This window comes from Streptomyces sp. NPDC104831 (assembly GCF_055583025.1).
In genome coordinates, this window is sequence record NZ_JBVJOT010000003.1 from 1 (window position 1) to 54,817 (window position 54,817).

Here is a 54,817-nt window from a genome sequence, read left to right on the forward strand (position 1 = left end):
TACGTCACGGCCTTCTTCGACCTGCACCTGAAGGACGTCGCCCAGCCGCTCCTCGACGGGCCGACCCCGCAGAACCCGGAGGTCGCCTTCCACCCATAGACAGCTGCCATCAGTCCCCGCCCGAACCGCCGGGCAGTCGACCGGCAGCCGCCTGGGATGGCGAAGACGCCTCGCAGGGCGAAGCGGCAGCAGAGGCGCCGCTCTCGCCCACAGATCATCGGGCACAAGATCAGCAGACACGGACAGGATTCCGCCGCCTCAACACCTCAACTGCCAAGCCTTCGAGTCGAACTCATTTTGAAACGGTCAGTGAGGGGGCTCCACAGGGACTTCCCAAGTGCATACCGCAGGAGGCCGGGGCGGCTGGCCCGGTACTGGCCGGGCCCGTGGTCCGGGTGGGCGCGCCGGGCGCTTGCCGGTGGTCGGTGCGTGGTCATCACGGTGGCTCCTTCGCTTCGGACCGCCCCAGGGGTGGGCGGTGCTCACGGGAGCAGCGTGCAGCCGGCCCCCTTGTCCGCGGTCTGACGGCGGCCGCCAGCGTTGTAAGGCGAAACGTGGTGGTGGTCGGGGCGGTAGCAGACCTGGACAAGGGGTCGTGGTCGGGTTCGTGGGCGGGCCGATCACCCAGGGCAAGGGGCCAGGTCTGACCCTTGCAGCCCCGATTCGTCCGGTCCGTGCGGGGAGGGAGAGTCGTCCCCCGGCGACCGGACTCTGTCAGGGCCGCAGTTCAGAGGAGGTCGCCGGTGCACCGTGGGGCGGGTCGCTTACGCGCTCGGTGGCGTCGTGCGCAAGCCTTCGAGGAGAGCGGCGAGGTAGCGGTGTGCGGTGTCGACCCGGTCGGCGGGGGCGCTGCCGTGGACGCTCACGGCGTGGGCGATGCCGCACATGAGCGGGACGAGATCGGCGGCGGTGAGGTCGGGGCGGACCACTCCGGCATCGCGGGCCCGGGCGAGGAGGGTGGCGCCGGCCGACGCGAGTGACTCCTTGAGTTCCGCGGTGCGCGGCAAGGCATGCGTGGCCGCGGCGGCGACGGGGGGCAGGGCGGCATCGGTGAGCTGCGCCTCGACGGTATGGAAGAGGAAGCCCGTCAGGCTGCGCCAGGGATCGGCATCGGTCAGCGCCTGCTGGCCGTGGGCGGCCAGGGCCTCCAGGCATGGGGCGGCGACGGTCTCCAGCAGTGCCTCGGGCGTGGCGAAGTGCCGGTAGACGGTGCCGACCCCCAGTCCTGCCCGACGTGCGACGTCGTTGAGCTGCAGTGGTGTGCCCTCGTCGACCAGGTCGCGGGCGACGGAGACGATCCGCTGCCAGTTGCGGGCCGCGTCCTTGCGTAGAGGCGTCGTCATGAGGCCATGTTAATCGGATGGTTCATCCGGATAGTTCCGCCGCCCGCCCGGTTCCCGCCGCGCCGCGCCGCGCCGCCCGTATGCCGCTTAAGCGGGGGCGAGCGGTGCGTGCCGTTCGCTGAGTCGGCGTACGGCCTCGGCGACGCGGGGGTCGGACGCAGCCCGGTGCGGGGCGACCGGGTGCCCCTGGGCGCCGATGACGATGCCGGTTCGGCCCCTCAGCGTTTCGTCGGTGGCGGCCATGATGGAGGACCTGGCTGCCGCAGACGCCGGACCCGAGGTCGAGCGTTCGAATATGCGGCGCACCAGGGGCCACAGCAGCCGCAGGGCTGGTGACACGATCTTCGGGTCGGCCATGGTGCCGTTGGTCATGCCGGTAGCGGCCCCTCCGGGATCGGCGGCGAAGACCGAGACACCCGTGCCGTCCAGCCGGCCCGCCAGGTCCAAGGTGTAGGCCAGGCTGGCGAGCTTGGCGCGACCGTACCAGTGGAAGCCGTAGTAGCCGCCCGGCGGCTCGACGGCGTCGAACACGCGCTTGGCCACGGCGACCGCGCCCGAGGTCACGTTCACGATCCGGCTCGGCGCACCGGCCGTCAGTGTGGGCAGCAGCAGTTCGGTCAGCAGGTAGGGCGAGAGGTGGTTGACGACGAACGACGCCTCGACGCCGCCGCGGGTCTGGCGCTCGGCGAACATCGCCCCGACGTTGTTGACCAGCACCGTCAGCGGCTCCCCCGAGGCGGCGTGGTCGGCCGCGATCCTACGGGCGAGCGCACGTACCTCGTCGAGCGAGGCAAGGTCCGCGGACAGGAAGCGGGCCGGGCGCACCGGCCCCGTCGCGTCGATCCGTTCGACGGCCTCGGCTCCCCGCTCGGCGTCACGCCCGACCACCGTGACCGCGAACCCGGCGGCGGCCACCCCCAGTGCCGTCTCCAGGCCGATGCCCCCTGTTCCGGCCGTGACCACTGCTGTCTTCTTCATGCGCTCCTCCACCCCGGACGGTAAATCGGATAAGTAATCCGCTTAGTTCCGGACGGTAGCACGCATACGGATGAACTATCCGGTTGAGGCCTCAGCGCAGCGGCGGTCCGCCCGCCGACAGGAGAGGGGCGGATGTCTGGGGAATCGCGTGACGTGCGCCCTGGGGAAACATGTGACCGTCGACACCGCGATCAGCGGGGCGGCCCGTACGCAAGGAGCCGCCATGCCCGAGAACACCATCACCACGCCACTCACCCCGATAGCCGGAGAACGTCGCCGACGCCTTCGCCTAGATCCGGGCGTCACAAGCCGGGAACATCGAGACCGCCTGCGCGGTCATCGACGGCATGGGCCCGGAGGCACTCCGGCCGCTCCAGGACGTCACCGCGCGCGTCGTCATCCAGATCACCGCCGTGGACGACCACGCCGGGGAGCCCTGCACACATTCCTTCCTGGCGGCGGCACTCGGACGCCTCCTGCTGGAGCTCCTCTGCGACGGCGAATGCCTGGCCGGTGCGCCGAGGATCACCCGGACCGTCATCCGCTTCACAGAGAACATCCTCACCGAGAAACACCGTGACCGTCGCCGACACCCTGCGCCAGCTGGAGGCCGCAGGGATGAAGCAGGCCTTGGAGGCGCACCCGACCACCGCGTAACTCCCCCGGCGTCGCCGCACCGCGCCGGGGCGCGCCGCGGCCGGGCGGGCTCCTCTACCGCACAACCCCTTGACCGCGACCTGATCGCCAGCCGAAGCGGCCGATGTCAACGGGAACCGTCGCGGTAGCAGATGGTGAGGCCGGGCCGCGCAGGACGTAGCAGAGGTGGCGGCGGGCTTCAGCGAGCAGGTGGTGGCTTCGAACGCGCCGCGCATCACGTACACCACGGCGGCGACATCGACGGCCGCCAAGGCGATGCCGACCACCGGCCGCACCCGCGCCCACACCGCTGCGGCCGCCGCCCGCGCCCGCTCGGCCAGCCGGTAGACCGTGCAAGCTCCGAACGCCCGGATCGACGAGGCGCACAGCGCCCACGCACCCGGCCGTCAGGCCGACCGCGGCCAAGCCCCACAGCGTCCCGCGGAGGAGCGGGGGTGTGGGGCGCTGCTGTAAAAGGCGTGGATACCCGTCAGTTGGGATGTGACGATCAGTTCCGCCACTTGATCCATATCCGCATCCCGGAGGCCCGTATGGACGTCACCTCGCTGCTGCCTTTGACCACGTCCCGGTTGTCGCTGCGTCTGTTCACTCCCGGCGACGCCGACGACCTCTACGCCTACCAGAGTCTGCCGAGCGTGGCGCGTTACTTGTACCGGCCGGCGCACACACGGGAGCGCAGTGAGCAGGTCGCGGCCGAGCGCGCGGCGCACTCGGTCTGGTGCGCCGACGGGGACAAACTGGCGCTTGCCGTGTGCCGACGCGATGAGCCCGGCCTCCTTGGCGAGGTGACGCTCACCCTGGCCGATGCCCGCGCCGCCCAAGCCGAGATCGGCTGGACTCTCGACCCACGTCACCAGGGGCACGGCTATGCGACGGAGGCGGCCAGGGAGCTGGCCCGGTTTGCCTTCGACAGGCTGGGCGTGCACCGGCTCTACGCACGGCTGGATGTGGAGAACGCCGGGTCCGTGCGGGTCTGTGAGCGCCTCGGGATGCGTCGGGAGGCGCACCTGGTCGAGAACGACCTCGACGGCGATCGCTGGGGCAGCGAGTACATCTACGCGGCGCTGGCCGCGGACATGAGCGGTCGAGCGGGCCGTTGAGCCCGACACCGCCTCCGAGGGCCGGTGGTCCCAGATGCCCTCGGCGTCCTCGTTGCTGTGCGCTTCCCCGCGGCAGGCAGTGATCAGGCCGGGCCGCGATGTCCCCCTCCGATCTCCGGTGGCGCGGTGAGGGGCCGGATCGCCGCCCCGTCGGCATTCCGCACGTGATCGGTGAAACGGGGAGGTGACAGCGTTCGCGGTGGGCCGGTTCATGGACCGCGGCCTGCTGGCCGGCCCGAGCTTGCCCCCTGGTGGAAGGCCGTGGCTTCCCGGACGACGCCCCGGATGAGCTCCGAAGTGAATTCGCCGGCTACGGCGGCCCCCGCGATGTGCACGGGACCACCTGGCTGACCTGGGCCGAGCTGGATGCCACGGACTGGCAGGCGACCAATGCCTCACACGGGAGCAGGCACGCGACGCCCTGCTCCAGCACGTCCCGGCCTGCGACCACTGCCGACCCGACACCGCCCTCGGCCTCCTCGAACAGGCGCGGTCACCCCGGCCGGCGGTGGCCGTACACGGGCAGGCGGCCCACTCGATGAGCGAACCGCCTGCTGAGAGTGCGAGGCCCAAGGGCCTGTCCATCCGGCTTTGTACTCAGTTGAAGCGCCAGTAGAAGTGGTGCTTGCCGCTCTGTCCCTTCCACTGGCTGACCTTGGCTCCGTTGGCCTGGCTGGCCCCGTCGACCTGCGGGTACTTGCCGGTCTTGGCGTTCCACAGGACGAAGTTCGTGCCGGGCACGTCGTGGACGCGCAGAGGGGCGAAGAGTTCCGCGATGTCGCCGACCTTGCAGGGCCACTGGATGATCTGCGTGCCGTTCTTGCTGCTGCCGCCCTTGACGGACAGGCACTTGCCGCTGCGCTCGTTGACCACGTAGTACAGCTTCAGACCGACGCGCGTCTCGGAATACCGCAGCATCCACTTCTGGTGCTTCTTGCCGTTGCACGTCCACTGCTGTGCCTGGACGCCGTTCTTGGTCGATCCTGCCGGTATCTCCAGGCACTTGCCGGAGTGGTAATTGACCATCGAGTCGTAGAACGGTGTCGCCTTGGCCGTCTGCGCGGACTGGGGCGCTGCCTGTGCGGTTGTGGCGCCGGTCACCGCCGCACCCACCGCGAGTGCGACGCCCGCGAGTGCCGCCGCCTTGGGCTTGGTGACGTGTCGGGCCGCTTTGAACCGGATCGCAGTCTTCATCTTTCCTCCGTGGTGTGTGTCGCGGGGAAAGGACGGGCGGCAGCCGAAAGTCTGTGACCGACGGCGTTGCCGCCACCCCCGTGTGTGCCTGTGGAACGTTACGGACGGCCCCCGGATCGGCGCGTCTCGCGCAGGGTTGAGTTTTTCGGGGCGGCCTCAACCGATGGGGTAACCCACTGGTTGACGTCCGAAGCGGGTTGCGATGCCGACCGTCTGCGTGCGGCCGCGCCGCGCGCCGGCCTGCAGCAACTTGACCGCCCGGCCCTCCATCGCGGCACGGTCCTCGGCCTGGCGTCGCCGGAGATCTTCACCTCGCGCTCGGTGAGCTCGGCGACGGCATCCGGCAGGTGGATCGAGGCCGAGCTGGTGGGTGATCCGGGCCATTCCTGCTGGTCTTCGCGCGCAGCATCCACCCCACCGAGTCCGGAGATCACCCGCCCTGTCCGGCCGTCGACGCGCTCGCCACGACGAAGCCACGGGGGCGTCGCGTCGGGCCGTGGGGCGAGCCTGCCCGTCCGGCGCGGGCGGGACCGCCCGTGCCACCCCGGGCGGACGAACCTCGCTGCGGCCGCCGGTGTCAGGCAGCGCCTTGCCCGCCCAGCCGAGCGCCGGCGTTCCGGCCGGGGCTGGAAGGAAGGGGGACGGGGCGGCCGGGGTCGGTACGGGGGCTCTTCATACGGGGGGCTTTGGCCCAGACGGCTGGCCGGTGACGCCGCCCTCGGGCAGCCGGGAAAGGCGGCGTCGACATGCCGACCACGGCCAGGCCCCAGCCCTTCCAGACGACGCCGGGTGGGACACCGGCCTCGTCGGGCAGCGCGCAGCGGCGTCCCCGCCGTGCGGTGGCAGCCGCCGACCATCACGCCACGGAAGAGATAGCGCCCACCGTTCCCCAGGCGAACCTCACCTTTGCTGATCACCGGGACATGGAACCTCGCCCTTATCCCGTGGAAAAGCGTGATCCGAGGTCCCTCCCGGCCGGCGGGAGGGTACACCTGAACGTGGCTCTGGCAAGATTTCCGTAATCGGAGATCATCTCGGTGGTTCCGCGGTCGACCGGTCCGCGGAGCGGGCAGTCTTTGAGCGTGCTCAGTTAAACTACCTCGTCTCTTACCGAACTTGGCGAGTGTGATCGTCTCGTCGGTCGACGATTCCGGACCTGCGGTGGTTGTCCGTGCGCGTACCCGGCCGCGTGTTCCCTCGGCTTGTACGGGTTGCGGGACGGCGAGCAGGTGGTGCCATAGCCGCTACGCGCTGGCCAGCAGCAACCGCGTGACCGGCTTCTACCCCGTCGGGCATCTCACGAGGCCCCAGGAGCCCATACGGCCTGACGGCCTGTACGGGGTGAGCAAGGCAGCATCGAGGCCCTCGGACAGCTCTACGCTGACAAGTTCGGCCTGTCCGTCATCTGCCTGCGCATCGGCAGCTTCGAGCCCGTCCCGACCGAGCCTCGGCATCTGGCGACGTGACTCAGCCCGCGCGACGCCGTCGGATACGTTCGGGCCACGCTGACCGCCCCGCCCTCCACCCGCTTCGCCACCGTGTACGCCGCCGTCTCGTCCAACACCCGCCGTTTCTGGGAAATCTCGGCTCCGGCGGCACTGGACTACACGCCCGTCGACAACGCCCAACCCGCCGCCGTCGACATTCCCGGAGCCGACCTCCCGGCGGATCCGGCAGCGCCTCAGGCCGGGCCCTTACGCCCTGCCCGGGTTCACCCTCCCGCACCTCCGGCCCTGACCACGCGGCCACCTGTGAGTGACACCCTCGAGGCGACCGGGCCAGCGTGGCCGATCGCTGTTCCGTTCCTGCCAGCGACGGGACACGGACCGCAGGCGCCCGCACCCCGATACGCCTTGTCGGCCCAGTGCTCAAGGACCGGCACATCAGCTTTCTGGGCCACTACCTGTTCAATATCAAGGCCGGCGGCCCCGAACAGGGGCTGCGCCCCCTGCGCGACCCCGAGGAGGACCGGGGAGAAGGGCGAGCGTCGTCGTTCAGCTGTCGCAGGCACAGCCCGAAGCCGCCGGGATGGCCTCGGTGCTCGACTCCTGGCCGGAGCAGCAGGCGTCTCCGCCGGCGATGGGGTTCTTGCCCAGCTGGTCGGCGTCGGCCTTGACGACGTAGACCTCCCACGGCTCCTTGCCGGGGCCGGTCACCCAGACCTTGTCCTGGAGGGCGTAGCAGCAGGAGGTGTCATTCTCCTCGAACGTGGCGAGCCCCGCCTCCTCGAGGCGGTCGGTGGCGGCGATGACCTCGTCGGTGGTCTCCACCTCGACGCCGAGGTGGTCCAGGCGGGTTTCCTGGCCCGGCTCGCCCTCGATGAGGACGAGCTTGAGCGGCGGGGTGGTGATCGCGAAGTTGGCGTAGCCGGGGCGGCGTTTGGTGGGTTCGACGCCGAAAAGCTTGGAGTAGAAGGTCACCGACGCTTCGAGGTCGGCAACGCTGAGCGCGAGCTGGGCACGGGACATGACCGTCTCCCCGTTCTGGTTACATTGACATCTGTCGATTCAAGATTGCGCATTGGATTGACAAGCGTCAACATAGAAGCATGTCGAAACACGAATGGGATGCGGTCGGGCAGGACGGCGTCGAGGACTGCTGCCCCGCTCTGCTGACCGCCCCGCTGGACGAGGGCCAGGCCGGGACGCTGGCGAAGGTGTTCAAGGCCCTGGGCGACCCGGTCCGGCTGAGGCTGCTGTCGATGATCGCCTCCCGTGCGGGCGGGGAGGTCTGCGTCTGCGACCTCACTCCTGCCTTCGACCTGTCCCAGCCGACGATCTCCCATCACCTCAAACTGCTGAAGCAGGCCGGGCTCATCGACTCCGAGCGGCGCGGGACGTGGGTGTACTACCGGCTGCTTCCGCAGATGACCGACCGTCTCGCGGCGATTCTCACCCGGCCCGCCGGACAGGTACCGGCCGAGACCGCGTCGGCGGCCGGGGCGGCGTCATGAGCGCGCAAGCCGCAGCCGAGGCGCCCGCAGGGCCGGTCGCCGGGAGGCTGTCGTTTCCGGACCGCTTCCTCGCCGTGTGGATTCTGATCGCGATGGCGGCCGGCCTCGGCCTGGGTCGCCTCGTGCCCGGCCTGGGAGACGTGCTCGCGAAGGTCACCGTCACCGGGGTCTCGCTGCCGATCGCGCTCGGCCTGCTCGTGATGATGTACCCGGTGCTCGCCAGGGTCCGCTACGACCGCCTCGGCACTGTCACCCGCGACCGGCGCCTGTTGATCCCGTCCTTGGGCCTGAACTGGGTCGTCGGCCCAGCCTTGATGTTCGCCCTGGCCTGGATCTTCCTGCCGGACCTGCCCGAGTACCGCACGGGCCTGATCATCGTCGGACTCGCCCGCTGCATCGCGATGGTCATCATCTGGAACGACCTCGCCTGCGGCGACCGCGAGGCCGCAGCCGTCCTCGTCGCCCTGAACTCCGTCTTCCAGGTGCTCGCGTTCAGCCTGCTGGGCTGGTTCTACCTCTCCGTGCTCCCCGGCTGGCTCGGCCTGGAGCAGACCGCGCTCGACGTGTCCGTCTGGGAGATCGCCCGCAGCGTGCTGATCTTCCTCGGCATCCCGCTGCTGACCGGGTTCCTCACCCGCCGCCTGGGCGAGAAGGCCAAGGGCCGTGCCTGGTACGAGACGAAGCTGATCCCCCGCATCGGGCCGTTCGCCCTGTACGGACTGCTGTTCACGATCGTGGTGCTGTTCGCCCTCCAGGGCGACGCCATCACCTCCCAGCCGCTCGACGTCGCCCGGATCGCGCTGCCGCTGCTGGTGTACTTCGCCGTCATGTGGGCCGGTTCCATGGCCGCCGGGCGCGCGGCCGGACTGGACTATCCGAAGGCGGCCACGCTGGCGTTCACGGCTGCGGGCAACAACTTCGAGCTGGCCATCGCGGTCGCCATCGCCACCTTCGGCGCCACCTCCGGCCAGGCCCTGGCCGGAGTCGTCGGCCCCCTCATCGAGGTCCCCGCCCTAATCGGCCTCGTCTACGTCGCCCTCGCGGCCCGACGCTTCTTCCCCCAGCCCACCCCGGCGGCCCGAACGGCCGTCTCCCCGGAAGGCTCCGCTCATGTCTGAGGCCAAGCCGTCCGTGCTTTTCGTGTGCGTCCACAACGCAGGCCGCTCCCAGATGGCGGCCGCCTTCCTCACCCACCTCGGCACAGACCGGGTCCAGGTCCGCTCGGCCGGGTCCGCCCCCGCGAGCACGGTGAACCCGGCCGTGGTCGAGGCGATGCGGGAGTCGGGCATCGACATCTCGGCCGAGGCCCCGAAAATCCTCACCCCCGAGGCGGTGCAGGCATCCGATGTCGTGATCACCATGGGCTGCGGCGATGCCTGCCCCTATTTCCCCGGCAAGCGGTACCTGGACTGGCAGCTCGACGATCCGGCCGGACAGGGCGTCGCGGCCGTCCGGCCGATCCGCGACGAGATCGAGCAGCGCATCCGCGGCCTGCTCGCCGAACTCGGCCTCGGGCCCGCGGCATGACGGCCACCGAGGCCGGCGTGCGCATCGCGCCGCTGCGGCCGGAGCGTACCGAGCAGGTCCTGGCGGTCTACCAGCTGGGCATCGACGAGGGCAACGCACTCTTCGAGACCACCGCCCGCATCTGGGAAGCCTTGAGCGATAGCTCACGGGATGTCGCACACACCAGCCCCTCCTCCACCGCGGCCGCCTGCTCGGCGCGCGGCCTCCGGCCCAGCACCGAGTAGGCGGCCTGGGCAAGCCCGCGCTGGAGCGAGAACCTGCCCGCGGTCGAGGTACGGGGCCCGGACGGCCAGTGCAGTTGCCTTGGCGCCGATGTCCGCTCTCAAGGCCGGCAGCCCCATTCTCTGCGCCGAAGCCGTGGCCGCCGAGGGATCAGCCCAGGTGCTGCTGGAAGAAGCCGGCCGCCTCCGTGCCGACTCGAACGCGGACAGTCGGGTCGGCAGGTTCCGGGGCGAAGAAGTCGTCGTGACGGACGTCGGGGCCGACCGAGTGGCCACGCGCTGTGGGGATGTGCTCCAGATACGGCCGGGTGTCGACGTCGTACGGGTTGACCGTGTCTGCTCCACCCCAGCGGATGCCGACAGGCACCCGCACAGCCGCCAGGCTTTCCGGGGTCACGAGACCGCCGACTCCCGGGGCTACCTGGAAGACCGCCCGCACTCGGGGATCCGAAAGGTCTGCTGCGGCGGCCTTCAGCGCACGTCGTGACGACTCGTCCAGTGGATGCCTCTTCCGCAGCGCCTCCAGTGCACCGGGGAACTCGGGGATCTCCGGCAGAGGGACCGCTCCCGTCAGCACAGCCCACAGGATCTGCGGATCGACACGGGCCCCGGCAAGGGCCGCCGCCGTGTAGCCGCCGAGGGAGAAGCCCGCCACGCCGACCGGACCAAGCGGCTGTTCCCGGGCGAGTACATCGAGGGCGAAGGAGACATCCCGGGGCCGTTCCCATACATGGAGAAAGCCCTCCGGCTCATAGCCGTCGACGTAGTTGTTGCCGTGATGATCAAGGGCAGCGACCCGGAAACCCGCCTCGTGCAGCGGTCGTACCAGCCACTCCATGTTGCTGCCCGAACCCCCGGTGCCGTGAGAGACGACGACCAGCGGAGCGGGGGCAGCCTGTGGACGGCTCGGCTCCCACAGGTAGAGACGGACAGGGCGCGGACGAGTTGGATCGCGCAGGTCAGGCCGGGACTCGTCGTGCAGGACACGTATCAGTGGCTGTCCCTGTCCAGTGAGCGTCATGGCGTCATCGTAGGGAGGTCGGCTGTCCTACGCGCTGGCCTTCCAGCCCGGCGGATGCTTTTCGGCTTCGAGGTCGGGTTGTGGGCCCGGCGGCCCAGCTGCACGGTTCCGCGTTTGACGCGGGTCCTCTGCACCGGCGATCGGTTCGGCTTCTCGATCGCGCGTGCGCAGCCCCGGTTGCGCCAGGGCCCGCGGCCGCCGACGACGTGGGCCCGGAGCCGCGCCGGCTGCTCCTAGACGTCGCCGCGCGCACGGCTCCCCGCAACCGCCGCGGACGACCGCGACGGGGAGCCGTGCGCGCACTCCGTCCTGGCGACGGCGTTCGGGCGACTGCTGCTCGACGTCCTGTGCCAGGCCGACGGCGCCTGCCTTACCTTCCCGCAGGGCATCGCCCAGACCATCATCCGCCTCACCGAGAACCTCCTCGCCGAGGACCACAGCGCCGTCGCACGTGCACTGAGGTGATCGCAGGTCCGGTCCGCCCATCGTCACCAGCACGGTCGCTTCCGGCAGGCATGGCCGACGCGGTCGGCGAGGGCCGCCGACGAGGCGATGACGGTACCCCGCCGGGCACCGCCATCACGCATTCCGGGCGACACGCAGCCTCCGTGGGTACGAATCGTGGTGGCTCGCACCGTGGCACCGCCTCCCCGGTCCGGCTGAGCAGACGGCCCATCACGCACCGGACGCCACATGACCTCGCCGAAGTTCTCCCGGTCAGCGTGCGAGAGCGGCGTGCCGCTGCAGAAACGCGCTCACCTCGGCCGGGTCCTCCAGCGGCAGCGGGTAGACCAGGAGCCGGTCCACCCCGAGTTCCGCGTAGCGCCGCGCGCTGTCCGCGTCCACCTCGACCGGGTTGATCTGCATGAAGTTGATCTCCAGACGGCCCAGGTGTGCTGGCCGGGACACCTCGGCCGCGGCTTTGCGCAGGCCTTCGAGGTGGGTGACCAGGTCCTCCGGGGAGCTGCCGTTGCCGATCCAGCCGTGCCCCTTGAGGACCGCCCGCCGGTACGCGGCCGGGCTGTGCCCGCCGATCACGATCCGCGGGCCGTCGGCCCGCACCGGGCGCGGATGTGCGTCCACGCGTTCGAAGTCCGCGTACCGGCCGTGGAACTCCGGTTCGGGCTCGGTCCACAACTGCCGCATCGCGTCCAGGTACTCGTCGGTGCGGCCGCCGCGCTCGGAGAGCCGCACACCCACCGCGGCCATTTCCGGCTCGAGGTAACCAGGAGCGACGCCGAGGAGCAGCCGACCCTCACAGAGCACGTCGAGGCTGGCGACCTGCTTGGCCAGCACCACCGGATTGCGTTGCGGCAGGATGAGGATCCCGGTGCCCAGCTCCATCCGCTCGGTCAGAGCGGCCACGTAGGAAAGATGCACCAGAGGGTCGAGAATCGGATCGGTGGGTGCCATCGGCGAGTCCGGAACCCGTGGGCTGGGCAGCACCACGTGGTCCCCTACCCACCAAGAGCGGTAACCCCACTCCTCTGTCTGGCGGGCCAGCCGTGCCGTGTCGGCCGGTCTCAGCGTCGCCTTGGCACTCAGGCCGTACACACCCAGTTCCACGAACCCCTACCTCCATCGATCCGTACTCGGCGGCACCGTCTCCGCACCGACCGCAGGTCCATTTCGCCGGCCCACTGTCAGGTCATCCAGGTATCCGCCGTGTTGCACTCCGGCACGCCCAAGTGGCCGTACCCGTCGCCGATTTCAACAACGCCGTCCTCATCAATGATGTCAGCCGGCTCGAAAACCACCGCGGCACCGGCCCGGCACCGCTAGCGCACGCCCCGACCCAGCCGAACTCGTCCTGCGGGCAGTGAGCGCCAGATGCGGACACGCTCGGCCGGCCGCCGCGCCGTCCTCCGGCCGGTACCGCTCGCTGACGATCAGCACGGCAGAGACGCCCCAGCCACAGCACCGCTGCCAGGCCCGTGAACTGTGCGCGCCGCTCCCGCGCGAATTCCGCTGCCCCTGCGCCCCGTCGCCCCGTCGCCCCAGGACCGGTGCCATGGCTGGTGCGTCGCCAGAGCGCGGGTCAGGAACTGTGGCCGCTGCGGGCCGGGGATTGCCCGCAGGACTGACCGTCGACCTGGTGGACCCTGGGCGTGCGCAGACGTCGGCCGGCGACCAAGGGGGCGGACAGGTCGCGGCCGCGCTGGAGCCTGCGGGGTACGCCGTTGACGCGGACGGGGACGAACCACCGACCGGTACGCCCACTGAGTCCTCGTCCCCAGCTCCAGAACAGACGCCGACGGACGCGGCGTCCGGTCCGGGTGACTTCCCCAACGGGCTGTGAACATGGCATTCGCGTCGGACTGGAAAGCCTCGCCGCCGCACCGCTGTGCGCCGGCGTACGACGCCACGGCCACATCCTCGCCCACATCCCCGCGCATACGGCATCCCTCCCAGGACACGGGATCCACGCGGAGCACTTCACGGGCCCCTGTCCGGACGGGTGAATCCTCTCCCTCTCCCTCTCCCTCGCGCACGCGGACGCAGCCCTAGGTCCCCCTCCTCTGCCCGCTTCCGAGACCTCAGGGTTCGGCGTCAGAAACAAGTCCTGCAGAGAGCTTCCGTCCAGTCGCCCGCCGCATCTAGGCTCACTACCTATGGGAGCGCTCCCACACTCGTCGGATCAGCGTTATGCGCTTTCGAACGTCATCCAGCCAGGTAGAGACGCATTGCCCATTGTGGAATCCGCTTTGAGGCCGGTTTCTCGCCGGGCGGTGCCATATGGAGTGGCCGGTCACATAGGTGCGTTGAGGGAGAGTGCGATGAGCATGCGAAGAGCCCTGCGGGCTTTCGGTGTCGCCGGAGTGCTTATGGTGGGTTCGGTGGCCGGATTCGGCGGCTCGGCCTCGGCGGTCGCCTCGCCGGCGGCCGGTCAGTCCGCCGCAGATGGCAGGGCATCGGCGGCCGCCGCGGCCCCGGCACTGCACGTGTCGGGTAACCGCCTGGTCACCGGGTCCAATTCCACGTTCCGCCCACTGGGCGTCAACCGGTCCGGCGGGGAGTTCGGCTGCGTCCAGGGCAAAGAGATATTCGACGGGCCCACCGACCAGGCAGCCATCGACGCGATGAAGGCATGGAAGATCAACACTGTCCGGGTCCCGCTGAACGAGGAGTGCTGGCTGGGCACCGGGAACTTACCTCCGACAGCGCCCAGCGCGGCGGCGTACCAGCAGGCGGTCAAGACCTACACGGACCTCCTGGTGGCCAACGGCATCAACGTGATCCTCGACCTGCACTGGACTTGGGGCGAGTACACCGGCCCCGGCGGAGGCTGCCCGGACGTCGCGGCCACCTGTCAGAAGCCGATGCCCGACGCGCGCTACACCCCCACGTTCTGGTCCGAGGTGGCCACGATGTTCAAGGGGAACGGAGCGGTCATCTTCGACCTGTTCAACGAGCCGTACCCGGACGCGGCCGACAACTGGTCCGACGCCACGGCCGCATGGACCTGTCTGCGTGACGGCGGCACCTGCGCCGGGATCACCTACCCGGTCGCCGGCATGCAGACCCTCGTCAACGCGGTACGCGCCACCGGTGCCACCAACGTGATCATGTCGGGCGGTCTGGAGTGGACGAACAACCTGAGTCGGTGGCTGGAATTCAAGCCCGCCGACCCCACCGGCAATCTGATGGCCTCATGGCACTCCTACAACTTCAACGGCTGCGTGACCACCTCGTGCTGGGACAGCAACATCGGAGCGGTCGCCGCCCAGGTGCCGGTCCAGGCCGGCGAGATCGGTCAGAACACCTGCGCCCATGACTACATCGACCAGGTGATGGCCTGGGCGGACGCCAACAACGTCGGGTACACGGCCTGGACCTGGAACCCTTGGGGTTGCAGCGGTGGCAGCGTGCTCATCGAGGACTGGAACGGCACACCGACCAGCACCTACGGTCAGGGGTTCAAGGCGCACCTGCTCAGCCAGACCCCCGGTGATCCCGGCGGTGACACCTCTGCGCCCACCGCTCCGGGGACTCCCACCGCCTCCGAGGTGACGGCCACCTCCGCGACCTTGAGCTGGGCGGCCTCCACGGACAACGTGGGTGTCACCGGTTACGATGTCGTCCGTGTCACCGGCGGCACCGAGACGCAGGTGGCCGGCTCGGCGTCCAACCGGGCCACGGTCACAGGGCTGTCCGGCAATACGGTCTACACCTTCGCCGTTTACGCCAAGGACGCGGCCGGCAACCGCTCCGCCCGCTCGGCCACCGTTACCGTTACCACCGCCGGCACCCCGGCGGGCACCTGCTCCGTCGGCTACCGCTTGGTGGGGGACTGGGGAAGCGGCTTCCAGAGCGAGATCACCATCCGCAACACCGGCGCCGCGGCTGTCAGCAACTGGAACCTCAGCTTCACCTTCCCCAACGGCCAGACCATCAACAACATGTGGGGCGGTACCCCCACCCAGACAGGCGGCTCCGTGACCGTAATCCCCGCCTCCTACACCGACACCATCACCGCCGGCGGTTCCGTCACTCTCGGTTTCATCGCCAACAGGGGCGCCACGAACACTGCCCCGACCACCTTCACCCTCAGCGGCAAGACCTGCACCACAGCCTGACCACAGCCGCTCCCCCGCCCGCCGCGTCCCAGCCGTCCAGAAGGGCGGCCAGGGCGCGGCGTTGCTCTTCCTCGCGGGCGATCTGCCGGGGTGAGGACGTCGCGGTCGACGTACGGGTCGACCGCGGCGAGGACCAGACGCTGGAGTTCGGCTGGCTCCGGCGCCTCCACCTCCCACTGCACAGGGCGGCGAAGGCCGGCCCCGAACTTGGAATAGTGGGTGCGGGTGGCCGATGGGCGCCGGATGGTGGTGCGGGAGAGCGACACGAGGAGCTGTTCCGAGGGGGACGCGGCGTAGGGGTTGCTCCTCCAGCGCGCCAGGGCGCGGGGGAACATCCCTGGTGGGAGGCAGGGAAGATCAGAGGTGCGGGTGGCGAGGTGGCGGGTGGTGGCCGTTCAGCGTGAAGGGCAGGCCGGCAGTGCCGAGGCCGGGAGTGGCTGCGGAGCGGTTCGTCGAGCCACCGAACGCCAGGCAGCGTTTCCCGACCGGCTCGACTGGTACAACTACCACCGACCCCACACCGGCATCGACGGCCAACCACCGGCCAGCCAGCCGCGTCTGGGCCATTCACCTCACTGTGGCCGGTTCGGTCCGATCACACCGTTACGCACGATATGCGCAGGGTGAGGCGACTAGGGCCAGGTGGTATCGGGTGTAGGTCTCGAAGACCTCGGCGACCTTGAAGCCGAGCCGGGTCAGCACGGCGCCACTCTTTGCATTTCCGTGGGTGACGCCCGCGAACACGTCGGTGGCGCCCAACATAGTGGCTCCGTACTCGATCACCGCACGGCAGGCTGCAGTGGCGTACCCATGGCCTGTTGCTTCGCGGTCGAGCCAGTATCCGAAGCCGTACTTGGGCGGGTTGACGGCCACAAGGTCAACGCGGCCGATAAGGGTGCTGTGAAGGAGGACGCCGCAGCGGAGGGACGGGCTGGGGTCGTTGAGCAGCTCGGCATGTGCCGTCCTGTAGTCCGACGCGGCCAGCGCCTGGTAGTCGCCGTGCTGGGTGAGGTGTTCGCGATTTCGGTCGATGAGCGCGTAATATTCATCGGCTTGCTCAGCGGTGAGCACACACAACGTCAATCCGTGGACGCTGGTTCTGAGTTCGGGAAAGACGTGCTTGTCGTGATGACTACCGGCCATGTCGGCTGACCCTACGTCGGGGGCTGGACCCCTGCCATGGCTTTTGGTGGCGTGCAGCGACTGAATGTCGGTCAGCGTCCATGATCAGGGCGGTGAGCTCTTCCAACTTCTGGAGTAGCCGACCGGTTGGGCCGACAACGCGGCGAAGCTCTTGGTAGATGCGTCTTCGGCCAAGAGAACCGTCTCCACCAGAGGCTTCGCATGCTCGTCTACCCGTCGGGCATCGACGTGTCCGGCTCTCTCTGCGCTTCCTGTCCGACGTCGCCACGAGCACAATCGCCGCCAGCACCTCACGGTCGCCGTGACGACGCCGGCCGCCACCTTGCGGTCCTCCGTGCCCACGCGGGGGTGTTCCGGCGCGCGTGGCCCGAACCCGCCCCGAGCGCCCCGGTCGTGCGGTCTGCCGCATCCGGAACAAGCCGGGGCGTTTCCTTGGCTAGCGCATCGAGTCCGGCAGGCCGTCCGTCGCCTGTATCCGCACGGGGCCCGGCGGGCGGCCGGTTCGGCGGTCCAGCAGGCGGGGTGCTTCTCCCCGAGGGGGGAAGCACTCCTCCTCGTCTGCGCTTCGCATCCTCCAGCGGACTGTCAGTCCGCCAGTGGCCAGTTGAGCTCAGTACGCAGGTCACGCGGGTCCATGTCCGGGGACGGCTGCGTGACATACGTCTCCCATCTGTCCTCTCGGCCGGGCAGTCCCCGAGCCTGCATCCAGAAGTGCAGCCGTTCCCAGGAAGACCCGAGGCGGTCGAAGGACCCGTAGTGCGTCAGCCGCGCGACCCGGCCCCCGGGAAGTGAACCGACCACGACCCCGGCCTCCGGCCGCACCGCCCGGCTCGTGACGAACCCGACCTCCAGGTCCAGGGTGTGTCCCGGCGGCCCGTGGTAAAGGCCGAAGGCAGGGCTCAGCGTGGTGATCCGCTGGGCCTCGACGACCCGGGCCAGGGCACCGAAGGAGGCATCGAAAAAGTCCCTCAGCTCGGCCACCGGAACGACGCCACGGACAACCGCTGTCGTCACCGGGTCCACATTCACACAGTGCGGCTCCAGGAAACTGGCCCCACTGTCAGTTCCATGACCGCTCATGCCACTCCCGTTCACGTTCCAAGGCTACTCAGCACATCTAGACCTGACGCACGCCGAGAACTCATCGCTCGGGCAGGCCGGCATTGCCGGATGATCGCGGCCAGACGCCGTGTGCTCAGCGCCGTCCGCGCCCGCAATGTCGGCGACATCCCGGACGAACTCGACGTGGTGGCCACCAGGGCTGAGAGTCAGGAGCGGGCGCCCGAACCCGAGCCGCCGCACACCGCTTGGACGACACCCACACCCTGCGCCTGGAGCTGACCGCCGAGAACACCGCCGAACCGACTGTGCTGATGGGCTCGATCACGACCTCGCGGCCGAGGCCAGCCCGCACGTCCAGCGGTTGCGCCCGACGGGCCGGCGGGCAGGGAGCACAGCCCAGGCCGGGGGCAAGGGGCCACCCGGGGCGAGGCACGCGGATAGGCGGTACTACATCGAGGAACCGCGGCGTAGTGCGGCGGCGGGATGGTGGGCCGGGCTCTCTTTGTCGCTGCCCGGCCGGCGCCCTTGGTCGACGTCGCGGATGCGTCGCCCCGGCCGGATCTCCACCTGGGCCGGCACCGGCAACTGATCATCGAGCTCACGCAACTGGTGGGAGCCCACCCGTTGCTGGAGACGTTCCGGGCCAAGTTGGTGATCGCCCTGCACCGCAGTGACCGGCAGGCCGAGGCCTTCAAGACGTTCCACGCGGGCTGCACTCTGCTGCGCGAACAGCTCTGCGTCGGCCCCGGGCCGATGCTGCGCAGCGCCCACCAGGCCATCCTGGCGAACGACTGCGCACCGGCACTGCTCGGCTGAGGCGGCCTGGTGATCGGGCTCGGCCGACACCGCTGGGTCGTCGAGAGAACGGTCTCCTGGCTGGCCAGATGCCGAAGGCCGCACCGCCATTACGAGCAAAAGGCCGAGCGCTTCCCCGCCCGTGTCGGCATCGCCGCAGCCCTCAACAGCTACCGCCGGCTGAACAGGTGAGGGGAACTGCGAGGAAGTCAGGCGAGCAGCGCGCAGCCGACGATAGCTTCCAACTGCGAGAGGAGAACCGGCGTGAGATCGTCAAGACCGCGGTCTTGGTCCGGCACCACGATCGCGGCTCCAGGCCCCACACTGACCTCGCAAGTGCGAGCAGGCAAGAACTCCAGAAGCCAGAACTTGATCTTCGTCACCTATTCTTCACTGAGCTCAAGGGTGTCGTCCTGCGCGATTAGTCGGATCACCCCGACACGGTAGAACGACGGTGGGACACGCAGTCGAGGGACTGCTGCGCCTTCCGGCCCGGAGGCCAGCCTTCCTCCGCACCACGCCGATCGATGACGGGTGCTCCAGACCACGCAGGCGCGGTGGCGTGCCAAGCGCCGAGCGGCCCTGCCCCGGCGTCGACCAGCGCTGTCCGCTTCATCGCGCCGCAGACGGTGAACCACTGGAAGATGGCCAGTCCTGACCGGGACACGGCGAAGGCCCCGTCCCTACCATCCCAGGATGGGGGAACGGCACATGGTGATACTGGCGTCGCGTCATGTCGGTCGGGTGGCAGCAGTGTGCGTGGCTCTGCTGCTTCTCGTGGCCTGCGGGCACGCGGACAGGAGCGTCCCGCACCCCACCGCCACCTCGGGCACCCCGCGCTCCGCGCCGCCGACGAGCGCAGACCCGGGCGCCGGCGCCCGGACGGACGGGCGCTCCGGTGGGGGTGACGATCCCGCTACCGGGCAGGGCACGAACTCCTCCGGCAGCCTCGGCGGGACCGCTGACAGTGACTCCGGCGCAGGGACGGGTGGCTCCTCGGCGGACGGCGGGACGACCAGCCCGCCGTACGGTGGTGACCCCGTGCCCCCCGTACCGCCGCCCCCGACCCTCAGCGAACAGCCACCCGACTCCGGCGGCGGCGCGTTGGATCCCAGCGGCGGCGGTGACGGCGGCGGTGACGTCGGAGGCGAGAGCGGGGGCCCAGGAGACGGAACGAGGGCCCCGGCACCTGGTTGCCCTCTCGATACCGGCGTCTCGCCGGAGCCCTCCGGCCCAGGCAGCGCCGCCCCCTCGCCCTCGGCCAGCTCAGCCGGCTCGCCGTCACCGGGCTCGTCGAATCCGGCCTGCCCCAGCCCCGGCGACGCTCCGGCTTCGTTCAGCGACGCTACCGGCGGCGTGGGCGGCCGATGACCGGTCGCCCTACGGCTCGCCCCACCCCTGCGCGTGCTCGTGGTCCCCGCCCCGGCCGGCGCCGGCACGCCCGTACCACCGCGGTCCGGCGAGCCGTTCTCCGGCGCCCCGCCGGGCCCCGTCTCAGGCACGCCCCGGCACCGCCCGAGCGCTCCACGACTTCGATCGTGGGAGCACTGGCCGCGCAGGCGTCCCTCATCACCGCCGCCATGTTCTATCTCGGCGCGGTCTACCTCACCGCCTTCTACCAGTACTTCCGGCTCGACGTCTTCACCCTCGGCATCGGGTTCCCCGAACTGGCCATCCAGGCACTGAACCTGGTGCGCAGACCCGTCGTCATCGCCGTCACCGTCACGGCGTACGCCCTCCTCCGCCCCGACCTGCTGAACGGCCTGCCACGGCCCGCGCCCGTCGTCCGGTTCCTGCACCGCGCCCGCGAGCGGGCTCACCACGCCGATCTGCTGCTGATGACCGCCGGCCTGCTCGCCCTCGTCCTGTGGCGGTGGACCCACCCCTACGGCTGGGCGGCGGCACTCGCGCTGGCACTCGGTCTCGCTCTCGCGCACCGGCGGGCCGGCCGTCCGGGCGGCCGTGCCGCCACGGCCGTGGGCAAGACGACTGCCATGTCGGTGACCGGCCTCCTGATCATGTGGGCGGTGACGCTCGCCGCCAACGACTTGGGAGCGGCTGAAGCGGAACTGACAGGACGCACCATCGTCAGCCGCACAGGCGTCGTCGTACTGACCACCGAGCGCCTCAGCCTGGCGGGCCCCGGGGTGCGCGTCGAGGACCTCGGCAAGGACACCCACTTCCGCTACCGGTACACCGGCCTGCGGCGGCTCATCGAACGGGGTGGCCGTTACTATCTGCTGCCATTGGGCTGGACGCCCGCCACCGGTACGACGTACGTGATCGACGTCAGCGACGACGTCCGGGTGGAGCTGATGCCCGGCACCCAGTGAAGCGGGCCCTTGCCTTTCGGCGGCGGACAGGACGACGCGGTTCCGCGCGGCACCCGCCGGTGTCCTGTACGTCCCGGCACACCCACGGCCGCCACCAGCCCGTCTCGGCTGCAACGTGAGCGATCGGTCTGGTTCGGTGACGCTCGACCAGTCGACGCCGCCCCTCGATGGTGAGGGGCGCATTCCGGTGCGTCACGCAGTGGGACCGGGCGCGGAGGGCCGTTTGGCGGTGTCTCGCTGGCAGATCGCCTCTGCGACCTCGTCCAAGGCGCTGCGCAGGAAGGCACCGTATGCGTTCTGGGGGAGGTTGGGGGCGTGCTCCTTTGCCGCGTTGATGTGCTCGGCTGCCGCATCGAAGGAGCCGAGCCGGCGGTAGTTGTCGGCCAGGTTGAGGTGGAGAGAGGGGTAGAACCCGGCGATGTGGAGGCCGGCGTGGTGCTCCTGGACGCGCTGTTCGGTCACGGCGTCGGCCGCATCCAGGGCCCGGACGTCCCAGGCGAGGGCCTGGGCGGGATCTTCGTACAGATCCGCCAGGTGGTGGGCGAGTGTGCAACGGTGCAGCGGGTCGCCGGTGACGCCGATCGCCGACCACAGGTTCAGGAGCCTGTGACGGGCGGAAACGATGTCGCCTGTCCGGCCTTCGGTGACGGCTTGGCCGATGGCTTCCATGGTCGGGTCGGGGTCGGCAGGTGTGGTGGTCATGGGATTCCTCGTCGTCGTTGTCAGGTTGAGTGGTCGGACTTGCTGGGCATGGCCAGGGTGGTGAGATCGCCGCGGTCGGCGGAGCGGATTGTGACGGGCCGGTCGTTTCCCCTCAGGTCGAGCATCACGTCGGGGCCGATCGCCGTGCTCACGGCGGGATAGAGCGTGGTCATCTCGAACTGGGCGCGGAGGGCCTCGCCCGTCACGTTCGCGGGGAGTGGGATGCCGGGGTGCGCGCCGTGTGCTGACCGGACGCTCACTTCGTGATCGCCGATGTGCAGCACGATGCGGTCGCCGGGGTGTTCTTCCAGGGTGCGCAGCAGAGGTCCCTTCGAGACCGTCGCGCGGGTGGTGGCTTCGCCCAGAGAGGCGAGCATCAGCCGGTGGTCGGGGAAGTGTTCGGGCAGCAACCGGCAGTACCGGTCCGCCCGTTCGGGCATGCGCAGCCAGACCCCGTGCTGCACCGCTTCGATGCGGACCCGCGCACTGCGCCGGACCTCGGTGACCGCGGCCCGCAGATCGTCGCCGTCAACCGTGCCGGCCCACGTGTGGGTCGGTGGCTCTGGCGGCACCAGGGTGCGGGTGGAGAGCCGGTATCGGTCGGTCGCTGTCAGGGCGATCGCCTCACGGCTGGCCTCGATGTGCAGGCCCGCGAGCACCGGCATCCCCGGCTCGTGCGCGGTCGCGGTCAGGACCTGCTCGATCGCGTCCGCCAGGACGGGGCCCCTCAGTGTGGCGATCAGCAGACCTGGCGCGTTGGCACCGAGCGCGGACTTGATGACACCGGCCTTCTGCAGTGCGGCAGCCGCATCCCCCACGACCTTGGCGACATGCTCGTCGAGCAGCCGTGCCGCCTCTGCGGTCTCGGTGCCAAGGACCGCCTCGGCCGCAGCGAGCGGCATGGCGGTCTCGCGGAGTTGACGCAGTACGGTTGCCCGCGCCAGTTGGTCGGCGGCGTAGTAGCGGTAGCCCGTGACCGGGTCTACTTCGGCAGGGGGCAGAAGCCCGGAGTCGGCGTAGAACCGCAACGCGCTGGAGGTCAGGCCACTGCGTTGGGCAAAGACCCCGATCGGCATCAGCTCGGAATTCGGCACCTCGCCATCATCGAGCTTCAACCAACTCGAAGGTCAACAGCGACGTGGTGCGTCGCCAACGTCGAGGCCGGCAGCATCTCGTGACTGCCCGGCGGGGCATCGGCCCCGCACGCCGCCGCCCTGACCGTTCGGGTGCGCGCGCGGGCGTCGCGAGCCGGGCGAGGAGGGGTGGGTATGCCGTGAGCAGCCGTGCCTCCCCCGCGAGATGTGGTTGTCGTGCGGGTCGGCCGGGTCGGGGGCCATGCAGCACGACGGCGCGGCCCGGGACTGAGGCGGCGCTACCGAGCCGGACGCGGAGGCGGCCGAGCCGAGAGAGACTGCGCGGTGACCGACGGCGGGGTGAGCGGGGCCGGGGCCGTGGCCGCGCACGATGACGAAAGGATCGGGACGACGGGGCGGCGGCCGGACTGACGTGGAAGGCGCCCGGACCAAGGACCGTCGGCCCGGCTCGGCGGCGGGCGGCAGCCGGGCGGGGCCGACGGCGGATGCGTGGGGTGGGCCCGGCAGCGTAGCGGGCGGGGAGTACGGGCCCTGGCGGCCGGGAGCGGGCGTCCAAAGCGGTGGCGGACGCAAGCGAGGTGACGGTGGGCACGGCAAGGCAGGAAGGGGAGCGGACGAAGTTCGCGTGCGGCAGGGTGGAGCAGCGAGCCGTACCGCAGCGGCGGTCCGGTCGGCGGCAGCACAGGCGGGCTGGCGCGGCGCCGAAACGGCACGGTCCGTGCGGCGGGCAGCGCGAGCCGGTGAGAGGGTGACGTCCGGCCCGCGGGCCCGTCACGCCGCTGCCACCCGGGCCGGACGTCTCTCCTCCCCCGGCGCGTGCCTTCAGTGGGCCGAGGAAGGGGCGCCGACACTTCGGCGGCGTGCGCCCGGCTATCGGATGGAGATGCCGTCGCCGCCGGCAAACCAGGGAGGGCGGACGCCGGGCATGGAACCGGCGGACGCCGAGCGAGAGAAGGCGCTGTGGGCCCGGGGCGGGGGATCCGCCGCCCCTCCCCTACGCGCCGGGGCGCAGGAGATCCCGGGTCAGGGTGAAGGCCGCGGTGGCTGTGGACAGCAGCGCGTTGATCCTTGCCAGGATGCGCGCCGTCCTGTCCGTGTCCTGGGCGTCCACAGCCGAGGCCAGGTCGTCGGCGTACTCCCGCGCCCGGACCGCCTCGTCGGGTGTGGCCGCGTGGGCGTCCGTGCGCAGGGCTTCGATCAGCTGCTGGTGTGGGATGTCGGGCCCGTTCGCCCGGTTGCCGTAGCCGCCGTGCGCCATTGCCTGGGGGCTGTTGACGTTCGCCACGATGAAACCGCCCGACGCGGACGAGATGTGCACTCCTTCTCCTCCTGCCCAGATGAACTTTCTCTCGTACTCGCTCCAGCCCTTGCGGGTCACGCTGTACCCTCCGAACCGCCAGCCACTTACTCTGATCAGCTTGTGCTTGATCGGCTCGGCCAAGACGCGCATGGCGTCCGCTCTGTTCCACCCTCGTTCGGCGAAGTAGTCAGTCATCACCACGCGCGGACCCGGACTCGCGGCCCGTCGGCAGATCTCCCGGAAGGCCTTGCCTTGGTTCTCCTCTAGTTGGCCGGGGGCAAGTGATGACGACGGCAACCCTCGTCGGTGGACGGCCCTGCGCACCGACACGAACAGTGCATAGATCGCCCAGCAGAGCAAGCCGATCACCACGACCAGTCCGAGTGGCAGCTCCCCGTTCATCATCCTCCCCCGACTGCCTGAAGTCAGCGCATAATAAGGGGAGTTAGCGCTCCATGGAATGCGTTCGACCGGTGCGGACCTTGCCGTCGCGGGCGGGCGTGGTGCCGGTCGGCGGCTATCGGACCAGCCGGCCAAGCAGTTCGCCGGTGCCGCCGGATTCGTCGACATTTGCCCCCTGCGTGCTCGCGCGGTACCAGACACTGCCTCCCAACGACCCATAGCTGCACCAGGCCGTCATCACCGGCACCAGCATCAGTACACCGCTCGACGCGGCGGGGAGCGAGGCACGTCCGGGCCGTCCTCAGCCAAGCCGCCGCGCTTCTGGCGCCCCGCCAGTACGGCCCCTACCAACCGGCAGGCCGCCCGCGTCCTCGGTGGCTGCCGTCTACCGGCGGAACTCGAAGGCCAGCTCCGGGGAAGCAGCTGGTGACGGGTGCGAGCCGGTACCTCAAGCGTGGTGCCTCGCGAGCGGGCCGGGGCGCACACCGCGTGGATCTCGGCCGGGTTCCTGATCGAGTGCATGCAGGATGCCGACGAGGTCCACCAGTTCCTCGCCGGCATCCGCAGCGATGCCCGCGCCCGGCACGGGGCGGTCGCGGCCCGAGCCGAGCGGGAGGCCGGCGCCGAGGGGACTCCGCGCGCCACCGCACCCGATGACGGGGGCGCGTGGCGCGCGGGTGCCGACCTGCACGCCGCACGGTGGCTGACAAAGCGCTGTTGCCGACGCCTGTGAGCGGCCGTGATCATCGAATGGCATCCACCGAGCGACCGGGAGGTCACGGCATGACGGTCACGGCCGAACAGCCCATCCCCTATCCGTTCAACGAGCCCGACGGGCTGAGCCTGGCGGACGCGTACCAGGTGGCGCTGGAAGAACCGGGCCTGATCCGCGTGCGCCTGCCGTACGGGGAGCCCGCTTGGCTGGCCACCCGGTATGCCGACGCGCGCCTGGTTCTGGGTGACCGCCGTTTCAGCAGGGCGGAGGCGCTACGGCACGACGCACCACGTCATTCGGAGGGCAGCCAGGACAGCGGCATCCTCAGCATGGACCCGCCCGGGCACACGCGGCTGCGCACGCTGGTGGCGAAGGCGTTCACCGTGCACCAAGTGGAGAAACTGCGTCCGGCGGTCCGCGATCTGGCGCACCGGCTGCTCGACGAGATGGAGGCCATGGGGCAGCCCGTCGATCTCGTGGAACACTACGCGCTGCCGATCCCGGTCGCCGTCATCTGCCGCATGCTGGGAGTGCCGGAGGAGGACCGCCCCAGGTTTCGGGCCTGGAGCGACGCGGCGCTCTCCACCAGCTCCCTGACGGCTGCGGAGTCAGAACGCAGCAGGCAGGAACTGCGGGCCTACATGACCGGACTGGTGGCGGACCACCGGCGCAACCCGCGGCCCGACCTGATGACGGGCCTGATCGAGGCGCGTGACACCGGTGACCGGCTGAGCGAACTGGAACTGGTCGATCTGTGCGACGGCATCCTCATCGCCGGTCACGAGACGACGGCCACACAGATCCCCAACTTCGTGTACACGCTGCTCGACCACCCCGAGCAGATGGAGCTACTCCGCAAGAGCCCCGAGCTGCTGCACGGCGCGGTCGAGGAACTCATGCGCTTCGTGCCCCTGGGCAGCGGCGCGAGCTTCCCCAGGTACGCCACCGAGGACGTGGAGGTCGGCGGTACCCTCGTCCGTGCCGGGGAGCCCGTCCTGGTCGCGGTCGGCGCCGCCAACCGCGACGCGCTGAAGTTCGCGGAACCCGGCCGGCTCGACATCACCCGGACCGGCGTCCAGCATCTCGGGTTCGGGCACGGGGTGCACCACTGTCTCGGCGCACCGCTTGCCAGGCTGGAGCTGCAGGAGGCTCTTGGGGCCCTGCTCGAACGCTTCCCCGGTCTGCGTCTCGCGGGCGACGTGCGGTGGAAGGACCAGATGCTGGTCCGTGGTCCGCGCGAGATGCCGGTGGGGTGGTGAGGGCGGTGTCCTGGACGACCGGGGTGGATCGCGCCCTGTGCATGGGATCGGGTATGTGCGCCGGTATCGCGCCCGAGTTGTATCGGCTGGACGACGAGGGCCGGGCGGAGCCGCTCGCCGCGGACATCCCCGAGGACGAACGCGCGCTGGACGCCGCGGATTCCTGCCCGGCGACGGCGATCTCAGTACGTGCCGGGCAACGACTGATCGGGCCACGCCCGTGAGCGGTGCGTCCGGAGTCTCCCCCGCCGTGACCGCCGTGACCGCGATGCCTCGTCGCGCGGCCTCGCGGTCGGGCGCCGGTCTCGGCGACGGCCGAACCCTGTTTCTGGATCGCTGTCGGTGCCGGGGCCGGGGCCGCGGAGGGCCACCACAAGCGGAATCATGAACGGTCGTGGGTGATGTGTTCCTCCAGGACCTGTGGTTCCACCAGGCCGGAGACGTAGTGCTCGCAGCGGCCGACGACGGGTTGGTGGTCGTGCGGGCCCGCGCATCGGCCGAGCAGGCCGCATGTCCCGCCTTGCAGGACGGTGTCGGGCCGGGTGCACAGCCGGTACGTACGCCGCCTTGCCGATACTGCGGTCGCCGGGCCGCGCCGAGCACCCGTGGGATATGCACTTCGCACTCCGGCACACGGTGTATCAGCCGCAGGAGCGTCGACCGGCTCGCTCGGACTGCAAGTGTGTTGGCCAAGCGGGCCCCAGCCCGGCCGGCATCACCCCTACCTGTTGCGGCACCGTCTGCAGCCCGGAGCCTCGCCTCCCGTGCCGGAACGTGAGTCCGTCGACCTGCTCGACGAGCGTGGCCCGCCGGCAGTCGCGGTCACGGCAGCGGAACCGCCGTACCCGTAACTCGATCAACACGGCGAGAGCGTGGTGAAGAGGTACGTCCAACGGCTTCGCGAAGCCTTCCCGCCCGACGGTCCGCCCCGCAAAGCGCCGTGCGCGACGTGACCAGCTGGATCACCCGCCACCCCGACCGCCTCCACGACGATCAGGCCCGGCAGCTCAAGCAAGTTCCCGCCCGCTGCCCTGCCCTCGACCGCACTGCCCACCTGCGGGAGCGGGAGGACCAGCCGCCGGCCTTCCGCGCGCTGCCCTGCCTGGGCCCGTAGCTTCAGTGCGTCGGCGGCGATGCGTGCCCTCAGGGCGGGCTCACGGCAGGAGCCTCGGCCTCTTGCGCGCCGCGACGTCCTCGACCCAGCCGCACGCCAGCACGAACACCGCGATCAGCACCCAGCCCACGCCGAACAGGAACCACTGGCTCTCCAGCGGCAGGTACGCCTCGAAGGCGGGCACCTTCCAGAACTGGTCGATCAGCGGCACGGCCAGGATCAGGGCCAGTTCGTGCCAGAGGTAGAGGGTCACCGCCCGCGCGTTGAACACGGTCACCAGCCGGTCCAGCCTCCGGTGCCGGGCCAGCCCGGTGAAGTCGACGCCGAGCCGCGCCTTGGAGTACATCAGCAGCGTCACGAACCCGGCCGACCAGAACGCCTGGGCGAGCGGGATGTCGTCCAGGTCGTAGGTGCCGTACTCCCCCTGGTGCGCGAGGGCGTACCAGCCGCCGTACCCGAGCGCGGCGAGCGAGAGCACCACGACCGCGGCGGGCCGGAGCCTCGCCAGCACCCCGTCGCGGTGCGCGAAGCCGAGGACCCAGCAGAAGAGGTACGTCGCCAGGTCGAGCAGGCCGGTGCCGAGGCGGTCGTCCGGCGGCTGCCAGACGTACTGGAAGACCAGGATCGGGGCGAGCGAGGCGAGCAGGACGACGACCGGCGCCAGCCGGAAGACCCGCAGCAGCAGGGGCGAGATCAGTACGAACCACAGGTACGTCCGCAGGTACCAGAGGATCTCCCAGGCCTGCTCGCCCCAGGCGTTGCCCGGCGGGTCGCCCAGCGGCACCACCCAGTAGAGGATGCGCCGGTCCGGCATCCAGCCGTGCACCAGCATCGCCACGACCACGAAGACGCCCCAGAACCAGAACGGCGGCAGCAGCCGGCGGATCCGGCTTGGCACCACCTTCCACGCCGGCCGTTCCAGGGACTTCGCCATCAGCGTGCCGGCCAGGCCGAACATGATCCCCATCGAGGGGAAGACCAGCCCGGCCCAGGCCCAGCCGAAGGTGTGGTACGTGACGACACGGACCAGGGCGATCGCGCGGAGGGTGTCGAAATAGCGGTCCCGGCCGCCGGCCGCCCCCCGGGCGGCCGTTTCCACGACGGCCGCCGGGCGGACCGCCCCCTTGCTGTGTGCCCCCATCACACCGTCCCCGCCGGAGTGCCGACCTCTCCCGTGCGCTTCAGCTTCTGCCAGCGCAGCCGGCCGCCGGTCAGGGCGGTGACACAGGAGTGGATCAGGACGAGGTACATCATCTGCCGGTAGGCGAGCTGCTGGAGCGGCATCATCAGCAGGTAGCGGTACTTCTCCCGGTCCAGGCGGAAGGCGTACGCCGCGCAGAACAACTGGACGCCGAGCACCGCGAGCCAGGCCAGCAGTGCCGCCTTGAAGTCGATGAAGATCATCGAGTAGGCGGTGAACACGTCGATCAGCGGGGCGAAGACCGGCGTGACGATCTGGAAGATCACCACCAGCGGCATCCCGACCCGGCCGAAGCGGCCCGAGGGCCCCTTGTCGGTGAGGGACCTGCGGTGCTTCCACAGCGCCTGCATGGTCCCGTACGACCAGCGGTAGCGCTGGGACCAGAGTTGCCTGAGGGAACCGGGCGCCTCGGTCCAGGCCCGGGCGTGCTCCTCGTAGACGACCCGCCAGCCCGCGCGGTGCATGGCGATGGTGATGTCGGTGTCCTCGGCGAGGGTGTCCTCGCTCATCCCGCCGACCCCGAGGACCGCCTCGCGGCGGAACGCGCCGATCGCGCCGGGGATGGTCGGCATGCAGCGCAGCAGGTCGTACATGCGCCGGTCGAGGTTGAAGCCCATCACGTACTCGATGTGCTGCCAGGCGCCGATCACCGTGTCGCGGTTGCCGACCTTGGCGTTGCCCGCGACCGCGCCGACGGCGGGGTCGGCGAACGGCTGGACGAGGTGCCGTACGGTGTCCGGCTCGAAGACGGTGTCGCCGTCCATCATCACGACGATGTCGCAACCGGCGTTGCGGACGCCGTTGTTGAGGGCGGCGGGCTTGCCTGCGTTGTCCTGGCGGATGACCCGGACGTTGGTCATGCCGAGCGCGGCGGCGGCGTCGCGGGCGATTTCGCAGGTGCCGTCGGAGGAGCCGTCGTCCACGATGATGATCTCGATCGGGTGGGTGCTGGCGGCCAGCGACTCCAGGGTGTTGGCGATGCACTCCTTCTCGTTGTACACCGGGACGATCACGCTCACCGGGCGGGTGACGGGCGGTCCCCAGCTGAACCGGCGTTTGTTGCGCTGTCTGTAGTGGCGGCGGGCGAGCAGCAGCATCATCCCGAAGCGGCCCATGACGGCCACGCCGACGATCGTCAGCCCCACCGACAGGGCGGGCACGGTCCACTCGGCGACGGCGACGGTCGCGATGAGTGCCTTGCCCTCGTAGAGGGTGGCGCCGGTGGCCCGGTGGTGGGCGGTCTGGAGTTGCGGGATCCCGCTCCGGAGCGGCGCGGCGCCCCGGTCCGCGCTGCGCTGCTCCGCCATGACGCCGCTGATGGTGGTGAAGTTGTAGCCCTTCGCCCGCATCTTCTCGATGTACTTCGGCAGCGCCGCGATCGTCTGCGAACGCTCGCCGCCGGCGTCGTGGAAGAGGACGGACGCGCCCTCGTCGTCCTTCGGCGTGGCCCACTTGATGATCTTCGAAGCGCCGGGGCGTTTCCAGTCGTCGCTGTCGGTGTCGATGAAGACGCTGGTATAGCCGTCCTCGCCGAGCTTCTTGTAGACCGGCCAGCTGTAGTTGTCGATGGCGTCCGTCTTGGAGGAGTACGGCGCCCGGAACAGCGTGGTGGTGATCCCGGCCGCGCCGGCCAGCGCCAACTGGGTCTGCTCGATCTCGCGGGTGACGCGGGCGTCGCTCTGGTAGGAGAGGTCGACGTGGGTGAAGGTGTGGACACCCACTTCGTTGCCCTGCTCGACCATGTCCTCGACGATGCCCGGGTAACGCGAGACCATCGAGCCGACCAGGAAGAACGTTCCGGGCACGTCGTACTTCTCCAGGATTTCGAGGACCTTCGGTGTCCAGGTCGGGTCGGGACCGTCGTCGAAGGTCAGCGCGATCGTCTTGTCCGGGACGGAGACGGTGGTGGCCTGCCCGCCCTGGAAGGTGAGGATCGGCCCGCCGTCGATGATCTTGTCGGGCACGTCGCTGGAACCGGCCCCGGTGCGGACGCGCTGGTCGCCGCCGACCTCGGCGCGCAGGTAGCCGTCCAGGAGCATGACGCAGGTCAGCGCCAGCAGGAGCAGCAGGGCGAGGATGACCCGCGGCCGTTGCAGGGCCGCGGCGCGGCCGGCCGCCCGCTCCATGCGGCTGGGGGCGCGGCGCCGGCCGCGCGAGGGTGTCGTGGTGGTCATGGGGTGGCCCCGATTCCGGTCAGTCGGCGGTCGCGGAGGCGGCCGGGTCGGGTACGGGGCCGACGGCAGCGCCGCCGGGTGGGGCGCCGGCGGGGGTGCCGTCGGGAGCCCCGGTGGGCGCGCCACTGGGTACGCCGGTGGGGGCGCCGCTCGGGACAGTGCTCGGGGTGCCGGTGGGGACGCCGCTCGGGACGGTTCCGCCTTCCGGCCGCATGCCGCCGCCCGGGGCGGTACCGTTCCCGCTCGCGCCGAACGGCAGCAGCGAGGACGGATTGACCGAGGTGCCGATGCCCATGAAGGCCGCGCCCAGCACGATCGCGTACCCGAGACAGACGACGCCCAGGAGCAGCCCGATCCGGCGCAGCAGCCGGGCCCTGCGACCGGAGTTGTCAACGAACACTGGTCCGTCGGTGGACGCGTTGCCGCGTTTGCGACGGCGACCGCGCGCGGCGGCGCGGGTTTCGGTGGCGGTATCGGAATGCATTCCCCGGACATTAGAGAGCGTTTATGTGACCGCAGCGCCGGATTTCTTGTGTGCCACCCATGAGAAACGTCCGGACCTGTCATTCACCTGGGAAAGTCTCCGGATTCCTGAATGTTTGCCCAGGTGGGACACAGTCCCGTATGGAACCTTGCCGGTTCGGAGACATTCTTCGTTTCCGTCCTGGAACAAAGCGAACGAGAGCAGGAGCACACGAGATGAGCCGCAAACGAAAGCCCGCCGCCGGACTCGTCTGTCTGATCGCCCTTGCGGCGGCGGGATGTTCGCAGAACGCGAACGGTACGACGGACGCGGTGCCCGCCGCACCGTCGGCCGCCCCCTCGTCGACCGCCACGTCGGCCACGGCGTACGCCCCGTACGTCAGTGCGACCGGCGCCTCCGCCAACGACTCGGCGGGCTTCCCGGCGACGTACAACCTGGCCTTCGTGATCTCCTCGGGCAATGGCTGCACCCCGGAGTGGAACGGCACCCACGCCATCGACGACCCCACGGTCGCCTCCCGGATCGCCGGACTCACCACGGACGGCGCCGGCGTCCGCGTCTCCTTCGGCGGCGCCTCCGGCAAGGAACTGGCCGCGACCTGCGACAGCGCCGAGGAACTGGCCGAGGCTTACGGCGAGGCGCTGGACGCCGCCGGTGCCACGCTGGCCGACTTCGACATCGAGGGCGACGAGCTGACCGACTCCGGCTCGGTGGCCCTGCGCTCGGAGGCGCTCGCGCTGCTCCAACGGGAGCGGACGGACCTGAAGATCTCCTACACCCTGCCGGTGATGCCCTCAGGGCTCGACGACGACGGTCTCGCGCTGCTGGAGTCCGCCAACGACCACGGCGTCCAGGTCTCCACGGTCAACCTGATGACCATGAACTACGGCGAGTCCTACACCGGTGACATGGGCGACTACGCCGTCACTTCCGCGAAGGCCGCGCACGCCCAGCTCAAGGAGGTCTTCGGCCTGTCCGACGCCAAGGCCTGGCGGGGCATGGCACTGACCTCGATGATCGGCGTCAACGACGTGGCCGGGGAGACGTTCACGCTGGACGACGCGGCGCAGGTGCGGGCCTTCGCGCAGGAGAAGTCCCTCGCCTGGGTGTCGATGTGGTCGGCCTTCCGCGACCAGCAGTGCGACGACGACACCGACTCGGACGACGCGGCGACCGACTGCAGCGGGGTGACACAGGAGGCCGGGGCCTTCGGGGAGGCACTGGCGGGCTGACGACGTCATGGACCACGGCCCCTTCTTCATGATCGTCTGAACCACCGCGCCACCTTCTGCCAGACCAAAGGTGCCCCTTCGCGGCCGCCAAGCAGGTGCCCACTGAGCACCTGCCGAAGACGTCGCTCGTGGACCAGGCCCTCGGGCCGAGCCGTCCGCCGGGCCGGGTGAGGGCGAAGGCCGGCGGCCGCGGGTCCGGCCGGGAGCTGACGCCCCCAAGCCGCTACCGGACGAGGAGGCTCTCGATGTGGTCGATCACCGCTGACACGGCCTGCCGGTAGGCGGTACTCGACCGGCGGACCTGGGACAGCAGCATGCCGCCCTGGATGGCGGCCAGCAGAGCGGTGGCGAGCGCGGCGGTATCGGCGCGCTCGCTCAGCTCGCCCCGTGCCTGCATGCGTGCGAGTCCCGACCTGATGGGGCCTTCCCACCGGTCGAAGGCGGAGACGAGTCTGGCCCGTGCCGACTGGTCGCCGTCGGCGAGTTCGCTGGCGAGTGAGCCGATCTCGCAGCCGCCTTCGCATCCTCTCGCGTCCTGTCGGCTCCCTGCCCCGTCGCACCACTCGCGCAGGGCCTCGATGCTGTCCAGGTTGTCCAGCAGCGGACGCTGCTGGGCGAGCTGGATGTCCGTTTGGTGGTCGATGACCGCCAGGACCAGGCCCTGCTTGTCGCCGAAGTAATGGTAGATCTGCGACGCGCTGACCCCGGCGGCCGCCTGGATGTCCGGGATGCTCGTGCCCCCCGCGCCGCGGTGGAACATCAGCTCCGCAGCGGCCTCGATGATGCGTTCGCGGGTCTTGCGGCCGCCCTTGGTGAGCCGCTGCCTCTTCGACTCTCCGGTCTTCGCTGGTGCGCTCATATGCCCACACTACTCAAGTTGGAATTGACATTCCAACTATGCCCTACCGATCATCTTGGAGAGGTCATTCCATAACGGGTGGCCGTCTCTTCAGACAGGTGAGTGCCATGCCCCTCGACCCCCAGATCGAGATCCTGCTCAAGAAAGTGGCCGCAGAAGGCGGACCGGCTCCCGAAACCCTGACGGTGGCGGAGAACCGCGCGTTCGGGCGCGCGTTCGGCACCCTGGCCGGCGCTCCCGTACCGGTCGCCGACGTCCGGGACGCCACGGCCGCTGCCGAAGGCCGCGACATACCCGTCCGTATCTACCGGCCTTTCACCGAGCCGGATGCCGGGCCACTGCCCGTGACGCTCTTCTTCCACGGCGGCGGGTGGGTTTTCGGCGATCTGGACACCCAGGACAACATGGCCCGCATCATGGCCAGCCGCTCCGGCACGGTCGTGGTCTCCGTCGACTACCGACTGGCACCCGAGCACCGCTTCCCGGCCGCGGTCGACGACGCCTATGCCGCACTGACCTGGGTCGCGGGCAACGCCCCGGACTTCGGGGGCGACGGAGAGCGCATCGCCGTGTTCGGCGAGAGCGCCGGCGGCAACCTTGCCGCGGTTCTCGCACAGGACTCTCTGCGCCGAGGGGGACCTCACATCACCCTCCAGGTGCTCGCCTACCCGGCGGTCGACCGGTTCGACGACAGCCCCTCGATGTACGAGAACATGACGGGCCCGGTCCTGTCCCGTTCCTACCTCGAGTGGTTCTGGGGCGCCTACCTCAGCACCCCGGACCAGGGCGCCGACCCGCGGGTCTCACCGGCTCGCTGCGACGAACTGGCCGGACTTGCTCCCGCCGTCATCGTCACCGCCGAGAACGACCCCCTGCGCGACCAAGGCGGCCACTACGCCCGCAAGCTGGCCGACGCCGGCGTACCGGTCCAACACCTCCCGGTCGAGGGAGCCATTCACGGCTTCCTCTCGTTCACCGGCTCGGTGCAACTCTCGCGGGACATACTGAACCGGCTCTCGGACGCCGTGACCACGGCCTTCAACTGACCCAACCTGGCACCGCCAGCCGCCGAACCTCTGCCGCACGCACGCGGGACAGCGACCACCACCGAGCTGACCCTCGCCATGAAACGGCCGGTCCAGGGCTGCTCGGACCGGCCTTTTCGTCTGCGGCAGCTCGTGGCCATCCCGACCGATGAGCCGTTCGGCAACTGGTCACGGTAGCCGTTCACCGAACGGCAGGCCCTCACGCCCGGAGAACCCAAACGGACCCTGCCCAGCGCCGAACAAGGTTCAGGAACAGGCACTTACCTTGTGCTGCCGCTGGAAGGCACGTTGATGCGGCTGAAGGTCGAGCATCCATCGAAGGACCGGGATGCTCCGCCGCTGTGGTTGTGGTCCTCCAGGACCGGTGCCACCCCTGATGACGTGGACCGCTTCCGGCAGGCTTTTCTCCGTCGCTTGGACCTGGATCCTGATCGTCGCCCGCACCCAGCTCCGGTCCGCCCGACCCCTCGCCGCGGACCATCGCCGGCCCTGGGAGAAACCGACCACCTCCGACCGGCTCGCCCCGGCCCGGGTCCGCCGACGATTCAGGAACATCCGCGCCCACCTCGCCTGCCCGGCCCGTGTTCCCACACCCATCGACCCGGCCCCGGATGGCCACCCGGCGCCAGAAACAGGCACCGGGCACCCCGCTACGACGTCGGCAAGACGGTCAAGCGCTCCAAGACCCCTGAAGGCCATCGACAAGCCCGGCAGATCTTGAGGCCCGAGGAAAGCCGACCGCTCCGCCCTGAGCGGCGCGACCCGGGTCCTCACCGGCCGGCCTGCAACTGGTAACCGGTAACGGCTGGCGCCGACCGTCTCCCCCTGGGCACCCGACCCACCGCCGAGTGCCTGCCCGCCGCCCCGGCCGCCCCTTCGACAGCAGTTGTGGCGGCTGCTCCGTCGAGCCGCCCGGCATCCAGGCGAGGGCGACGGCTCGGATCTCCGGGTACGCCGCCGTCATGTCACCGTGGGGTACTACCAGCCGGGCCCAGTAGCCGTCCCACTTCGGCCCGGCTGCCCATACCGGAGGCAGATCAGGACCGGGCACGGCACGGGTGAGCATGAAGTCCGGGAGCGTCCAGGCCACTCCCCTGCTTCTTCCTCTCGGCGCCCGTGTCACCTCTTACCGCTGTCCACAATCACCGGTGTGCCGTTAGCGTCCGTGCCGCAGGGGACCGCATAGACGGGATTGGCCTTGGCGGCCTCCTTGTAGGCCTCCAGGCACTGGTTGTACAGCACCTTGTCGCTGAGCGAGCGTTCGATGATCTTGTTGGCGGCGGCGATGCCCTCCGCCTCGATCCGCTTGCGTTCAGCTTCCGCCTTCGCCGTACGCGCCGCCTCCGTGGCCCGCTCGGTGGCCTGCTCCTGCTGGATCTTCTTGTCGATCTGGTCCTGCAGCTTTTCCGACGGCCGCACATTGCGCAGGTTGACGGTGGTGACGTCGATCCCGCGCGGCGCCAGACGCCCCTTGACGAGGCCGGAGATCTCGGAACCGATCTGCTCGCGCGCGGAAGCGTATCCCTCCTCGCTGGTGTGCTTGGCGAAGACGTTGCGGATGATCTCGCGGGCGTCGGGCAGCACCAGCCGCTGCTCGACAGCCTCCTCGCTGCCCGCGAGCCGGTACAGCTCAACCGCCTTCGCCGGCACCACGGCCCACTTGAGGGTGACGTCGGCGTACAGCACACCGCCCTGCGAGGAGCGGACCTCGACGACGTCCTTGCCGTTGAGATCGAGATCGACCGGACGGGTCGAGAAGGACGTGACGTCGGTGAACGGCGACTTGAAGTGCACCCCGGACGTCAGCGGCGTACCGGTCTTCCCGAAGGTCACCGGGACGCCGACCTCGTAGGCACTCACGACATGCACACAGGCGAACGTCGCCGCCAGCAGGCCCGCCACGCCACTGAGCGCCGCCCCGAGCTTCCAGCCCTTCACCTCCCGGAGCCGGCCGACGAGAAAGAGGACGACGGCCGCTATGAGCAGCACGATGGACAGCACAAACACAGGTGATCCCCCTCAGGAAACGTTTCCGCGCCCCTCTGGGACGCGACCCCGGCGCGCATCGTAGCGACCAGAGGTGACGCCCACACCTCACCACGGTTCACCCATGATTCGGGCCGGCGAACACGAGATCACCCTGACCCGCCAAACGGCCACGTCAGAAGCCGGAGGCCACCAGCCAGACAGTGCCCGAACCCGGCCTTCGCCGCCTCCATTCGCCAGAACAGTCCATGGACGACGCGCCGGTCCCGCTCCCCCGCCGAAGCCGGCCCGCATCAAGCTGTCCCACGCCTTCCGCGGGCTCGCCGGGGATGTTCTGCACGGCGTCGCGAGCTGGTGCGACAAGAGCAGTTTCGTCGGAGAGGGCGGCTCCGTCGAGGAAGCCGCTCGCCCGCCTTGTCTCGCCGCCGGATCCCAGGGACCCAGCCGCTACGAGCTCGCCGTGCTCATCCCCGGCGCGACGGCAACGATTCCTCCCTGCTGCCGGCCGGCCGACGGACCGCCACACGCCTCCCCGGAGTCTTGGACATGCGCCTCTACAGCCACACCGCACAGGGGGCTCCTGATCATCCGGCTTCGCGGCGCCCGGGAGTTCCTCGGCAGCCCGCCGACGGCGGATCACGGACAACTGCAACGGACAAGCGGCCTGGTCTTTGCGCGGCCGCTGCCGTGCCGGGGGGCATCTTCGCCTCGGCCCCGAGCGATTTTTGATCACCGCGGCTCAGTACCTGACCTGCGGATCCGCAAGGAGAAAGACTCGATCAGCTTGGACGTCGAAATCGACTTCGTCATCGGCATGGAAACGGAAGATCGCCAACCCATCAGCCGTCGGCCAGACCCGTGGCTCCGGGCACTCGGCATCCGCCGCACGGGACGGCACGGCCCCCGGGCACCGCAAGCACCGTCTCACGTCCGGCAACGACCCCAACCTGGAAGGTGCGGCGCCACAGGGTTGGTTGCCGGCTGGCCCCTCAGCTCCTGACGGCCTCCTCGATCTGCTGGGCGACTTGGGCGGGGGTGAGGTGCGTGGTGTCCACGACCTCGGCCTCGGCGTGCAGCCACGTGCGGGCCGCCTCGGCGTAGGGCTCGAGGTACCGGAGCCGGAACGGGGAGTCGGGGCCGAGAACCGTGTCGCCAGCGATACGCGCGCGGAGAGTGTCCTGGTCTGCGTGGAGGACGAAGTGGCGGACCGGGATACGGTGCTCGGCAAGGCCCGAGCTGATCTCTCGCCAGTACTGCTCGACCAGGACGGTCATGGGCATCACCAGGGTGCCGCCGGTGTAGTCGAGGACGCGTCGGGCGGTCTCGACGACGAGCGGCCGCCACGGCGGCCAGTGCTGGAAGTTGTCCGTCGCGGGCAGCCCTGGCTTGATATCCATGAGGGTCTCGCCGACCTTCTCGGCGTCGAACACCCGTGAGTCCGGCAGCAACTTCTGGAGGAGCGTGCTCGTTGTCGTCTTGCCCGCACCGTGTGTGCCGTTGAGCCATACGATCATGGACTTGACGCTAGCGTTGTGTGAGCCCCATGAACACCTTCTGGTGACAGTAGGGCCACTGGGTGAGGTCATGTGACGCGTCGGGGTGGGCATCTATCGGCGCCCTGCCGCAAGTGCCCAGCCACATCACTTCCTGGGTCTGGCCGCAGGGCGATGAACCTCCGGACCGACTGCGGTCCTGGCACCCGGTTCGGCATCGCGGCATGAGTCGGCCATCGGGAGTACCTGTCGACGGGTCAGCCGGTGAGGATCCGCTGTACTCCCTCCCGGTAGCTCGTGACCTGGAATTCGGGGAAGCGGGCCGCGAACTTCGAGCTGTCGAAGATGTTGTCGTCCCGGTAGCGGATGAGCAGTTCGTACATCTCGTCGAGCGGCTTGACGAAGCGGCGCCCGAGGCGGAAGGCGAGCATCGGCAGCACCGTGTAGCCGATCTTGCGGCCGGTGACCTCGCCGGCGATGTCGATGAGCTGGGCGTAGGACTGCCGGTCCGGGTCGACCGGCAGGTGCCACACCTGGCCGTAGGCATCCGGTGTGTTGCCGAGCAGGGCGAGAGCGCGGCTCGCGTCGGGGGTCCAGATCAGGGACCGCTTGGCATGGGCGTCGACCGGAACGAACGGCCGCTTGTCCGCCTTGATCCGGTCGAACACCAACGAGTTCGTGTAGCTCTTCGTCCGGCCGGGACCGTAGAACTCGGGCGCGCGGCCGATCAGGGCTTCGACCCGTCCGGCCCGCATGGCATCGAGCAGCATGGTGGCGATCTGTGCGCGGACCCGCCCTTTGCGTCCACCTGGTGCGAACGCTGTCGACTCGGTCTGGGGCGTCGACGTTCCGGGATACATGTAGGTGTTGTCGAAGAAGACGAGCTTCGTGCCGTGTTCGGCGCAGGCGTCGATGACGTTGCGCATCATGACGGGGAACTGTCGCTCCCACAGCTCCGAGTCCAAGGGCAGGCCGACGGTGAGGTAGGCGATGTCGCTGCCCGCGACGGCACGGCTGGTGGCGTCGGTGTCGGTGAGGTCCGCGGCCATGAGCTCATCGGTGTCGTTCACCCTCGACGGCTTGCGGCTGACGAGGCGAATGTCCTTGGTGTGGCTGCGGTGGAGCTCGTTCACGAGCTCGTCGGCGATCGGTCCGCCGGCGCCGAGAACGGTCTGCATGGGGTCTCCTTGAGGTGGATGGTGCGGGTGGCGACGACAGCTCGACCACGAGCAGCGTCGCACCACCACGTGACGATGCCGTCGACCAACGTGGCCGGGGTGCGGAGCCGGCCGATGTGGTCGTTGGCCGGGCTTCGGGCACCTGATCGCTGGTGTCGTGCCAATGTGTCACCGAGGTGGACGAGAAGAAACGATGAGCGAGGTCGTCGACTGCCCCGGCCGGCGACAACGTGTCGTCGCCCAGGCTAATGACGAGTGCCGGTGTGGTGATCGGCTGGTCGACCGCGGACGTCGGTCGGCCGGTGAGCGCCACGGGGGCCCGTTCCCGCGGGTCTCGGTCCTTGGGACACACCTTATGTTTACGGTGCTAACAAAGCATAAGAGGAATAAGTAAGCAATGTCAACATCAGAGAGGAGTGGTTACCACCGGATCGGCCGGCCTGGGCGGTGGGCCCGACCTGCCTGCCTCGCTCCCGAACCCGGCCGAGTTCGCCGTCACCTACGCCACCTTCGCACTGCGGCGCCCGACTGGGGGCTCGCCCACGGTCCAGCCTGGTTCACCTCGACGGCAAGCTGCCGACCGCGTCGAGCGAGGGGGCCGCCGACCGGTTGCGTAGCGCCTTCCTCGCCATCCCATCGGTCGGCTCCTGACACGCGCCGTCCGATTGCCGCGCGCCTCGCACCCCCCATTGTTGACGGTGCTCACATCCCGTGCGATCCTCGGTGTTAGCATCGCTCACATTGGAGGACAGTCCATGGCATCGACCGGCAAGCCGACCGACCGGACCGTAGAGGTCGATCTCGGAGGGCGTCTCGTCACCGTCCCGGAAGGCGGCCTCTATGACCGGTTCCGCATGGACACCGACCTCGACGAGGTCGCACGGGACCCGCGGGTCAGCAGCGTCGACTTCTTCCGCCGGATGCCGAAGAGCCGCGTGGACTCCCGCATCGGGCCCACACTGACGCCGAACTTCTACTACCGCATCTCCACGGCCCGCCTCACGATGCTCGCGCCGGCCAAGGCGATCCGGGCCCGCCTGCCCCGGGAGCTGGACCCGCTCGAAATCGCCCCGGGGCTCGGGATCGTCTCCGTGATGGCCTTTCGGTACGACGTGTGCGACATCGACTTCTACACCGAGGCCGCGGTCGGCATCGCCGTGAAGCCGGCGCGGCACGGCGGGCTGGGCCTGCTCGACCTGGTCACCGGACTCAAGAACGACTCCCTGCACTCCTACGTACTCTCACTCCCGGTCAGCACCGAGATCGCGCAGGTGCGCGGCCACGACGGCTATGGGTTCCCCAAATGGGTCACCGAGCTCGACGTCGACATCGACACCGCGCGCACCTCCACCCGGGTCGCCAACGACCAGGGCGGCCTTGACCTCGCCCTGTCGGCGCCCACCCCGAAGCAGACCGCCCGGCCCACCGGCGCACACGTCTCGACTCTGACCTCCTACACCACGATCGACGGCGCCTGGCACTCCACGACCAGCCAGATCAACATGCTCTCCTCGGGAACCACGCGCTTCCCCCGCGGCCTGGACCTTCGGCTCGGCCAGGGCCGGCTGAGCGACGACCTGCGCTCACTGAGGCCGATCCGCACGATCCAGCTCGACGTCACCACCGAGGGCCAGCTGGCGCTGCACATGCCCGTACCCACCTCCATCCAGGACCGGAGCTGAGACCGCGATGACCACCGCCACGAACACCGGCCGTCTCCAGACCCCCCTCCCGGCATCGCTGACCCCGGCCCGTCTGACCCGCCTGGCCACTTCGGTGGCCGCCGGTGCCCGCGCCCAGCGGGTCACCACGACCTCCCCGTACACCGGAGCAGCGCTCGCCGACCTGCCGGTCTCCACCCCCGACGACGTCGAGGACGCCTTCGCCCGGGCGCGCGCCGCCCAGGCCGGCTGGGCGGCCACCCCGGTGGCCGACCGCAAGCGCATCCTGCTGCGCTTCCACGATCTCGTCCTCCAGCGGCAGGAGGAAGCCCTCGACCTGATGCAGGCCGAGAGCGGCAAGACCCGTCGCGACGCATTCCTCGAGGTGAGCGACATCGCGATCACCTCCCGCTACTACGCTCGCAGCGCCCGGCGGCTGCTGGCGCCCAAGCGCCGCAAGGGCGCGATCCCGGTTCTGACCCACACCACCGAGCTGCGCCACCCCAAGGGCGTCGTGACCGTCATCTCGCCCTGGAACTACCCGCTCAGCATGGCCGCCGGCGACGCCATCCCGGCCCTGATGGCCGGCAACGCCGTCGTGCAGAAACCCGACACCCAGACCGCCCTGACCGCGCTGTGGGCGCTGGCCCTGATGCGCGAGGCGGGCCTGCCGGCCGACGTCTGGCAGATGGTGATCGGCCGCGGCAGCTCCATCGGAGGCGCGCTGATGGCCGGCGGGGACTACATGATGTTCACCGGTTCCACCGCCAGCGGGCGCCGGATCGCGCGCGACGCGGGTGAGCGGCTGATCGGCGCGTCCCTGGAGCTCGGCGGCAAGAACGCCATGGTCGTCCTCGCCGACGCCGACATCGAGAAGGCCGCGGCCGGCGCGGTCGCCGCCTGCTTCCCCTCGGCCGGGCAGCTGTGCGTGTCCATCGAGCGGCTCTACGTCGCCGATGAGATCCACGACGCGTTCGTCACCGCGTTCGTCGAGCGCGTCCGGGCCATGCGTCTGGGTGCGGCCTACGACTTCTCGGTGGACATGGGCTCGCTGACCACCCCCTCGCAGCTCGAGACCGTCAGCGCGCACGTCGACGACGCGGTGGCGAAAGGCGCGACCGTGCTGGCCGGAGGCAAGGCCCGTCCCGATCTCGGGCCGCTGTTCTACGAGCCGACGATCCTGACCGATGTGACGCCGGCGATGACGCTGTTCGACCACGAGACGTTCGGCCCCGTGGTGTCGGTCTACCGCTACCGGTCGGTCGACGAGGCGGTGGCGATGGCCAACGCCACGCCGTACGGCCTCAACGCGAGCGTCTGGGGCCGCGACGGCACCGAGGCCCGCAAGGTCGCGGGGCGGCTGCACGCCGGCACCGTCAACGTCAACGAGGCGTTCGCCGCCGCCTGGGGCAGCATCGACGCCCCCATGGGCGGCATGGGCGACTCGGGCCTCGGCCGCCGTCACGGCGCCGACGGGCTGCTCAAGTACACCGAGGCCCAGACCGTCGCCCACCAGCGCCTCCAGGGCTTCACCCCGCCCGGCGGGGTCGAGCACGAGCAGTGGGCGCGGATCCTGACCCGGGCGTTCAAGACGCTGCGTGCCCTGGGCGTCCGCTGACCGATCACCGGCTACGACGGCCCGTCACCCCGCCACTCCGGTCCGCATGAAGGAAGATCAGCCATGACCACGCGCGTCCTGGACGTCGTCACCAACGTCGGCCACTACGACGACCCTTCCCACACCACTGGCCTGTGGCTCTCCGAGCTCACGCACGCCTGGCACGTCTTCGAGGAGCACGGCTACGAGCAGACGCTCGTCAGCCCGGCCGGCGGCGCGGTGCCTCTCGAGCCCCGTGCGCTGAAGTTCCCGAACTACGACAAGACCGCCAAGGCCTGGCGCGCCGACCCTGGAAAGATGGCGCTGCTCGAGAACACGGCGAGTCCGGACCGGATCGACCCCTCCGAGTACGACGCGATCTACTTCACCGGCGGTCACGCGGTGATGTACGACTTCCCCGACAGCGAGGGCCTGCAGCGCATCACCCGCGAGATCTACGAGCACGGCGGCATCGTCTCCTCGGTCTGCCATGGCTACTGCGGCCTGCTCAACACTCGGCTCTCCGACGGCTCCTACCTCATCGCCGGCCGCGAGATGACGGGATTCGCCTGGACCGAGGAGGTCCTCGCCCGCGTCGACAAGCTGGTCCCCTACAACGCCGAGGAGAAGGCCAAACAGCGCGGGGCGCTGTACCGGAAGGCGGCACTGCCGTTCGTCTCCTACGTCGTGACCGACGGCAGCCTCGTCACCGGCCAGAACCCGGGCTCGGCCAAGGCCACGGCGAAGAAGGTCGTCGAAGCCGTCGAGGGCAACGCGTCGAAGGAGCGAGGCTGAGTCGAGACGCAGTCCTTCCACGGCGGATGGACACCGGATCGATGTCGACCGCCCGGATGACCCACCTCGCGCACAGACTCGGTACGGGCCCGGTCGACCCGCGCCAAGCGCAACGAAGCGAACGAGACCGCGAGGGCCGCCTCCGCCGCGGCACCGGGGAACGCGGCCGCTCGGGCGGAGGGTCATCGCACGTCGCCACCGTTCACCGGACCTGGGTGCGGGGGCGGGTCGGGCGCCAGGAGGTCGACGACGGTGATGTCGATGGCCGTCAGCGCGAGTCCCAGATCCTGTCCGGCCGAGTGGAGGACCGACCGGCGTACCTCACCGGCCCGGTCGGGCAGCGGGCGGTCCGCGGCAGCGGCCAGGGTCATGGTCACCCGCACGCCGACGCCTTCCCCCTCGGGCGCGAGCCGGCAGGACGCGGACCGCGCACCGGGAACCGCGTCCGCCGCCGCCCGCAGCACCCGGGCGGCGGCGCGCTCGGTGATCCGCAGGTCCTGGTCCGGGTCGGCCAGGGGCAGCAGCCGTCCCAGTCGTGCCTCCGCCCTGACGGCGTCCATGACGCGACCGACGAGCGCGTGGTGGGCGGCGGCGTCCTCGGCGCGCATCGCCCGGGTGGCCGCGTCCAGCGTGGCCAGCCCCTCGACGGCCTCGCGGCAGTACGGGCAGGAGACGGTGTGGGGGTCGGCGGCCGGCGCCGCGTCCCGCGCCTGCTCCCAGACCCGGCTGAGCAGCCGGCCGCAGGACAGCACGACGTCACCCGCGAACGGCGGCGCGCCGGCGGAGGGCCCGGCGGGCCGGGCGGATGCCGCGGGGCGCGCCCGCGCGTCGTCTAGCGCCATGGGCCCATCGCCTCCTGGAGGGATCGGCGTGCCCGGAAGAGTCTGCCGCGCACGGTCTGTTCGCTGGTCCGCGTCATCTGGGCGATCTCCTTGTAGGACAGGCCCTGCACCTCGCGCAGGATCCAGCACAGCCGCTGCCCGGTCTGGAGACCGTCGAGCGCGCGGGACAGTGCGGCGACGGCCGCGTCCTGCTCGGCACAGCGGGCGGGCTGGCTCCGGGCGTCCCGCGCCGCGGGTTCGGCGGCCGTCTCCAGCGGGAGGGGCGGCGGCCGGTGGCGGCGGCGCGCGGCCAGGCAGCGGTTGACGGTGATCCGGTACATCCAGGTGCGGAACTCCGCGGTGCGGCGGAACTCCGGCAGGCGCCGCCAGGCGCTGATGAAGGCGTCCTGAACGGCCTCCTCGGCGTCCTGGGGGTTGCCGAGCATGCCGCGGGCCAGGGCGAGGAGGGGCCGGCCGTGACGCTGGACGAGGACGGCGAAGGCGTCCTCGTCCCCCTCGGCCGCCCGTACGGCCAGGAATCCGTCCGCCAAGCCGTATTCCGGCGGTGGGTAAGCAGTGCGTTCGTTCATGGTGTTCCCGCGCAGGGCTGGACCGTCCGGGTAACCCGACACCGAGATGTGATGCACGTCACGTCGGATGGGCGTGAGAAATACCCCGCCGGCCGTATCCAACCTTTCGAGGGCACCACACCGGTGTCCGACCGACCGATCGAGGCGACCGCCATGACGGAGAACATCACCAGCGTCGGCGGGGGCAGCCGGCCCGACACGGGGGTGAGCGCGCTGAAGGGCCGTACCGGGGCCGGGGCCCCGGCCGAGACGCGGGGGAAGACCACCATCGCGGACGGCGTGGTGGCCAAGATCGCGGGCATGGCCGCCCGTGAGGTAGCGGGCATCCACAGCCTCGGGGCGGGCATGGCCCGCGCCTTCGGCGCCGTGCGGGACCGCGTGCCCGGCTCAGGCGGCGGCGTGGGGATCACGCGGGGGGTGAAGGTCGAGGTCGGCGAGCGGCAGGCCGCCGTGGACCTGGACGTCGTCGTCGAGTACGGCGTCTCCATCGTCGATGTCGCCGGTGACGTGCGTACCAACGTGATCGGCGCCGTGGAGCGCATGACGGGCCTGGAGGTCGTCGAGGTGAACATCGCCGTCGACGACGTCCACCTGCCCGACGAGGAAGAGGAAGCCGAACCGGACGAGGGCCGCGTGCGGTGATCCACCCCCGCGTCCCGGGCGGGCGTGGGCGAGACGGGTGAGTGCGAGATGAACGCAGCGACGACGGGCCTCGTGGCCGGCATGGCCCTGGGCTTCGCCGGTTACTTCGGCGGCTTCTGGGCCTTCCTGCTGGTCCTGGTCCTCGGTGCGGCGGGGTTGATCGCCGGCCTCGCCGCGCAGGGCGACCTCGGCCTCGGCACACGGAGGCAGCGGTGAGGAGCCGGACCGGTTCCGCCGACGAGGGGCCGGGCCCGGCACCGGCCACCGGTCTGCCGCCGCCGGCCGAGCGGGGCGCGACTGTCATCCCGGACCGGGTGGTCGCGCGTATCGCCGCCCGGGCCGCCCGCACGGCGCAGGCGCGGCGCGCGGCCGTGCCGCCAAGCCCGGGTACGCCGGCGGCTCCGAGCGCCACCGCCGCGGTGCGCACCGGCGCGGTGCGCCTGCACCTGACCATGGACCTGCCCTACCCGGCCGACCTCGCCTACGTCTGTGAGCGCATCCAGCGGGACGTGGCCGAACGGGTGGCCTACCTGACCGGTCTGCGCGTGGGAGAGGTCACCCTCACCATCCGGCGGCTGGTGACCGCCGCCGATCCGGGCCGGGGGCGGGTCCGGTGAACGGCCACGCGCCACGGACCGCCCGGCCCGCCGCGCGGGAAGGGAACCCGCGATGACACCCGACCCCGGCCGGCCCGGCCGTGACACCGCACCCGACCCCGGCCCGCCCGGTCACGCCCAACCCGAGCCGGACGCCACGGCCCAAGAGCGCGGTGGAGGGCGCCGGACCCACCGTCCGTGGTCCGCGCGCCGCCTGCCGGCGGCGCTGGTCGCAGCGGTGATCCTGGCGGCGGCGGTCGCGGCGCTGGCCGATGTCGTCGCCGTCCGGGCCGGACGCCCGTCGGCGGCCTGGCGGCGACATCTGACCGAGGCACTGGCCACCCGCCCCGTGGACGACGTGTGGATGCTCACGGGCGCTGCCGTCGCCGCCGCCGCCGGCCTCTGGCTGATCGTCCTGGCCCTCTCCCCCGGGCTACGGCGCTGGCTGCCCCTGCGCTCCACCGCCGGCTGCCCCCGGCTGCGGGCCTCGCTGGATCGCGCCGGCGCCGCCGGCCTGCTGCGCGACGCCGCCCTGCGCGTCCCCGGCGTCGGCGCGGCGCGCGTCCGGGTGCGCCGCCACCGCGTCAAAGCCTTCGCGGACGTCCGTTTCCGCGACCCCCGCCAGGTGAAGGACGACCTCACCGCCGTCCTCGGCGAGGAACGCGACCGGCTCGCCCTCGCGGCCCCTCCCCGCATCGTCGTACGGGTGCGGCGACGCACCGGCTGACGCATAACCCGGAGCCCGCGCCATGACCCCGCGATCCGCACTCAACCGCACTCTGCTGGCCCTCGCCGGACTGGTCCTGCTCGGCGGCGGACTGCTGATCCTCTTCGCCGGGTTCGACCTCTACCGGCGGCACGACCTGGGCCCGCCCGCCGGCTGGCCCCTGACCGCCCCGGACGACGTCCTGCTCGGCTCCGCCGACCGGGCCCGCTGGAGCGGCCAGGGCTGGTGGTGGTGGCCCGCGGTCATCGCCGCGCTCGCCCTCGTCGCCCTGCTCGCCCTGTGGTGGCTGCTCACCCAGCTGATCCGGCGCCGCCCCGGCGCGCTGCCCGTCGGCGGCACGCCCCCGCAGGAGGGCGTCGAACTGCGCGACCGCGCGCTCAGCGACGCGATCGCAGCCGAGGCCGGTGCCCTGCCGGAGGTCCGGCACGCGGCCGTACGCATCACCGGCCGCCCCGCCCACCCACGCACCCGCGTCGGACTCACCCTCACCCCGCACGGCGCGCCCGGTGCCACCCTCGGCGCCCTGTGCGAGGGACCGCTGCGGACCGCTCACCGGTCCATCGGCCTGCCCGACATGCCCACCGAGGTCCGCCTGAAAGTCGCCCGTCACCCGCCGCACCGCGCGGAGTGAGCCGCGGTCCAGCAGACCGGTAGGCGCTGGTGTTCCAGGCGACGGCGTGGGGCCGGGGGACGGCGGACTGAGGGCCGCCGCGTTGGGCGCGGGTCGCGGTCGACGCGGTTACGGACTCTCCGTGAACGCGTCGGCGTGGTCGACGGCCCACTGGCTGAACGTTCGCGGCGCCGTCCCGAGGATGTCGGCCACCGCAGTGGTGATGTGGGCGGGCTGTCCGACCGCCGCACCCCACGCGGCCAGCAGCATGTCGACGGCCGAGCCGGGCACCGTACCCTCCCATCGGCTTCGGAACTCGTCCGGCGTGATCTCCTCGAATGCGATCCGGCGCCCGAGGGCGGCACCGATGACGTCCACCTGCGCGGCTTGGGTCAGCGATTCGGGGCCCGTAAGGACGTAGTCGCCTCCGGCGTATCCGTCCTGAGAGAGCGTCCGCGCCGCGACGGCTGCGATGTCGCGGTCGTCGACCGGCGCCGACTCGGCAGCGCCGTAGGGCCACTGGACGACTTCGCCGGCCCGGATCGCGGGCGCCCACCAGGCCAGCGAGTTCGACGCGAACATCCCTGGCCGGATGATCGTCGGCTCGAGTCCGGCGGCCGCGATGAACCGCTCGATGTCGGCGTGCAGCACCGCCATGGGATTGGGCTGCTGGAAGAGGGGGTGCGGCGTCCGATGCGGGGAGGAGAGGAAGACGACCCGCCGCACGTGGGCCGCCAGCCGCTCGACGACTGCCTCCACGGTCTGAGGCGGGGCGGTCCAGAGGAGGAAGACCGCACCGGCGCCGCTCAGCGCCGGATCGAGCGACCCGGGCACAGTGAGGTCACCGGTGAAGACCTCGACCTCCGCCGGCAGCGTCGCCGCCGCCTCGGGGCGACGGGTGAGGGCACGGACCGGCACGCCCGCGTCGAGGAGTCGGTCGATGACGAGGCGGCCGATCCGGCCCGTCGCCCCGGTGACGAGCACCGCAGGCATGTCGATCTGATGCATGCCGCCCATGAAAACGTTACTCGGTTAAAAAAGCAACTCGGTCATGAATGTTACGGTGGTCAGATGAGCGAGTTGACGGGACTGCGAGCCCGCAAGAAGGAGCGGACGCGCGACGCCATCGGAGACGCGGCCGTCTCGCTGTTCCTGGAGCACGGCTTCGACCGCGTCTCGGTCAACGACATCGCCGCAGCGGCCGAGGTCTCCAAGCCGACCCTCTTCCGGTACTTCCCCACCAAGGAAGACCTGGTGCTGTACCGGTTCGCGGATCACCAGGGCGAGGCAGCACGCGTCGTACGTGACCGCAAGTCCGGCACCAAGCCGGTGACGGCGCTGCACCGGCACTTCCGGGCCGGCCTCGATCGGTACGACCCCGTCACCGGCCTCAGCGATCACCCCGAGGTGGTGGCGTTCCACCGGCTGGTGTTCACCACACCGAGCCTGGCGGGACGGCTCACGCGGTACCAGCTCGAGGACGAGGAGGCACTGGCGGACGCCCTTGGCGAAGGCATCCGGGCACGCCTGCTGGCCGCCCAGGTACTCGCCGTCCAACGGGTGCTCGCCCGGACCAACTGGCAGAAGATCGCCGACGGTCGCACCGCCCACGACGTCCACCCCGAGGCCGTAGCCGATGCCGACCAGGCGTTCAGGCAACTGCCGTGACAGGCGACGCTCCCGGTCGAAGAAGCCCCTGCGGCCCGGAACAGGCACAGCCGGATGACCTCCCGTGACCGCCTGCATACGAACCACTCGACGGCGGTGATGGCGATCAGGTTGGCCGTCGTCCGTCCCACCGGTCGGCATCCGGCCGAACCGCGTGGCCGGGTCGCCGCGACGGGCGCGACCGACCCGGCCAAGGCACGACGCCCGCTGCTCACCGCCTACCAGCCCCGGTGACCGGGGCGAGCGCTCCGCTCGCCCCGCGGGCGGTCAGGCGACCGCCGGGCTTCCCCCTCCCCCGAGTCCGCGGTGGATCGGAGTCCTTCCGCCGGTCAGGGGGACGCCCGTGCCGCCCCGGTTGGTGGCGACGATCTCCGCGACGATCGACAGGGCGGTCTCCTCCGGTGTGCGGGCGCCGAGGTCGAGGCCGATCGGTGAGCGGAGCCGGGCCAGCTCGCGTTCGGTCAGGCCCTCCGACCGCAGCCGCCGGTCGCGGTCGTCGTGGGTGCGGCGGGAGCCCATGGCGCCGACGAACGCGGCCGGCATCCGGAGGGCCACCTTCAGCAGCGGTACGTCGAACTTCGCGTCGTGGGTGAGCACGCACAGGACGGTGCGGGCGTCGGTCGCGGTACGCCGAAGGTAGCGGTGCGGCCAGTCGACGACGACCTCGTCGGCGTCCGGGAAGCGGGCGCGGGTGGCGAAGACGGGGCGGGCGTCGCAGACGGTCACGTGGTAGCCGAGGAACTTGCCGGCCCGGGCCAGCGCCGCGGCGAAGTCGACCGCGCCGAAGACGATCATGCGCGGGGGCGGCACGTTCGACTCGACCAGCAGCGTCAGCCCGCCGGGGCAGTGCGAACCGTCCGCCGAGAGTTCCACCGTGCCGGTGCGGCCCGCCTCCAGCAGCGCCTGGGCTTCGGCCGTCGCGGTCCGGTCCAGGTCCGGGTGGCCGCCGAGACCGCCCTCGGACGTCCCGTCGGACCGCACCAGCAGGGCGCGCCCGAGGAGTTCGGCGGGGCCGCGGGCGACCCGGGCGAGGGCTGCCGGTGCGTCCTGGGCGGCGGCCGACAGCGCCGCGCCGAGGACCGCTCGGACGGGCGCCTCGGCGCCCACCGGCGTGACCAGCACGTCGACCGTCCCGCCGCAGGTCAGTCCCACGGCGAAGGCGTCCTCGTCGCTGTAGCCGAACCGTTGGAGGACGCTCTCGCCGCTCCGGAGCGCCTCGCCGCACAGGTCGTACACCGCGCCCTCGACGCAGCCGCCGGAGACCGAACCGATGGCGGTGCCCGCGCGGTCGACGGCGAGGGCGGCGCCGGGACCGCGCGGGGCACTGCCGCCCACGGCCACCACGGTGGCGACGGCGAACTCCCGGCCCTCCTCGGTCCAGTGGTGCAGCTCCGCTGCCAGGTCAAGCATCCCGGACCCCCGCGGCGGCCGACAGGACGCGGTCGGGCCGGATGGGCAGGCTGCGGTGGCGTACCCCGGTCGCGTGCCAGACCGCGTTCGCCACGGCGGCCGCGGCGCCGACGAGACCGATCTCACCGATGCCCTTGATCCCGACCGGGTCGTCGTCGTGGGTGTCGTCGATCCAGTCGGCCTCGATGCGGGGGACGTCGGCGTGGGTGGCCACGTGATAGCCCGCGAGGTCGGCACCGACGTGTCCGCCGGAGGCGCGGTCCCGGACCGCCTCCTCGTGCAGGGCCATGGAGATGCCCCAGACCATGCCGCCCAGGAACTGGTTGCGCGCGGTGAGCGGGTTGACGATCCGGCCCGCCGCGAAGATGCCGAGCATGCGCCGCACCCGCACCTCGCCGGTGGTGACGTCCACGGCGACCTCGGCGAACTGTGCTCCGAAGGAATGCCGTTCGGCGGGGGCGAGGGCTCCGACGGCCTCCGTGGTGTCGGATCGCACCGTGAGACCCTCCGGGGGGATGTCGGCGCCGAGGGCCAGCCGTTCGCGGAGCTCACCGGCCGCCTGCTTGACGGCCCAGGACCAGGAGCGGGTGCCCATGGAGCCGCCGGCGATCATCGCCGGCCCGAAGTCGCTGTCGCCGATGCGCACCCGGACGTGCTCGGGCCGCACCTGGAGGGCGTCCGCGGCGACGAGGGTGAGCGCGGTACGGGCCCCGGTGCCGATGTCGGCCGCGGAGATCCGGACGGTGAAGGTGCCGTCCGGATGCGCGGTCGCGGTCGCGGTGGAGGGGGCGGCTCCCGCCGGGAAGGAGGCCGCCGCCGTGCCGGTGCCGAGCAGCCAGCGGCCCTCCCGGCGCAGTCCGGGGCGCCCGTCCCGGTCCGCCCAGCCGAACCTGCGGGCCCCTTCCCGGAAGCAGGCGGCCAGATTGCGGCCCGCGAACGGCAGGCCGGACACCGGCCCCTTGTCGGGTTCGTTGCGCAGGCGCAGCTCGATCGGGTCGATCCCGCACTTCTCGGCGAGTTCGTCGAGCGCCGCCTCCAGAGCGAACGAGCCGGGTGCCTCGCCCGGGGCGCGCATGTAGGTCGGGGACGGCACGTCGAGCCGTACGACGCGGTTGGCGGTGTGGTGGGCGTCGGCGTCGTACATCACCCGCGCCGCCCCGGAGCCCGGTTCGACGAACTCGTACACGGTGGAGGTGCGGCTGAGGGAGCGGTGTTCCAGCGCGCGCAGGCGTCCGTCGGGGTCGGCGCCGAGCCGGACCCGCTGGATGGTGGGACTGCGGTACCCGGCCAGCGAGAACATCTGGCGTCGGGTCAGGACCACCCGGACGGGCCGTTGGAGCATGGTCGCGGCCATCACCGCGGCGACCTGGTGGGCACGGACCCCCTTGCTGCCGAAGCCGCCGCCGACGTGTTCGGAGCGAACGCGCACGGAGGCGGGGTCGAGTGAGAAGAGGTTCGCGAGTTCGCCGACGACCCAGGTGACGCCCTGGGTGGAGTCGATCACCTCGAGTCGTCCGTCGTCCCAGCGGGCGGTCGCCGCATGGGGTTCCATCGGGTTGTGGTGCTCTTCGGGGGTGGTGTATTCCGCGTCCACGACGAAGGCCGAGGACGCCAGCTGGGCGTCGAGGTCGCCCTTCTCCGTCACGCCCGGCATATGGCCGTCCACCGGGTAGGCGTCCGGGTGCTCGCCCGTGAACCCGGTCTCGTGCGGCTCCTGTTCGTAGTGCACGACGAGTGCTTCGGCGGCCTCCCTCGCCTGCTCGGACGTCTCCGCGACGACCAGCGCCACCGGCCAGCCCCGGTGCGGCACCCGGTCGTGCTGGAAGACGGCGCAGGTCGGGTCGGGCTTGCCCAGCAGACCGGTGTATTCGGTGTCGAGGTGGGGGGCGTTGCGGTGGTCGAGTACGGCGAGGACGCCCGGCATGGCGAGGACGGGTTCGGTGTCGAGGCCGAGGATGCGGCCGCGGGCGACCGTGGACAGCACCAGCCAGCCATGGGCGAGGCCGGCGAAGGGCACCTCCGCCGAGTAGCGGGCGGCGCCGGTGACCTTGTCACGGCCTTCGACACGGGTGTGGCCGGTGCCGACGGAGGCCGTCCGCGCGGATGTTCCGGTGGTGACGGTGGTCATCGGGCGGCCTCCTCGGCGAGTTCGGTCAGGACGGCCACCGTGAGGTTGCGGGCGAGGTCCACCTTGTAGCCGTTGTGGGGCAGCGGCCGTGCCGCCGCCAGTTCGGCGTCCGCCGCGGCGGCGTAGGTCTCGGGGCCGGCCGGTGCGCCGGTCAGGATCCGCTCGGCGGCGCGCGCGCGCCAGGGGCGGGACGCCACGGCTCCGAAGGCCAGGCGCGCGTCCCGGACGACGCCGTCGCGGATGTCGAGTGCGGCGGCGAGGGAGCCGATGGCGAAGGCGTAGGAGGCGCGCTCGCGCACCTTGCGGTAGCGGGAGGTGGCGGCGACCGGGGCGGACGGCAGCGTGATGCCGGTGATCAGCGCGCCCGGCGGCAGGGCGGTCTCCCGGTGCGGGGTGTCCCCGACGGGCAGGTAGAAGTCGGCGAGCGGCGTCTCTCCGGGGCCGTCGGCCGTTTCGAAGTGGACGACGGCGTCGAAGGCGGTCAGTGCCACGGCCATGTCCGAGGGGTGCACGGCCACGCAGTGCTCGGTCGCGCCCAGGATCGCGTGGTTGTGGTGCTCGCCCTCGACGGCGGGGCAACCGCTGCCGGGCACCCGCTTGTTGCAGGGCTGGGTGATGTCGGTGAAGTAGCCGCAGCGGGTGCGCTGCAGCAGGTTCCCGCCGACCGTGGCCATGTTGCGCAGCTGTCCCGACGCGCCGGCCAGCACCGCCTGGGCGAGCGCCGGGTAGCGGCGCCGGATCTCGGGGTGGGCGGCCAGGTCGCCGTTGGTGACGGTGGCGCCGATCCGCAGTCCGCCCTCGGGCGTCGTCTCGATCCGGTCGAGCGGCAGCTCGCGGATGTCGACGAGCCGTGCCGGGCGCTCGACCCCGGTCTTCATGAGGTCGACGAGGTTGGTGCCGCCGCCCAGGTAGCGGGTGTCCGGATCGGCGTCGAGCAGTGCGACGGCGCCGGCGACGTCGTGCGCCCGCTGGTAGTCGAACTCCCTCATGCCACCGTCTCCTTCGCACCCGTCTCGGAGTGCCCCTGCGTCCGGGCCGCCGCCGCGCGGGCCACCGCTTCGACGATCGAGACGTACGCGCCGCATCGGCACAGGTTCCCGCTCATCCGCTCGCGGATCTCGTCGACGGTCAGGGGCGGTGGTCCCGCTTCGGGGCGGACGTCCTCGGTGACGGCGCTCGGCCAGCCCGCCGCGTGTTCCTCTATCACCCCGATCGCCGAGCAGATCTGGCCCGGGGTGCAGTAGCCGCACTGGAAGCCGTCCAGATCGAGGAAGGCCTGCTGGACGGGGTGCAGCCGTTCGCCGTCGGCCACGCCTTCGATGGTGGTGATCTCCCGGCCCTCGGCCGCCACGGCGAGTTGCAGGCAGGCGACGGCCCGGCGTCCGTCCAGCAGGACCGTGCAGGCCCCGCACTGACCCTGGTCACAGCCCTTTTTGGTGCCGGTCAGATCGAGTCGCTCGCGCAGTGCGTCGAGCAGGGTGGTGCGGTGGTCGACGGGCAGTGTCTGCTTCTCGCCGTTGATCTTCAAAGTGATGACGCTGGACGTCGATGAGGCCATGAGCTGCTTCTTTCGCATTTCCAGGACAGACGGGACGGCAGCCGGGAAGGTCGGGGCGGCCCGGGGATCTCCGTCGTGCGGGCCGGAGCCGCACGGGGCGAAGCGAAGGTGCGGTGTGCTGGGGCCGGACAGTGCAGCTGGCGGCTGCCACAGAGCCGCGTCCGCCGCTATGGTGGACGTGACCGGACAGCTGTCCGCTACTTGGAAACTTAACGGACAGCTGTCCGCTTAGCAAGGGCGAGCTTTGGCCACGCCCCTTGAGGAGGACGAGTGCCTCAGCAGCAGGACTCACCCCGGCGCTCCGACGCGCAGCGCAACCGCGAGCGCATCCTGGAAGTGGCTCTCGTCGAGCTGTCCCGCTGCGCGGACGCCCCGCTCAGCGCGATCGCCAAGAAGGCCGGCGTCGGACAGGGCACCTTCTACCGCAACTTCCCCAATCGCGAGTCGCTCGTTCTCGAGATCTACCGCCACGAGATGCAGCAGGTCGCGGACAGCGCCGAGCAGCTGCTCGGCAGCCGGGCACCCGACGAGGCCCTGCGCGCCTGGATGGACCGGCTGTCCGAGTTCGCCATGACGAAGGCCGGACTGGCCGACGCGATCCGGCAGGTCACCAGCGCACCGGGCGGCCCCGCGAAGCCGTCCCCGACGCCGGTGGCCCGGGCGGCGGAACTCCTGCTCCGCGCCAACGAGGACGCCGGCACCGTACGGCCCGGCGTCACCGCGGACGACTTCCTCCTCGCCATAGCCGGCCTGTGGCAGCTCGACCCCCGCGAGGACTGGCGGCCCCGCGCCGCCCGGCTCCTCGACCTGGTCATGGACGGACTGCGCACGGGGGCTCCCCGGGGCGAAGCGCCGGGGAGCCCCTGACCCC

At 70.8% G+C, this 54,817-nt stretch carries 54 protein-coding genes and 2 pseudogenes; 29 read left to right on the forward strand and 27 right to left on the reverse strand.

Annotation, left to right across the window (positions count from 1 at the left end; translation table 11 throughout):
- Positions 1 to 764: 764 nt before the first annotated feature.
- From ACZ63H_RS02565 to ACZ63H_RS02575, 3 genes are all read right to left on the reverse strand, one after another.
- A complete protein-coding gene (locus ACZ63H_RS02565; protein WP_469861393.1) occupies positions 765 to 1,343 on the reverse strand; it encodes a TetR/AcrR family transcriptional regulator in 579 nt (192 codons plus the stop codon).
- Between the two features lie 87 nt (positions 1,344 to 1,430).
- Positions 1,431 to 2,321 carry an SDR family NAD(P)-dependent oxidoreductase gene (locus ACZ63H_RS02570; RefSeq protein ID WP_469861395.1) on the reverse strand — a complete coding sequence of 297 codons (891 nt, stop codon included), beginning with the start codon at positions 2,319 to 2,321 and terminating at the stop codon, positions 1,431 to 1,433.
- Between the two features lie 302 nt (positions 2,322 to 2,623).
- Positions 2,624 to 3,244 (reverse strand): hypothetical protein, encoded by a 621-nt coding sequence (locus tag ACZ63H_RS02575; protein ID WP_469861397.1) that lies wholly within the window; start codon positions 3,242 to 3,244, stop codon positions 2,624 to 2,626.
- A gap of 264 nt (positions 3,245 to 3,508) precedes the next feature.
- On the opposite strand from ACZ63H_RS02575, the gene ACZ63H_RS02580 reads away from it, so the two are divergent.
- Positions 3,509 to 4,078, forward strand: a complete 570-nt coding sequence (locus tag ACZ63H_RS02580; RefSeq protein ID WP_469861796.1) for a GNAT family N-acetyltransferase — start codon at positions 3,509 to 3,511, stop codon at positions 4,076 to 4,078.
- Between the two features lie 376 nt (positions 4,079 to 4,454).
- Complete coding sequence (locus ACZ63H_RS02585) at positions 4,455 to 4,694, forward strand: DUF6233 domain-containing protein (RefSeq protein WP_469861798.1); 240 nt, start codon at positions 4,455 to 4,457, stop codon at positions 4,692 to 4,694.
- On the opposite strand, the gene ACZ63H_RS02590 is transcribed toward ACZ63H_RS02585, so the two are convergent.
- Together ACZ63H_RS02590 and ACZ63H_RS02595 are read right to left on the reverse strand one after the other, a co-directional pair.
- Entirely contained in the window at positions 4,676 to 5,272 is a 597-nt protein-coding gene (locus ACZ63H_RS02590; RefSeq protein WP_469861399.1) for an RICIN domain-containing protein, read from the reverse strand. The genes ACZ63H_RS02585 and ACZ63H_RS02590 overlap by 19 nt on opposite strands.
- A gap of 1,994 nt (positions 5,273 to 7,266) precedes the next feature.
- The gene (locus tag ACZ63H_RS02595; protein WP_469861401.1) at positions 7,267 to 7,740 is read right to left on the reverse strand and encodes an ArsI/CadI family heavy metal resistance metalloenzyme; all 474 of its coding nucleotides are present in this window, start codon (positions 7,738 to 7,740) and stop codon (positions 7,267 to 7,269) included.
- Positions 7,741 to 7,820: 80 nt separating this feature from the next.
- Here ACZ63H_RS02595 and ACZ63H_RS02600 point away from each other — a divergent pair, with 80 nt between their 5' ends.
- The 4 genes from ACZ63H_RS02600 to ACZ63H_RS02615 are packed head-to-tail and all read left to right on the forward strand — an operon-like array spanning position 7,821 to position 9,976.
- Positions 7,821 to 8,225 carry an ArsR/SmtB family transcription factor gene (locus tag ACZ63H_RS02600; protein ID WP_469861403.1) on the forward strand — a complete coding sequence of 135 codons (405 nt, stop codon included), beginning with the start codon at positions 7,821 to 7,823 and terminating at the stop codon, positions 8,223 to 8,225.
- Entirely contained in the window at positions 8,222 to 9,343 is a 1,122-nt protein-coding gene (gene arsB / locus ACZ63H_RS02605) for an ACR3 family arsenite efflux transporter (protein ID WP_469861405.1), read from the forward strand. Before ACZ63H_RS02600 ends, arsB begins: the two co-directional genes overlap by 4 nt.
- Positions 9,336 to 9,752, forward strand: a complete 417-nt coding sequence (locus tag ACZ63H_RS02610; protein WP_469861407.1) for an arsenate reductase ArsC — start codon at positions 9,336 to 9,338, stop codon at positions 9,750 to 9,752. The genes arsB and ACZ63H_RS02610 overlap by 8 nt, the downstream gene beginning before the upstream one ends.
- Entirely contained in the window at positions 9,749 to 9,976 is a 228-nt protein-coding gene (locus tag ACZ63H_RS02615; protein WP_469861409.1) for a hypothetical protein, read from the forward strand. The genes ACZ63H_RS02610 and ACZ63H_RS02615 overlap by 4 nt, the downstream gene beginning before the upstream one ends.
- Before the next feature lie 148 nt (positions 9,977 to 10,124).
- On the opposite strand, the gene ACZ63H_RS02620 is transcribed toward ACZ63H_RS02615, so the two are convergent.
- Complete coding sequence (locus ACZ63H_RS02620; protein ID WP_469861411.1) at positions 10,125 to 10,994, reverse strand: alpha/beta hydrolase family protein; 870 nt, start codon at positions 10,992 to 10,994, stop codon at positions 10,125 to 10,127.
- A gap of 717 nt (positions 10,995 to 11,711) precedes the next feature.
- Positions 11,712 to 12,560 (reverse strand): LLM class F420-dependent oxidoreductase, encoded by an 849-nt coding sequence (locus ACZ63H_RS02625; RefSeq protein WP_469861413.1) that lies wholly within the window; start codon positions 12,558 to 12,560, stop codon positions 11,712 to 11,714.
- A gap of 1,211 nt (positions 12,561 to 13,771) precedes the next feature.
- Between ACZ63H_RS02625 and ACZ63H_RS02630 the strand changes: the two genes are divergently transcribed.
- Positions 13,772 to 15,571, forward strand: a complete 1,800-nt coding sequence (locus tag ACZ63H_RS02630; RefSeq protein WP_469861414.1) for a cellulase family glycosylhydrolase — start codon at positions 13,772 to 13,774, stop codon at positions 15,569 to 15,571.
- A gap of 603 nt (positions 15,572 to 16,174) precedes the next feature.
- On the opposite strand, the gene ACZ63H_RS02635 is transcribed toward ACZ63H_RS02630, so the two are convergent.
- Both ACZ63H_RS02635 and ACZ63H_RS02640 read right to left on the reverse strand, forming a co-directional pair.
- Positions 16,175 to 16,714: a GNAT family N-acetyltransferase gene (locus ACZ63H_RS02635; RefSeq protein WP_469861416.1), complete on the reverse strand. Its 540-nt coding sequence runs from the start codon at positions 16,712 to 16,714 to the stop codon at positions 16,175 to 16,177.
- Between the two features lie 585 nt (positions 16,715 to 17,299).
- Positions 17,300 to 17,794, reverse strand: coding sequence for a GyrI-like domain-containing protein (locus ACZ63H_RS02640; protein ID WP_469861418.1), 495 nt, complete (start codon positions 17,792 to 17,794; stop codon positions 17,300 to 17,302).
- Between the two features lie 90 nt (positions 17,795 to 17,884).
- On the opposite strand from ACZ63H_RS02640, the gene ACZ63H_RS02645 reads away from it, so the two are divergent.
- The 3 genes and pseudogenes from ACZ63H_RS02645 to ACZ63H_RS02655 all read left to right on the forward strand — a co-directional run.
- Positions 17,885 to 18,055 carry a hypothetical protein gene (locus ACZ63H_RS02645; protein WP_469861420.1) on the forward strand — a complete coding sequence of 57 codons (171 nt, stop codon included), beginning with the start codon at positions 17,885 to 17,887 and terminating at the stop codon, positions 18,053 to 18,055.
- A gap of 204 nt (positions 18,056 to 18,259) precedes the next feature.
- Positions 18,260 to 18,592: a BTAD domain-containing putative transcriptional regulator gene (locus ACZ63H_RS02650; RefSeq protein WP_469861422.1), complete on the forward strand. Its 333-nt coding sequence runs from the start codon at positions 18,260 to 18,262 to the stop codon at positions 18,590 to 18,592.
- A gap of 18 nt (positions 18,593 to 18,610) precedes the next feature.
- Positions 18,611 to 18,763 (forward strand): annotated as a pseudogene (locus tag ACZ63H_RS02655) (transposase); the annotation flags it as partial.
- Between the two features lie 17 nt (positions 18,764 to 18,780).
- On the opposite strand, the gene ACZ63H_RS02660 reads toward ACZ63H_RS02655, so the two are convergent.
- Positions 18,781 to 18,954 (reverse strand): hypothetical protein, encoded by a 174-nt coding sequence (locus ACZ63H_RS02660; protein WP_469861423.1) that lies wholly within the window; start codon positions 18,952 to 18,954, stop codon positions 18,781 to 18,783.
- Positions 18,955 to 20,109: 1,155 nt separating this feature from the next.
- On the opposite strand from ACZ63H_RS02660, the gene ACZ63H_RS02665 reads away from it, so the two are divergent.
- Positions 20,110 to 20,904, forward strand: a complete 795-nt coding sequence (locus tag ACZ63H_RS02665) for a hypothetical protein (protein ID WP_469861425.1) — start codon at positions 20,110 to 20,112, stop codon at positions 20,902 to 20,904.
- Between the two features lie 192 nt (positions 20,905 to 21,096).
- On the opposite strand, the gene ACZ63H_RS02670 is transcribed toward ACZ63H_RS02665, so the two are convergent.
- From ACZ63H_RS02670 to ACZ63H_RS02680, 3 genes are all read right to left on the reverse strand, one after another.
- Positions 21,097 to 21,606 carry a hypothetical protein gene (locus ACZ63H_RS02670; protein ID WP_469861427.1) on the reverse strand — a complete coding sequence of 170 codons (510 nt, stop codon included), beginning with the start codon at positions 21,604 to 21,606 and terminating at the stop codon, positions 21,097 to 21,099.
- Positions 21,607 to 21,626: 20 nt separating this feature from the next.
- Positions 21,627 to 22,700, reverse strand: a complete 1,074-nt coding sequence (locus ACZ63H_RS02675) for a DNA polymerase III subunit beta family protein (RefSeq protein WP_469861800.1) — start codon at positions 22,698 to 22,700, stop codon at positions 21,627 to 21,629.
- Positions 22,701 to 23,694: 994 nt separating this feature from the next.
- Positions 23,695 to 24,150, reverse strand: coding sequence for a hypothetical protein (locus ACZ63H_RS02680; protein WP_469861429.1), 456 nt, complete (start codon positions 24,148 to 24,150; stop codon positions 23,695 to 23,697).
- 709 nt (positions 24,151 to 24,859) lie between these two features.
- On the opposite strand from ACZ63H_RS02680, the gene ACZ63H_RS02685 reads away from it, so the two are divergent.
- The 4 genes from ACZ63H_RS02685 to ACZ63H_RS02700 all read left to right on the forward strand — a co-directional run bounded on the left by ACZ63H_RS02685 (position 24,860) and on the right by ACZ63H_RS02700 (position 27,490).
- On the forward strand, positions 24,860 to 25,135 hold the full coding sequence (locus tag ACZ63H_RS02685) for a hypothetical protein (RefSeq protein ID WP_469861431.1): 276 nt from the start codon (positions 24,860 to 24,862) through the stop codon (positions 25,133 to 25,135).
- Between the two features lie 50 nt (positions 25,136 to 25,185).
- Positions 25,186 to 26,376 (forward strand): cytochrome P450, encoded by a 1,191-nt coding sequence (locus ACZ63H_RS02690; RefSeq protein ID WP_469861432.1) that lies wholly within the window; start codon positions 25,186 to 25,188, stop codon positions 26,374 to 26,376.
- Complete coding sequence (locus tag ACZ63H_RS02695) at positions 26,373 to 26,600, forward strand: ferredoxin (protein WP_229926847.1); 228 nt, start codon at positions 26,373 to 26,375, stop codon at positions 26,598 to 26,600. Before ACZ63H_RS02690 ends, ACZ63H_RS02695 begins: the two co-directional genes overlap by 4 nt.
- Before the next feature lie 725 nt (positions 26,601 to 27,325).
- On the forward strand, positions 27,326 to 27,490 hold the full coding sequence (locus tag ACZ63H_RS02700) for a hypothetical protein (protein ID WP_469861434.1): 165 nt from the start codon (positions 27,326 to 27,328) through the stop codon (positions 27,488 to 27,490).
- Between the two features lie 40 nt (positions 27,491 to 27,530).
- On the opposite strand, the gene ACZ63H_RS02705 is transcribed toward ACZ63H_RS02700, so the two are convergent.
- From ACZ63H_RS02705 to ACZ63H_RS02715, 3 genes are read right to left on the reverse strand one after another with little or no spacing between them, the layout of a single operon-like run.
- Positions 27,531 to 28,631: an acyltransferase family protein gene (locus tag ACZ63H_RS02705; RefSeq protein WP_469861436.1), complete on the reverse strand. Its 1,101-nt coding sequence runs from the start codon at positions 28,629 to 28,631 to the stop codon at positions 27,531 to 27,533.
- Complete coding sequence (locus tag ACZ63H_RS02710) at positions 28,631 to 30,865, reverse strand: bifunctional polysaccharide deacetylase/glycosyltransferase family 2 protein (RefSeq protein WP_469861438.1); 2,235 nt, start codon at positions 30,863 to 30,865, stop codon at positions 28,631 to 28,633. The genes ACZ63H_RS02705 and ACZ63H_RS02710 overlap by 1 nt, the downstream gene beginning before the upstream one ends.
- Positions 30,866 to 30,884: 19 nt before the next feature.
- The gene (locus ACZ63H_RS02715; protein ID WP_469861440.1) at positions 30,885 to 31,265 is read right to left on the reverse strand and encodes a hypothetical protein; all 381 of its coding nucleotides are present in this window, start codon (positions 31,263 to 31,265) and stop codon (positions 30,885 to 30,887) included.
- A gap of 299 nt (positions 31,266 to 31,564) precedes the next feature.
- On the opposite strand from ACZ63H_RS02715, the gene ACZ63H_RS02720 reads away from it, so the two are divergent.
- A complete protein-coding gene (locus tag ACZ63H_RS02720; protein WP_469861441.1) occupies positions 31,565 to 32,581 on the forward strand; it encodes a chitinase in 1,017 nt (338 codons plus the stop codon).
- Positions 32,582 to 32,804: 223 nt separating this feature from the next.
- Here ACZ63H_RS02720 and ACZ63H_RS02725 read toward each other — a convergent pair whose 3' ends face one another.
- Positions 32,805 to 33,440 carry a TetR/AcrR family transcriptional regulator gene (locus ACZ63H_RS02725; RefSeq protein WP_469861443.1) on the reverse strand — a complete coding sequence of 212 codons (636 nt, stop codon included), beginning with the start codon at positions 33,438 to 33,440 and terminating at the stop codon, positions 32,805 to 32,807.
- Positions 33,441 to 33,547: 107 nt separating this feature from the next.
- On the opposite strand from ACZ63H_RS02725, the gene ACZ63H_RS02730 reads away from it, so the two are divergent.
- Together ACZ63H_RS02730 and ACZ63H_RS02735 are read left to right on the forward strand one after the other, a co-directional pair.
- Entirely contained in the window at positions 33,548 to 34,486 is a 939-nt protein-coding gene (locus tag ACZ63H_RS02730) for an alpha/beta hydrolase (protein WP_469861445.1), read from the forward strand.
- A gap of 276 nt (positions 34,487 to 34,762) precedes the next feature.
- Positions 34,763 to 35,207: pseudogene (locus tag ACZ63H_RS02735) on the forward strand (NF041680 family putative transposase); the annotation flags it as partial.
- Positions 35,208 to 35,605: 398 nt separating this feature from the next.
- Here ACZ63H_RS02735 and ACZ63H_RS02740 read toward each other — a convergent pair.
- From ACZ63H_RS02740 to ACZ63H_RS02750, 3 genes are all read right to left on the reverse strand, one after another.
- Positions 35,606 to 36,487 carry a prohibitin family protein gene (locus ACZ63H_RS02740; protein ID WP_469861447.1) on the reverse strand — a complete coding sequence of 294 codons (882 nt, stop codon included), beginning with the start codon at positions 36,485 to 36,487 and terminating at the stop codon, positions 35,606 to 35,608.
- A gap of 974 nt (positions 36,488 to 37,461) precedes the next feature.
- Positions 37,462 to 37,986, reverse strand: coding sequence for an AAA family ATPase (locus ACZ63H_RS02745; RefSeq protein WP_469861448.1), 525 nt, complete (start codon positions 37,984 to 37,986; stop codon positions 37,462 to 37,464).
- A gap of 236 nt (positions 37,987 to 38,222) precedes the next feature.
- The gene (locus ACZ63H_RS02750; RefSeq protein WP_469861450.1) at positions 38,223 to 39,143 is read right to left on the reverse strand and encodes an NAD-dependent epimerase/dehydratase family protein; all 921 of its coding nucleotides are present in this window, start codon (positions 39,141 to 39,143) and stop codon (positions 38,223 to 38,225) included.
- Positions 39,144 to 39,898: 755 nt separating this feature from the next.
- On the opposite strand from ACZ63H_RS02750, the gene ACZ63H_RS02755 reads away from it, so the two are divergent.
- The 3 genes from ACZ63H_RS02755 to ACZ63H_RS02765 all read left to right on the forward strand — a co-directional run bounded on the left by ACZ63H_RS02755 (position 39,899) and on the right by ACZ63H_RS02765 (position 43,196).
- Positions 39,899 to 40,825 (forward strand): acetoacetate decarboxylase family protein, encoded by a 927-nt coding sequence (locus ACZ63H_RS02755; RefSeq protein ID WP_469861452.1) that lies wholly within the window; start codon positions 39,899 to 39,901, stop codon positions 40,823 to 40,825.
- A 7-nt stretch (positions 40,826 to 40,832) separates the two neighbouring features.
- Positions 40,833 to 42,422 (forward strand): succinic semialdehyde dehydrogenase, encoded by a 1,590-nt coding sequence (locus tag ACZ63H_RS02760; RefSeq protein ID WP_469861454.1) that lies wholly within the window; start codon positions 40,833 to 40,835, stop codon positions 42,420 to 42,422.
- A 63-nt stretch (positions 42,423 to 42,485) separates the two neighbouring features.
- Positions 42,486 to 43,196, forward strand: coding sequence for a type 1 glutamine amidotransferase domain-containing protein (locus tag ACZ63H_RS02765; protein ID WP_469861456.1), 711 nt, complete (start codon positions 42,486 to 42,488; stop codon positions 43,194 to 43,196).
- 182 nt (positions 43,197 to 43,378) lie between these two features.
- On the opposite strand, the gene ACZ63H_RS02770 is transcribed toward ACZ63H_RS02765, so the two are convergent.
- Positions 43,379 to 44,038 carry a hypothetical protein gene (locus ACZ63H_RS02770; RefSeq protein WP_469861458.1) on the reverse strand — a complete coding sequence of 220 codons (660 nt, stop codon included), beginning with the start codon at positions 44,036 to 44,038 and terminating at the stop codon, positions 43,379 to 43,381.
- Entirely contained in the window at positions 44,029 to 44,607 is a 579-nt protein-coding gene (locus ACZ63H_RS02775) for an RNA polymerase sigma factor (protein ID WP_469861460.1), read from the reverse strand. Before ACZ63H_RS02775 ends, ACZ63H_RS02770 begins: the two co-directional genes overlap by 10 nt.
- A 153-nt stretch (positions 44,608 to 44,760) precedes the next feature.
- On the opposite strand from ACZ63H_RS02775, the gene ACZ63H_RS02780 reads away from it, so the two are divergent.
- From ACZ63H_RS02780 to ACZ63H_RS02800, 5 genes are read left to right on the forward strand one after another with little or no spacing between them, the layout of a single operon-like run.
- Entirely contained in the window at positions 44,761 to 45,249 is a 489-nt protein-coding gene (locus ACZ63H_RS02780; protein ID WP_469861462.1) for an Asp23/Gls24 family envelope stress response protein, read from the forward strand.
- A 48-nt stretch (positions 45,250 to 45,297) separates the two neighbouring features.
- Positions 45,298 to 45,465, forward strand: coding sequence for a hypothetical protein (locus tag ACZ63H_RS02785; protein ID WP_469861464.1), 168 nt, complete (start codon positions 45,298 to 45,300; stop codon positions 45,463 to 45,465).
- Positions 45,462 to 45,866 carry an Asp23/Gls24 family envelope stress response protein gene (locus tag ACZ63H_RS02790; RefSeq protein ID WP_469861466.1) on the forward strand — a complete coding sequence of 135 codons (405 nt, stop codon included), beginning with the start codon at positions 45,462 to 45,464 and terminating at the stop codon, positions 45,864 to 45,866. Before ACZ63H_RS02785 ends, ACZ63H_RS02790 begins: the two co-directional genes overlap by 4 nt.
- Before the next feature lie 52 nt (positions 45,867 to 45,918).
- The gene (locus ACZ63H_RS02795; protein WP_469861468.1) at positions 45,919 to 46,572 is read left to right on the forward strand and encodes a DUF6286 domain-containing protein; all 654 of its coding nucleotides are present in this window, start codon (positions 45,919 to 45,921) and stop codon (positions 46,570 to 46,572) included.
- Positions 46,573 to 46,594: 22 nt separating this feature from the next.
- A complete protein-coding gene (locus ACZ63H_RS02800; RefSeq protein WP_469861470.1) occupies positions 46,595 to 47,203 on the forward strand; it encodes an alkaline shock response membrane anchor protein AmaP in 609 nt (202 codons plus the stop codon).
- Positions 47,204 to 47,311: 108 nt separating this feature from the next.
- Here ACZ63H_RS02800 and ACZ63H_RS02805 read toward each other — a convergent pair whose 3' ends face one another.
- Complete coding sequence (locus ACZ63H_RS02805; RefSeq protein ID WP_469861471.1) at positions 47,312 to 48,190, reverse strand: SDR family oxidoreductase; 879 nt, start codon at positions 48,188 to 48,190, stop codon at positions 47,312 to 47,314.
- A gap of 63 nt (positions 48,191 to 48,253) precedes the next feature.
- Here ACZ63H_RS02805 and ACZ63H_RS02810 point away from each other — a divergent pair, with 63 nt between their 5' ends.
- Both ACZ63H_RS02810 and ACZ63H_RS02815 read left to right on the forward strand, forming a co-directional pair.
- Positions 48,254 to 48,850 (forward strand): TetR/AcrR family transcriptional regulator, encoded by a 597-nt coding sequence (locus ACZ63H_RS02810; protein ID WP_469861473.1) that lies wholly within the window; start codon positions 48,254 to 48,256, stop codon positions 48,848 to 48,850.
- Positions 48,851 to 48,904: 54 nt separating this feature from the next.
- A complete protein-coding gene (locus ACZ63H_RS02815) occupies positions 48,905 to 49,084 on the forward strand; it encodes a hypothetical protein (protein ID WP_469861474.1) in 180 nt (59 codons plus the stop codon).
- A 33-nt stretch (positions 49,085 to 49,117) separates the two neighbouring features.
- On the opposite strand, the gene ACZ63H_RS02820 is transcribed toward ACZ63H_RS02815, so the two are convergent.
- Genes ACZ63H_RS02820 through ACZ63H_RS02835 form a run of 4 tightly spaced genes read right to left on the reverse strand, consistent with a single transcriptional unit; the run spans position 49,118 to position 53,946 of the window.
- Entirely contained in the window at positions 49,118 to 50,260 is a 1,143-nt protein-coding gene (locus tag ACZ63H_RS02820; RefSeq protein ID WP_469861476.1) for an XdhC family protein, read from the reverse strand.
- The gene (locus ACZ63H_RS02825) at positions 50,253 to 52,388 is read right to left on the reverse strand and encodes a xanthine dehydrogenase family protein molybdopterin-binding subunit (RefSeq protein WP_469861477.1); all 2,136 of its coding nucleotides are present in this window, start codon (positions 52,386 to 52,388) and stop codon (positions 50,253 to 50,255) included. Before ACZ63H_RS02825 ends, ACZ63H_RS02820 begins: the two co-directional genes overlap by 8 nt.
- The gene (locus ACZ63H_RS02830; protein WP_469861479.1) at positions 52,385 to 53,377 is read right to left on the reverse strand and encodes an FAD binding domain-containing protein; all 993 of its coding nucleotides are present in this window, start codon (positions 53,375 to 53,377) and stop codon (positions 52,385 to 52,387) included. Before ACZ63H_RS02830 ends, ACZ63H_RS02825 begins: the two co-directional genes overlap by 4 nt.
- Positions 53,374 to 53,946, reverse strand: coding sequence for a 2Fe-2S iron-sulfur cluster-binding protein (locus ACZ63H_RS02835; protein WP_469861481.1), 573 nt, complete (start codon positions 53,944 to 53,946; stop codon positions 53,374 to 53,376). Before ACZ63H_RS02835 ends, ACZ63H_RS02830 begins: the two co-directional genes overlap by 4 nt.
- Positions 53,947 to 54,216: 270 nt before the next feature.
- On the opposite strand from ACZ63H_RS02835, the gene ACZ63H_RS02840 reads away from it, so the two are divergent.
- Entirely contained in the window at positions 54,217 to 54,813 is a 597-nt protein-coding gene (locus ACZ63H_RS02840; RefSeq protein WP_469861483.1) for a TetR/AcrR family transcriptional regulator, read from the forward strand.
- Positions 54,814 to 54,817 lie beyond the last annotated feature (4 nt).

Bases quoted from the DNA above. Each gene is read 5' to 3' on its own strand.
- ACZ63H_RS02565 (WP_469861393.1), bottom strand. From the start codon at position 1,343: ATGACGACGCCTCTACGCAAGGACGCGGCCCGCAACTGGCAGCGGATC.
- ACZ63H_RS02570 (WP_469861395.1), bottom strand. From the start codon at position 2,321: ATGAAGAAGACAGCAGTGGTCACGGCCGGAACAGGGGGCATCGGCCTG.
- ACZ63H_RS02580 (WP_469861796.1), top strand. From the start codon at position 3,509: ATGGACGTCACCTCGCTGCTGCCTTTGACCACGTCCCGGTTGTCGCTG.
- ACZ63H_RS02590 (WP_469861399.1), bottom strand. From the start codon at position 5,272: ATGAAGACTGCGATCCGGTTCAAAGCGGCCCGACACGTCACCAAGCCC.
- ACZ63H_RS02595 (WP_469861401.1), bottom strand. From the start codon at position 7,740: ATGTCCCGTGCCCAGCTCGCGCTCAGCGTTGCCGACCTCGAAGCGTCG.
- ACZ63H_RS02600 (WP_469861403.1), top strand. From the start codon at position 7,821: ATGTCGAAACACGAATGGGATGCGGTCGGGCAGGACGGCGTCGAGGAC.
- arsB (WP_469861405.1), top strand. From the start codon at position 8,222: ATGAGCGCGCAAGCCGCAGCCGAGGCGCCCGCAGGGCCGGTCGCCGGG.
- ACZ63H_RS02610 (WP_469861407.1), top strand. From the start codon at position 9,336: ATGTCTGAGGCCAAGCCGTCCGTGCTTTTCGTGTGCGTCCACAACGCA.
- ACZ63H_RS02615 (WP_469861409.1), top strand. From the start codon at position 9,749: ATGACGGCCACCGAGGCCGGCGTGCGCATCGCGCCGCTGCGGCCGGAG.
- ACZ63H_RS02620 (WP_469861411.1), bottom strand. From the start codon at position 10,994: ATGACGCTCACTGGACAGGGACAGCCACTGATACGTGTCCTGCACGAC.
- ACZ63H_RS02630 (WP_469861414.1), top strand. From the start codon at position 13,772: ATGAGCATGCGAAGAGCCCTGCGGGCTTTCGGTGTCGCCGGAGTGCTT.
- ACZ63H_RS02635 (WP_469861416.1), bottom strand. From the start codon at position 16,714: ATGGCCGGTAGTCATCACGACAAGCACGTCTTTCCCGAACTCAGAACC.
- ACZ63H_RS02640 (WP_469861418.1), bottom strand. From the start codon at position 17,794: ATGAGCGGTCATGGAACTGACAGTGGGGCCAGTTTCCTGGAGCCGCAC.
- ACZ63H_RS02645 (WP_469861420.1), top strand. From the start codon at position 17,885: ATGATCGCGGCCAGACGCCGTGTGCTCAGCGCCGTCCGCGCCCGCAAT.
- ACZ63H_RS02650 (WP_469861422.1), top strand. From the start codon at position 18,260: ATGGTGGGCCGGGCTCTCTTTGTCGCTGCCCGGCCGGCGCCCTTGGTC.
- ACZ63H_RS02670 (WP_469861427.1), bottom strand. From the start codon at position 21,606: ATGACCACCACACCTGCCGACCCCGACCCGACCATGGAAGCCATCGGC.
- ACZ63H_RS02680 (WP_469861429.1), bottom strand. From the start codon at position 24,150: ATGCGCGTCTTGGCCGAGCCGATCAAGCACAAGCTGATCAGAGTAAGT.
- ACZ63H_RS02690 (WP_469861432.1), top strand. From the start codon at position 25,186: ATGACGGTCACGGCCGAACAGCCCATCCCCTATCCGTTCAACGAGCCC.
- ACZ63H_RS02705 (WP_469861436.1), bottom strand. From the start codon at position 28,631: ATGGGGGCACACAGCAAGGGGGCGGTCCGCCCGGCGGCCGTCGTGGAA.
- ACZ63H_RS02710 (WP_469861438.1), bottom strand. From the start codon at position 30,865: ATGACCACCACGACACCCTCGCGCGGCCGGCGCCGCGCCCCCAGCCGC.
- ACZ63H_RS02720 (WP_469861441.1), top strand. From the start codon at position 31,565: ATGAGCCGCAAACGAAAGCCCGCCGCCGGACTCGTCTGTCTGATCGCC.
- ACZ63H_RS02725 (WP_469861443.1), bottom strand. From the start codon at position 33,440: ATGAGCGCACCAGCGAAGACCGGAGAGTCGAAGAGGCAGCGGCTCACC.
- ACZ63H_RS02730 (WP_469861445.1), top strand. From the start codon at position 33,548: ATGCCCCTCGACCCCCAGATCGAGATCCTGCTCAAGAAAGTGGCCGCA.
- ACZ63H_RS02745 (WP_469861448.1), bottom strand. From the start codon at position 37,986: ATGATCGTATGGCTCAACGGCACACACGGTGCGGGCAAGACGACAACG.
- ACZ63H_RS02750 (WP_469861450.1), bottom strand. From the start codon at position 39,143: ATGCAGACCGTTCTCGGCGCCGGCGGACCGATCGCCGACGAGCTCGTG.
- ACZ63H_RS02755 (WP_469861452.1), top strand. From the start codon at position 39,899: ATGGCATCGACCGGCAAGCCGACCGACCGGACCGTAGAGGTCGATCTC.
- ACZ63H_RS02760 (WP_469861454.1), top strand. From the start codon at position 40,833: ATGACCACCGCCACGAACACCGGCCGTCTCCAGACCCCCCTCCCGGCA.
- ACZ63H_RS02765 (WP_469861456.1), top strand. From the start codon at position 42,486: ATGACCACGCGCGTCCTGGACGTCGTCACCAACGTCGGCCACTACGAC.
- ACZ63H_RS02770 (WP_469861458.1), bottom strand. From the start codon at position 44,038: ATGGCGCTAGACGACGCGCGGGCGCGCCCCGCGGCATCCGCCCGGCCC.
- ACZ63H_RS02775 (WP_469861460.1), bottom strand. From the start codon at position 44,607: ATGAACGAACGCACTGCTTACCCACCGCCGGAATACGGCTTGGCGGAC.
- ACZ63H_RS02780 (WP_469861462.1), top strand. From the start codon at position 44,761: ATGACGGAGAACATCACCAGCGTCGGCGGGGGCAGCCGGCCCGACACG.
- ACZ63H_RS02785 (WP_469861464.1), top strand. From the start codon at position 45,298: ATGAACGCAGCGACGACGGGCCTCGTGGCCGGCATGGCCCTGGGCTTC.
- ACZ63H_RS02795 (WP_469861468.1), top strand. From the start codon at position 45,919: ATGACACCCGACCCCGGCCGGCCCGGCCGTGACACCGCACCCGACCCC.
- ACZ63H_RS02800 (WP_469861470.1), top strand. From the start codon at position 46,595: ATGACCCCGCGATCCGCACTCAACCGCACTCTGCTGGCCCTCGCCGGA.
- ACZ63H_RS02805 (WP_469861471.1), bottom strand. From the start codon at position 48,190: ATGCATCAGATCGACATGCCTGCGGTGCTCGTCACCGGGGCGACGGGC.
- ACZ63H_RS02810 (WP_469861473.1), top strand. From the start codon at position 48,254: ATGAGCGAGTTGACGGGACTGCGAGCCCGCAAGAAGGAGCGGACGCGC.
- ACZ63H_RS02815 (WP_469861474.1), top strand. From the start codon at position 48,905: ATGACCTCCCGTGACCGCCTGCATACGAACCACTCGACGGCGGTGATG.
- ACZ63H_RS02820 (WP_469861476.1), bottom strand. From the start codon at position 50,260: ATGCTTGACCTGGCAGCGGAGCTGCACCACTGGACCGAGGAGGGCCGG.
- ACZ63H_RS02825 (WP_469861477.1), bottom strand. From the start codon at position 52,388: ATGACCACCGTCACCACCGGAACATCCGCGCGGACGGCCTCCGTCGGC.
- ACZ63H_RS02830 (WP_469861479.1), bottom strand. From the start codon at position 53,377: ATGAGGGAGTTCGACTACCAGCGGGCGCACGACGTCGCCGGCGCCGTC.
- ACZ63H_RS02835 (WP_469861481.1), bottom strand. From the start codon at position 53,946: ATGGCCTCATCGACGTCCAGCGTCATCACTTTGAAGATCAACGGCGAG.